At 47.7% G+C, this 55,747-nt stretch carries 53 protein-coding genes and 2 pseudogenes; 26 read left to right on the forward strand and 29 right to left on the reverse strand.

The features are described 5' to 3' along the window. The 10 genes and pseudogenes from ACYVGO_RS34570 to kdsB all read left to right on the forward strand — a co-directional run. A pseudogene (locus ACYVGO_RS34570) lies at positions 1–496 on the forward strand (hypothetical protein); the annotation flags it as partial. A gap of 18 nt (positions 497–514) precedes the next feature. Next, positions 515–718, forward strand: a complete 204-nt coding sequence (gene vapB / locus ACYVGO_RS34575) for a type II toxin-antitoxin system VapB family antitoxin (RefSeq protein ID WP_460973287.1) — start codon at positions 515–517, stop codon at positions 716–718. Next, on the forward strand, positions 718–1,101 hold the full coding sequence (locus ACYVGO_RS34580) for a type II toxin-antitoxin system VapC family toxin (RefSeq protein WP_460973288.1): 384 nt from the start codon (positions 718–720) through the stop codon (positions 1,099–1,101). The genes vapB and ACYVGO_RS34580 overlap by 1 nt, the downstream gene beginning before the upstream one ends. Then, a complete protein-coding gene (locus ACYVGO_RS34585) occupies positions 1,095–2,198 on the forward strand; it encodes an iron-containing alcohol dehydrogenase family protein (protein ID WP_142773568.1) in 1,104 nt (367 codons plus the stop codon). Before ACYVGO_RS34580 ends, ACYVGO_RS34585 begins: the two co-directional genes overlap by 7 nt. 13 nt (positions 2,199–2,211) lie before the next feature. Continuing rightward, positions 2,212–2,442: a DUF433 domain-containing protein gene (locus ACYVGO_RS34590; RefSeq protein WP_460973289.1), complete on the forward strand. Its 231-nt coding sequence runs from the start codon at positions 2,212–2,214 to the stop codon at positions 2,440–2,442. Between the two features lie 59 nt (positions 2,443–2,501). Then, a pseudogene (locus ACYVGO_RS34595) lies at positions 2,502–2,717 on the forward strand (DUF5615 family PIN-like protein); the annotation flags it as partial. A gap of 101 nt (positions 2,718–2,818) precedes the next feature. Beyond that, positions 2,819–3,322, forward strand: a complete 504-nt coding sequence (lspA, locus tag ACYVGO_RS34600; RefSeq protein WP_460973290.1) for a signal peptidase II — start codon at positions 2,819–2,821, stop codon at positions 3,320–3,322. 12 nt (positions 3,323–3,334) lie between these two features. Beyond that, the gene (gene kdsA, locus ACYVGO_RS34605) at positions 3,335–4,186 is read left to right on the forward strand and encodes a 3-deoxy-8-phosphooctulonate synthase (protein ID WP_460973291.1); all 852 of its coding nucleotides are present in this window, start codon (positions 3,335–3,337) and stop codon (positions 4,184–4,186) included. 106 nt (positions 4,187–4,292) lie between these two features. Further along, the gene (locus ACYVGO_RS34610) at positions 4,293–4,988 is read left to right on the forward strand and encodes a phosphatase (protein ID WP_460973292.1); all 696 of its coding nucleotides are present in this window, start codon (positions 4,293–4,295) and stop codon (positions 4,986–4,988) included. Between the two features lie 14 nt (positions 4,989–5,002). Further along, on the forward strand, positions 5,003–5,758 hold the full coding sequence (gene kdsB, locus ACYVGO_RS34615) for a 3-deoxy-manno-octulosonate cytidylyltransferase (protein WP_142773563.1): 756 nt from the start codon (positions 5,003–5,005) through the stop codon (positions 5,756–5,758). Here kdsB and ACYVGO_RS34620 read toward each other — a convergent pair. Further along, on the reverse strand, positions 5,741–6,910 hold the full coding sequence (locus ACYVGO_RS34620; RefSeq protein WP_460973293.1) for a glycosyltransferase family 87 protein: 1,170 nt from the start codon (positions 6,908–6,910) through the stop codon (positions 5,741–5,743). The genes kdsB and ACYVGO_RS34620 overlap by 18 nt on opposite strands. 73 nt (positions 6,911–6,983) lie before the next feature. On the opposite strand from ACYVGO_RS34620, the gene ACYVGO_RS34625 reads away from it, so the two are divergent. After that, complete coding sequence (locus tag ACYVGO_RS34625; RefSeq protein WP_460973294.1) at positions 6,984–7,661, forward strand: thiamine diphosphokinase; 678 nt, start codon at positions 6,984–6,986, stop codon at positions 7,659–7,661. A gap of 22 nt (positions 7,662–7,683) precedes the next feature. Here the strand turns inward: ACYVGO_RS34625 and ACYVGO_RS34630 are convergent, their stop codons facing one another. From ACYVGO_RS34630 to ACYVGO_RS34670, 9 genes are all read right to left on the reverse strand, one after another. Then, a complete protein-coding gene (locus tag ACYVGO_RS34630) occupies positions 7,684–8,847 on the reverse strand; it encodes a DmpA family aminopeptidase (protein WP_460973295.1) in 1,164 nt (387 codons plus the stop codon). Between the two features lie 35 nt (positions 8,848–8,882). After that, positions 8,883–10,118, reverse strand: a complete 1,236-nt coding sequence (locus tag ACYVGO_RS34635) for a hypothetical protein (RefSeq protein ID WP_460973296.1) — start codon at positions 10,116–10,118, stop codon at positions 8,883–8,885. Continuing rightward, positions 10,115–13,570, reverse strand: coding sequence for a putative type IX secretion system sortase PorU2 (gene porU2, locus ACYVGO_RS34640; protein WP_460973297.1), 3,456 nt, complete (start codon positions 13,568–13,570; stop codon positions 10,115–10,117). Before porU2 ends, ACYVGO_RS34635 begins: the two co-directional genes overlap by 4 nt. Before the next feature lie 140 nt (positions 13,571–13,710). After that, positions 13,711–14,142: a LytR/AlgR family response regulator transcription factor gene (locus ACYVGO_RS34645; protein WP_460973298.1), complete on the reverse strand. Its 432-nt coding sequence runs from the start codon at positions 14,140–14,142 to the stop codon at positions 13,711–13,713. Positions 14,143–14,338: 196 nt separating this feature from the next. Beyond that, positions 14,339–18,460, reverse strand: coding sequence for a hybrid sensor histidine kinase/response regulator transcription factor (locus ACYVGO_RS34650; RefSeq protein WP_460973299.1), 4,122 nt, complete (start codon positions 18,458–18,460; stop codon positions 14,339–14,341). A 192-nt stretch (positions 18,461–18,652) separates the two neighbouring features. After that, on the reverse strand, positions 18,653–18,922 hold the full coding sequence (locus tag ACYVGO_RS34655) for a hypothetical protein (protein WP_142773555.1): 270 nt from the start codon (positions 18,920–18,922) through the stop codon (positions 18,653–18,655). A gap of 12 nt (positions 18,923–18,934) precedes the next feature. Continuing rightward, entirely contained in the window at positions 18,935–19,198 is a 264-nt protein-coding gene (locus ACYVGO_RS34660) for a hypothetical protein (protein ID WP_142773554.1), read from the reverse strand. 70 nt (positions 19,199–19,268) lie between these two features. Further along, the gene (locus ACYVGO_RS34665; protein WP_460973300.1) at positions 19,269–19,727 is read right to left on the reverse strand and encodes a hypothetical protein; all 459 of its coding nucleotides are present in this window, start codon (positions 19,725–19,727) and stop codon (positions 19,269–19,271) included. Positions 19,728–20,245: 518 nt separating this feature from the next. After that, positions 20,246–21,823: a M81 family metallopeptidase gene (locus tag ACYVGO_RS34670; RefSeq protein ID WP_460973301.1), complete on the reverse strand. Its 1,578-nt coding sequence runs from the start codon at positions 21,821–21,823 to the stop codon at positions 20,246–20,248. A 130-nt stretch (positions 21,824–21,953) separates the two neighbouring features. On the opposite strand from ACYVGO_RS34670, the gene ACYVGO_RS34675 reads away from it, so the two are divergent. Beyond that, complete coding sequence (locus ACYVGO_RS34675; protein ID WP_460973303.1) at positions 21,954–23,210, forward strand: hypothetical protein; 1,257 nt, start codon at positions 21,954–21,956, stop codon at positions 23,208–23,210. A gap of 15 nt (positions 23,211–23,225) precedes the next feature. Here ACYVGO_RS34675 and ACYVGO_RS34680 read toward each other — a convergent pair whose 3' ends face one another. Beyond that, a complete protein-coding gene (locus tag ACYVGO_RS34680) occupies positions 23,226–23,954 on the reverse strand; it encodes a LytR/AlgR family response regulator transcription factor (RefSeq protein ID WP_142773550.1) in 729 nt (242 codons plus the stop codon). Further along, complete coding sequence (locus ACYVGO_RS34685) at positions 23,954–25,000, reverse strand: sensor histidine kinase (RefSeq protein WP_168207822.1); 1,047 nt, start codon at positions 24,998–25,000, stop codon at positions 23,954–23,956. The genes ACYVGO_RS34680 and ACYVGO_RS34685 overlap by 1 nt, the downstream gene beginning before the upstream one ends. Positions 25,001–25,266: 266 nt before the next feature. Here ACYVGO_RS34685 and ACYVGO_RS34690 point away from each other — a divergent pair, with 266 nt between their 5' ends. Both ACYVGO_RS34690 and ACYVGO_RS34695 read left to right on the forward strand, forming a co-directional pair. Continuing rightward, positions 25,267–26,064 carry a hypothetical protein gene (locus ACYVGO_RS34690; protein ID WP_460973304.1) on the forward strand — a complete coding sequence of 266 codons (798 nt, stop codon included), beginning with the start codon at positions 25,267–25,269 and terminating at the stop codon, positions 26,062–26,064. 535 nt (positions 26,065–26,599) lie between these two features. Next, positions 26,600–27,514: a helix-turn-helix domain-containing protein gene (locus ACYVGO_RS34695; protein ID WP_460973305.1), complete on the forward strand. Its 915-nt coding sequence runs from the start codon at positions 26,600–26,602 to the stop codon at positions 27,512–27,514. Positions 27,515–27,588: 74 nt separating this feature from the next. Here ACYVGO_RS34695 and ACYVGO_RS34700 read toward each other — a convergent pair whose 3' ends face one another. From ACYVGO_RS34700 to ACYVGO_RS34710, 3 genes are all read right to left on the reverse strand, one after another. After that, positions 27,589–28,242 (reverse strand): hypothetical protein, encoded by a 654-nt coding sequence (locus tag ACYVGO_RS34700; protein ID WP_460973306.1) that lies wholly within the window; start codon positions 28,240–28,242, stop codon positions 27,589–27,591. Between the two features lie 2 nt (positions 28,243–28,244). Next, the gene (locus ACYVGO_RS34705) at positions 28,245–28,757 is read right to left on the reverse strand and encodes an RNA polymerase sigma factor (RefSeq protein WP_460973307.1); all 513 of its coding nucleotides are present in this window, start codon (positions 28,755–28,757) and stop codon (positions 28,245–28,247) included. Positions 28,758–28,975: 218 nt separating this feature from the next. Continuing rightward, the gene (locus ACYVGO_RS34710) at positions 28,976–30,163 is read right to left on the reverse strand and encodes an MFS transporter (protein WP_460973308.1); all 1,188 of its coding nucleotides are present in this window, start codon (positions 30,161–30,163) and stop codon (positions 28,976–28,978) included. 305 nt (positions 30,164–30,468) lie between these two features. Here ACYVGO_RS34710 and ACYVGO_RS34715 point away from each other — a divergent pair, with 305 nt between their 5' ends. The 3 genes from ACYVGO_RS34715 (at position 30,469) to ACYVGO_RS34725 (ending at position 32,560) form a co-directional block, all read left to right on the forward strand. Then, positions 30,469–31,455 carry an aldo/keto reductase gene (locus ACYVGO_RS34715; RefSeq protein WP_460973309.1) on the forward strand — a complete coding sequence of 329 codons (987 nt, stop codon included), beginning with the start codon at positions 30,469–30,471 and terminating at the stop codon, positions 31,453–31,455. A gap of 174 nt (positions 31,456–31,629) precedes the next feature. Continuing rightward, positions 31,630–32,064, forward strand: a complete 435-nt coding sequence (locus ACYVGO_RS34720; RefSeq protein WP_460973343.1) for a hypothetical protein — start codon at positions 31,630–31,632, stop codon at positions 32,062–32,064. A gap of 82 nt (positions 32,065–32,146) precedes the next feature. Then, positions 32,147–32,560 carry a (R)-mandelonitrile lyase gene (locus tag ACYVGO_RS34725; RefSeq protein WP_460973311.1) on the forward strand — a complete coding sequence of 138 codons (414 nt, stop codon included), beginning with the start codon at positions 32,147–32,149 and terminating at the stop codon, positions 32,558–32,560. A 127-nt stretch (positions 32,561–32,687) separates the two neighbouring features. On the opposite strand, the gene ACYVGO_RS34730 is transcribed toward ACYVGO_RS34725, so the two are convergent. Continuing rightward, entirely contained in the window at positions 32,688–33,593 is a 906-nt protein-coding gene (locus ACYVGO_RS34730) for a LysR family transcriptional regulator (RefSeq protein WP_460973313.1), read from the reverse strand. Between the two features lie 107 nt (positions 33,594–33,700). Here ACYVGO_RS34730 and ACYVGO_RS34735 point away from each other — a divergent pair, with 107 nt between their 5' ends. Next, the gene (locus tag ACYVGO_RS34735) at positions 33,701–34,126 is read left to right on the forward strand and encodes a hypothetical protein (protein ID WP_460973314.1); all 426 of its coding nucleotides are present in this window, start codon (positions 33,701–33,703) and stop codon (positions 34,124–34,126) included. Positions 34,127–34,168: 42 nt separating this feature from the next. Here ACYVGO_RS34735 and ACYVGO_RS34740 read toward each other — a convergent pair whose 3' ends face one another. After that, entirely contained in the window at positions 34,169–34,792 is a 624-nt protein-coding gene (locus tag ACYVGO_RS34740) for a hypothetical protein (protein ID WP_460973315.1), read from the reverse strand. Positions 34,793–34,985: 193 nt separating this feature from the next. On the opposite strand from ACYVGO_RS34740, the gene ACYVGO_RS34745 reads away from it, so the two are divergent. Continuing rightward, a complete protein-coding gene (locus ACYVGO_RS34745) occupies positions 34,986–36,008 on the forward strand; it encodes a hypothetical protein (protein ID WP_142773535.1) in 1,023 nt (340 codons plus the stop codon). Positions 36,009–36,064: 56 nt separating this feature from the next. On the opposite strand, the gene ACYVGO_RS34750 is transcribed toward ACYVGO_RS34745, so the two are convergent. The 5 genes from ACYVGO_RS34750 to ACYVGO_RS34770 all read right to left on the reverse strand — a co-directional run bounded on the left by ACYVGO_RS34750 (position 36,065) and on the right by ACYVGO_RS34770 (position 40,610). After that, entirely contained in the window at positions 36,065–36,259 is a 195-nt protein-coding gene (locus ACYVGO_RS34750; protein WP_142773534.1) for a hypothetical protein, read from the reverse strand. A 98-nt stretch (positions 36,260–36,357) separates the two neighbouring features. Continuing rightward, positions 36,358–38,517 carry a carbohydrate binding family 9 domain-containing protein gene (locus tag ACYVGO_RS34755; RefSeq protein ID WP_460973342.1) on the reverse strand — a complete coding sequence of 720 codons (2,160 nt, stop codon included), beginning with the start codon at positions 38,515–38,517 and terminating at the stop codon, positions 36,358–36,360. A gap of 457 nt (positions 38,518–38,974) precedes the next feature. After that, on the reverse strand, positions 38,975–39,298 hold the full coding sequence (locus tag ACYVGO_RS34760) for a hypothetical protein (RefSeq protein ID WP_460973317.1): 324 nt from the start codon (positions 39,296–39,298) through the stop codon (positions 38,975–38,977). A 47-nt stretch (positions 39,299–39,345) separates the two neighbouring features. Continuing rightward, entirely contained in the window at positions 39,346–39,786 is a 441-nt protein-coding gene (locus tag ACYVGO_RS34765; protein WP_142773531.1) for a hypothetical protein, read from the reverse strand. Positions 39,787–39,860: 74 nt separating this feature from the next. Next, positions 39,861–40,610, reverse strand: coding sequence for an SDR family oxidoreductase (locus ACYVGO_RS34770; protein ID WP_460973318.1), 750 nt, complete (start codon positions 40,608–40,610; stop codon positions 39,861–39,863). 147 nt (positions 40,611–40,757) lie between these two features. On the opposite strand from ACYVGO_RS34770, the gene ACYVGO_RS34775 reads away from it, so the two are divergent. From ACYVGO_RS34775 to ACYVGO_RS34790, 4 genes are all read left to right on the forward strand, one after another. Beyond that, on the forward strand, positions 40,758–41,660 hold the full coding sequence (locus tag ACYVGO_RS34775; protein WP_460973319.1) for a histone deacetylase family protein: 903 nt from the start codon (positions 40,758–40,760) through the stop codon (positions 41,658–41,660). A gap of 64 nt (positions 41,661–41,724) precedes the next feature. Next, positions 41,725–42,486, forward strand: a complete 762-nt coding sequence (locus ACYVGO_RS34780) for an HpcH/HpaI aldolase family protein (protein WP_142773528.1) — start codon at positions 41,725–41,727, stop codon at positions 42,484–42,486. A 7-nt stretch (positions 42,487–42,493) separates the two neighbouring features. After that, positions 42,494–43,786, forward strand: a complete 1,293-nt coding sequence (locus tag ACYVGO_RS34785; RefSeq protein WP_460973320.1) for an McrC family protein — start codon at positions 42,494–42,496, stop codon at positions 43,784–43,786. Positions 43,787–43,906: 120 nt separating this feature from the next. Beyond that, positions 43,907–45,223 (forward strand): gluconate:H+ symporter, encoded by a 1,317-nt coding sequence (locus ACYVGO_RS34790; RefSeq protein ID WP_142773526.1) that lies wholly within the window; start codon positions 43,907–43,909, stop codon positions 45,221–45,223. A gap of 19 nt (positions 45,224–45,242) precedes the next feature. On the opposite strand, the gene ACYVGO_RS34795 is transcribed toward ACYVGO_RS34790, so the two are convergent. Together ACYVGO_RS34795 and ACYVGO_RS34800 are read right to left on the reverse strand one after the other, a co-directional pair. Next, a complete protein-coding gene (locus ACYVGO_RS34795) occupies positions 45,243–46,094 on the reverse strand; it encodes an FkbM family methyltransferase (protein WP_460973322.1) in 852 nt (283 codons plus the stop codon). A 44-nt stretch (positions 46,095–46,138) separates the two neighbouring features. Further along, positions 46,139–47,458: a glycoside hydrolase family 2 TIM barrel-domain containing protein gene (locus ACYVGO_RS34800; protein ID WP_460973323.1), complete on the reverse strand. Its 1,320-nt coding sequence runs from the start codon at positions 47,456–47,458 to the stop codon at positions 46,139–46,141. A gap of 291 nt (positions 47,459–47,749) precedes the next feature. Between ACYVGO_RS34800 and ACYVGO_RS34805 the strand changes: the two genes are divergently transcribed. Beyond that, positions 47,750–48,769, forward strand: coding sequence for a potassium channel family protein (locus ACYVGO_RS34805; protein ID WP_460973324.1), 1,020 nt, complete (start codon positions 47,750–47,752; stop codon positions 48,767–48,769). A 36-nt stretch (positions 48,770–48,805) separates the two neighbouring features. On the opposite strand, the gene denD is transcribed toward ACYVGO_RS34805, so the two are convergent. Next, entirely contained in the window at positions 48,806–49,753 is a 948-nt protein-coding gene (gene denD, locus ACYVGO_RS34810; protein WP_460973325.1) for a D-erythronate dehydrogenase, read from the reverse strand. Between the two features lie 177 nt (positions 49,754–49,930). Here denD and ACYVGO_RS34815 point away from each other — a divergent pair, with 177 nt between their 5' ends. After that, complete coding sequence (locus ACYVGO_RS34815) at positions 49,931–51,334, forward strand: four-carbon acid sugar kinase family protein (protein ID WP_460973326.1); 1,404 nt, start codon at positions 49,931–49,933, stop codon at positions 51,332–51,334. Here the strand turns inward: ACYVGO_RS34815 and ACYVGO_RS34820 are convergent. Together ACYVGO_RS34820 and ACYVGO_RS34825 are read right to left on the reverse strand one after the other, a co-directional pair. Then, positions 51,331–52,071: a carbon-nitrogen hydrolase family protein gene (locus tag ACYVGO_RS34820; RefSeq protein WP_460973327.1), complete on the reverse strand. Its 741-nt coding sequence runs from the start codon at positions 52,069–52,071 to the stop codon at positions 51,331–51,333. The genes ACYVGO_RS34815 and ACYVGO_RS34820 overlap by 4 nt on opposite strands. Positions 52,072–52,331: 260 nt before the next feature. Then, positions 52,332–52,676, reverse strand: a complete 345-nt coding sequence (locus ACYVGO_RS34825) for a single-stranded DNA-binding protein (protein ID WP_142773519.1) — start codon at positions 52,674–52,676, stop codon at positions 52,332–52,334. 171 nt (positions 52,677–52,847) lie between these two features. On the opposite strand from ACYVGO_RS34825, the gene ACYVGO_RS34830 reads away from it, so the two are divergent. Continuing rightward, entirely contained in the window at positions 52,848–53,513 is a 666-nt protein-coding gene (locus ACYVGO_RS34830; RefSeq protein ID WP_142773518.1) for an SGNH/GDSL hydrolase family protein, read from the forward strand. A gap of 102 nt (positions 53,514–53,615) precedes the next feature. Here the strand turns inward: ACYVGO_RS34830 and ACYVGO_RS34835 are convergent, their stop codons facing one another. Further along, positions 53,616–55,100 (reverse strand): DEAD/DEAH box helicase, encoded by a 1,485-nt coding sequence (locus ACYVGO_RS34835; RefSeq protein ID WP_142773517.1) that lies wholly within the window; start codon positions 55,098–55,100, stop codon positions 53,616–53,618. Between the two features lie 196 nt (positions 55,101–55,296). Further along, positions 55,297–55,747: SDR family NAD(P)-dependent oxidoreductase (locus ACYVGO_RS34840; protein ID WP_460973329.1), on the reverse strand; the 451-nt coding region annotated here is incomplete at its 5' end.

Here is a 55,747-nt window from a genome sequence, read left to right on the forward strand (position 1 = left end):
TGCAGCCGTTTCCTTTACGATCGGGAATATGGCCTACCTTGGCACTGGGCTGGATGTTTCCAATAACGCCCACAAAAGTCAGCTTATGTCGGCATTGGCGGATGTACCGGGCTTATCGTTCGCGACGATTCCAGATACCAACGGGGACTCGGCTACGTTCCTGAATTTGCTGCTGGCTGATACGGATTCGGCACAGCGGACGGTTGCCGAGCTGAATGCTGCTGGCGTGGGTGGGTTCAACTACTGGTTCACGAACATGTACCACTTCATTAACCAGTGGAATCACATCAAGGAAATGAAGACGGCTGCCCCATTAGCCATCGAAAAATTTGGTGCGCCACAAGACTATAAAAACCTCGATATCCCGAACGCACAAGCGACGATTGGTCGGTTGATCTCCTTCGGAATCCGGGCAAGCTGGACTTCAGAAGAAGTGGCCGCATTAGCCGCCAACATCGAAGCCGCTGTGCGGAAAGCAACCCTGGTAGAAGCGTAATTTTCTTACGACAAACGTATGTCAACGACGGCCTTACTTACCGAGATAACAGCTTTACCTCCCGAACTACGTCAGGAGGTTGAAGATTTTGTGGCGTTTTTACGAACGAAAACGCAACGAGAGACAAAGCTTACGGAACGTGAGTTTGGCTATGCAAAAGGAAAAGTACGGCTGTCTGAAGATTTCGATGCTCCATTAGAAGACTTTACTGAGTATATGTAATGCGGCTCTTACTTGATACACACGCACTACTATGGTTCTATGGAGGAGATGAAGCCTTACCTCTCAGTCTAAAAGAATTCATTCGTAACCCGGCAAATAATTGTTACGTCAGTATAGCAAGTTTGTGGGAAATAGCAATTAAGGTTGGTTTAGGTAAACTGGAGATTGGGACACCAATAACAGAATTATTCGATTTTTTGGAACGGAATCAATTTTGGGTGATACCGATTGAGTTGACACATTTACTGCACTTGCAGAAATTGCCACATTATCATAAAGATCCGTTCGATCGATTAATTATTGCGCAGGCTTTATCCGAAAATTTAACCATTGCCACAAAAGACCAATTTTTCAGCCAATATGGCTTAACAACACAATGGTAGCAACACCAACACAAACTACGCATAAAAATTTTAAAGGCGTCGAGAAGACCGTTTTTGGTCGGGGGAGCTTTTCGCAACTCGATGAGATTCTGGCTCCGAAACGAGTCGAGAACGAAGGCTATTTTGTCTTTCTGGTCGATAACTATTTCAAAGGCAAACCCCTGGAAGGCCAGGTTCCGGCTCACCCTGAAGACCTGACGTATTATATCAGCGTAGAGGAACACGAACCCACAACCGAACAGATCGACCAGCTTCGGGATGAGATTCTGGCAAAAAAAGGTCTTCCATCGGGTGTTGTAGGCATTGGCGGGGGCAGTATCATGGATATCGCCAAAGCCTTGTCACTGATGCTGACCAACGAAGGATCATCGACGCTTTATCAGGGACTGAATCTGATCAAAAAGCCGGGCGTTTATCACGTTGGTGTACCCACCATTTCCGGAACTGGGGCCGAAGTTTCCATGACCGCCGTTTTGACAGGCCCCGTGAAAAAACTGGGCCTCAAATGCGAATGGACGGTATTTAACCAGATTGTACTCGATCCCGAATTGATTGCCAGTGTACCCCGTAACTGGTGGTTTTACACGGGCATGGATACATACATTCACTGCATCGAATCGGAGAATGGCCGGTTGAACAATGCCTATTCGCACGCCTTTGCCGAGCAGTCCATGAAACTTTGCCGGGAGGTCTATCTGGGTGAAAATTCTGGACAAACCCCTGAGAATGATGATAAGCTAATGGTAGCGTCGATGATGGGTGGCCTGAGCCTGACCTATTCTGAAGTAGGCGTTTGTCATGCACTCAGCTACGGTCTGTCGAAAATCCTGGGAACCCGCCATTGTTATGCCAATTGCCTGATCATGAATCACCTCGAAGACTACTATCCGCAGGGGGTAGCCGAGTTCAAGGAGATGGTCGCGTATCACCAGATTGACTTGCCACAGGGCCTGTCAAAAGAATGGAGTGACGATACTCTTACGCAAATGGCACACGTGTCGTACAATCTGCCGCACATGTGGCTACACGCCATCGGCGATAACTGGCAGGAAGTTATCACGATTGACGTGCTGAAAGATCTGTTCCGACGATTGTAAGTAAAAGAAATATATGGATATCAGACAACGAATCATATCGAATCCTGATGTATTAACAGGTAAGCCTGTTATTGTTGGAACTCGATTGTCAGTACAGTTTATTGTGGGCTTACTGGCTAAAGGTGTTACGCATCAAGAACTATTGATGGAGTATCCTTATATCACAGAGGAAGACATTCGGGCTTGTTTGGCTTATGCAAGTCAACTACTTGAGAGCAGTACATTGATTCCACTGGCTGCTTGATGAAGTGGTTGGTAGATGAATGTACTGGTCCGTCTGTAGGCAGATGATTACGTGAACAAGGCTATGATGTTTATTCTGTGGGAGAACAATCGCCAGGGTGGTCTGACTGGCAGGTATTAGCTCATGCTATGAGCGAAAATAGAGTAGTTGTTTCTAATGATAAAGATTTTGGTGAATTAGTTTTTAAGAATCATTTATCGCACTGTGGTATCGTTTTAATGCGGCTCGAAGATGAACGTATAGAAAATAACTGTACTGAATCGTTTTCTTGCTAATTTTTTAGAGCCAATCACCCCTTTGCACTTTATTGTTCTTACGGAAAAGGCAATGCGAATTACACTAGTTAAGTCAAATGAGTAATTTCATTGGGTAGGTAATGCGAAACATAATTAGAATCCTCCTCATTATACTCACTGTATCGGTGAATATTGGGTGCGATCAGGTATCGAAAAACATTGTGCGGGACAAGATTGCTTACGGTGAACGTATCCGGCTTTTAGATAGTCACCTGACAGTTACAAAGGTCGAAAATACAGGTGCTTTTCTAAGCCTGGGTGAATCACTGCCCCCACTGTTAAAGAATCTATTATTGCTGATCATGCCTGTATTGGCGCTGATTGTTGGGTTCTGGTATCTGCTGATTCGATTCAATACACCCCGACTATTTGTTATCGGTGCTTGTTTTATCATTGGTGGCGGCATCGGGAATCTCATAGATCGTATGGCTTACGGTTCCGTGACGGATTTTTTACACATCAGTTTCGGCATCGTTCAAACGGGTATCTTCAATATGGCTGACGTGTCGGTCATGGTGGGTGCCGGATTTATTTTGCTTAATTCCTTTCTGAAACCGCAGAAGGATGATAGCCAGTTAGTTTAAAACGACAAAGTAATGTCTCAGAAAATCGTTCGCGTTGGCGACATCGAATGCGGGTCGGATGAGTTGTTTCTCATTAGCGGTCCCTGTGTTATTGAAGATGAAAAAATTATGATGACGGTTGCCGAGCAACTCCGGGAAATCCAGGAGCGTGTTGGCATCAAGATCATCTATAAGTCATCCTTTCAAAAAGACAACCGGTCTAGCCTGAATTATTACAATGGCCCTGGCCTTGATAAAGGCATGAAGATCCTGGCCAAAGTGAAGGAGCAATTTGGCTTCCCACTGCTGACGGATGTTCATTATCCAGACCAGTGCGCTCCCGCTGCTGAGGTTGTGGATGTGCTCCAAATTCCGGCTTATCTATGTATGCAAACCATGCTGGTTGTGGCGGCTGCCAAAACGGGTAAGGTTGTGAACGTGAAGCACGGGCAGTTTCTGGCTCCTGAAAACATGAAGCACCCGGTCAAAAAAATTGAAGACTCGGGCAACGACCAGATTATCCTGACCGAGCGCGGTTTCACCTTCGGCTATAACGACTTAGTCGTTGATCCACGCGCGTTCTATCACATGGCACGCACCAACTACCCGGTTGTATTTGACGTGACGCACGCCATTCGTAAGTACGGTATTCCGTCTGCGGATGTGAAAGGTGGTGCCCGTGAATATCTGCCTGTGCTGGCTCGTGCAGGTGTGGCTGCGGGCGTCGATGGTCTGTTTGTGGAAACCCATACCTGCCCCTCCGAAGCCCTCTGCGATGCCGCCAGTCAACTGGATATTCGCTACCTGGAAGAATTCCTGAAACCCCTGCTTGAACTACACGCAGTGGAAGTAAAATACAGGAACACGTTGCCGGAACTGGCTTAAAGGAATGAATAATGTGTAATGGATAATAAACAATGTGAGATGGGGAGATTCAACCTCTAGTACTCATTGTTCATTATCCATTATTCATTGCACATTATCCATTAAAATGATCGAAAAAACCTTCTCCGCCCTGGGCGGGCAATTTATTACGCCTGTTGATACCTTAACCGAGAAACTGAAGGCTGTACGGGCCATTGTGTTTGACTGGGATGGCGTCTTCAACGACGGGATCAAGACCGAAGCGGGCAGCAGTTCGTTTAGTGAAGTAGATTCCATGGGCACAAATCTCCTTCGGTTTGGGCTTTGGCTGCATCATGGTGGGAAGTTGCCCGTGGCGGCAATTATAACGGGTGTCACGAATACACAGTCTGAAACACTCGTGCGTCGGGAGCATTTCCACGCCAGTTATTCGCAGGCGAAGCATAAGATTGATGTCCTCCACCATTTGCTGGATCAGCATAACTTACAACCGCACGAAGTCGCGTTTTTCTTCGACGATGCGCTGGATTTATCTGTGTCAGAAGTGGCGGGTGTTCGCATCATGATTCGCCGGAATGCAAACCCGCTGTTTATGCAATACGTGATCAAAAACGGACTGGTCGATTATGTAACGGGTAGTCAAAGCGGCCAGTTTGCCGTGCGTGAAGGCTGCGAACTCTTGCTGGGTTTACTGGGGCAGTTCGATGCCGTCATGGATGAGCGGCTTCGCTATTTTCCTGCTTATGATAATTATTACCAGCAACGGCAGGCGGTTGAATCCACGTATTGGGTGGTTGGCTCAAACGGACCCGAGCCGAAATAACATAAGGTACAAACATGATAATCGGTATTATTCCCGCCCGGTACGGATCGACTCGTTTTCCGGGGAAACCTCTGGCAGATATTGGCGGTAAATCTATGATTCAGCGCGTGCTGGAACAGTGCCAACAGGCCTCGTCTTTACATAAAGTAGTCGTGGCAACCGACGACGAACGCATTGCAGAAGCCGTTCGGCGCTTGGGCGAAGAAGTTGTAATGACCCGTACCGATCATCCAAGTGGCACCGACCGCTGCTGGGAAGCCTACGACCGGCTTATTGCCGACGGCCTTATTCCTGGCGATTCATCGGATTACGTTCTGAATATTCAGGGTGATGAACCGTTTATCGATCCGGCGCAGATTGACGAATTAGCGGCTATTCTGGATGGAACCGTAGAACTGGCAACGCAGATGGCATCGGTCGATTCCGCGGCTATGTTGCACGATCCGAAAGAAGCCAAGATTGTTGTTAATACCCAAAATGAGGCTTTATACTTCAGCCGTTCAGCCGTTCCGTATTTGTGGGGTATTGAGCCGGATCAGTGGCATGTGCATCATGCCTATCATCGGCATGTTGGGCTGTATGCATACCGTGCCGATGTTCTTGAGAAAATCACCCAATTGCCTCCGTCTCTGCTAGAGAAAGCTGAGTCACTGGAACAATTACGCTGGCTGGAAGCAGGCTACCGTATAAAACTGGTATCCACAAACTTCCAAACCCCTAGTGTTGATAGCCCCGCTGATATTGAGAAAATCCTACGAAGCGAATTGTAAAGGAGGGGTAGCGGTATTAGGTTGCGTCCAGATTTGATACTGCACCCGTGCCCACACCAGCAAACACGGCAACGCTTTGATGTTATAAGGCTGAAAAACCTGTTTCTGCACCACCTGAGGGAAAATGTCGGTGGGTGAGAGTGACGTGAATATGATCACCAACGCCAATAGAATCTTATCCAGTTGTGTTGGTTCATCCAGCGTTACCCACCAAAATGCTACTCCCGTAACGGCCATCACATAGGTAGGTGATTCGGCCATCTTGTTGAAGACAATCATAAACAGGAGGAAGTAGGCAACCATTCGCCGTTGAAACAGCCGGTCTTTCCAAAGCCCAAACCGAAGGAAGGGAAGCAGGAAGAGCGTGGCCCCAATGGCTTCGATAATGCGGTAGTTCTCGTCCGTTTTGGCCATTCCAAAAAAGGCTTGGGCAATGCCCATTACCGATACCTGTAAGCCCAATTTGCTCTCCACGATCACATCGAACCACTCGCGGTATTCCGCCAGCAGGTTGTCAACAGGAATTAGGGTAAGTGGTGCCATGGCAAACAGGATCGTCCAGACGGCCATCGCCAGAATGAACTGAGGCTTCTTTGGGTAGAACAAAAAGAAACCTGCTGCTGCTACGCCATAGAATTTAATAAATAAGCAGAGCACAAAGAAAAACGCTGCCTGCCAGACTCGTTCGTTACGCAAGTGATACAGGCCCAGTAGCATAGCCCCTACAATCAGGTTGTTGCTTTGCAGGTTCTGGGCGGTGATAAGGGCCTCCAGTATAATAATGAGCAGCGCTGCGCGTCGCTGTTTCGCAGGGTCTTTTTCGTCGGATAAATAAAACCAGACACCTGCCAGCAGCACCAATGTATTGAGTAAATTCCAGAGAATCATGCCCAGCAGGGTAGGCAGGTAGTAGAACGGCCCCATCAGCCAGGCAAATGTTGGGCTGTATTTGTAGTTGTCGTCGTACAGATTCGGGTGAAGTCCGTAGATGCTCTTATTGATAAGCAGGTTATGAAACGGCTTGGCAAACATCAGGTAGTTGTTGTAGTTGCCAAACCCAAGTAGATAGTTCTGAACGGCCACCAGGCAGAAAAGAAACACAAATAAACCCAATAAACGGGGTAAAGTCAGAAAACGGAGAACGCGTTGCACTATGTTGACGAGTCGTTATTCCGACAAAATTAATAAGGAATGATACGACTTGGGCATTTATCTTTGGACTACTATGTCATCTCATCATATTGTCCGGGAAAAACAGGAACCCGCTCTACTCATTGCCAACGGCGAAGCCTGTTCAGAAGAATTACTGGGCCAACTGCTGGAATGGAGTCCAACCGTGGTTGTCCTCGATAGTGCCATCTGGCGCGTACTCGAACTGGGTATCAAAGTCGATGTACTGCTCGGCGACTTTGATGACCGGTCCGACGGGTCGGCAGTAGACATCGACCAGATCCGGGCGCAACAGTATCCGCTGGAGGTTGTACACACACCCGATCAGGATAAAACCGATCTCGACAAAGGGATTGAATACCTGATTGAACGAGGCTACCCGGCGGTCAACATCGTTTGGGCCACGGGCCGCCGGGCCGATCATAGTCTTGTTAACATGACCAGTATTGTTCGTTACAAAGACCAGATTCGGATTGTGATGATCGACGATCACTCTAAAATCTTTCCCCTCGTTGGGCGCTTTGAGAAGTGGTATGAAGCGGGAACGCCTATCTCGTTGATTCCCGTTGGAACGGTGACGGGCTATACATCGGAGGGATTGAAATATGACCTTCAGGATGCTACCCTAACGCTTGGTTATCGTACCAGCAGTAGCAATGAGGCCGCTCAGGACGGTTTTGTGCGTGTTAGTGCTCAGACAGGGGATTTGTTGATTATGGAATGCTGGGATTAAGTCTGGCTTGGCCCAGACAGAATCACTTCACCCGATTATACTTCTTCAACACATCCATAACCAGCTTATGGGGCAGCGCGTAGGATTTGTTGCCGTTTATTCCCTCCGTCGTTTCGGCGGCTACCATGGCATTGATAATGGCTTCTTCAACGGCCTGCACCGTGGCTTCGAATAAGGGATTTATTAAATCGTTGGGCAACTCAGTAACCTTTGTAAATGAGGTTCGCTGAAACGCGTTCGGGTTAGCGGTAGAAAAGGCAATGAATATATCCCCGGACCCATTTTCTCCGCGTCCCCCCACTTTACCAACACCAATAGGCACCCGTGCCGCTATTCGTTTTAATTGATGGGGGAGTAAGGGCGCATCGGTAGCCACGACAACGATAATGGACCCATCGCCTTCTTGCCGGTAATGGATGGGTGGCGCTTTTAGTACTGAATTCAGTGTGTCTTTTAACTCAACCCCAACGGGTACGCCGGCAATAGTCAGATTCCGTTTCGCTCCAAAATTCGATTGTACCAGTACGCCAACCGTATAGATCGAATCCCTGACTTTAACTATCCGGGACGAGGTGCCGGTACCGCCTTTGAAGCCCAGACACATCATGCCGGTGCCACCCCCCACATTGCCCTCTTTCAGCTTGCCCGTTGCGGCTGTGTTCAGGGCTTCATACGCATTGCTTTCTTTCACGTGAAAGCCATAAATGTCATTCAAAAAACCATCGTAGGTTTCGGCGACAACCGGATAGGTGTACCAGAAATTTTCCTTGTACCAATGTTTTTCCACAAACCATTTCAATACAGCATCCCGAACCACGCCCACACTATTAGTATTGGTTATCATGATAGGTGTTTCCAGAAAACCGGACTCCGTTATCCAGGTTGTGCCGGTCATTTCGCCATTGCCATTCAACGAATACCAGTTGGCGAACACCGGGTTGTTGGTTCTACCTCTTGGTAGAATGGCCGTAACGCCCGTTCGAACAGGGCCTTTGCCGAGTACGTTTTTGCCTTCGCCGGAAATGATGGTGCTGTAGCCAACTTCAACGCCCTTTACGTCGGTTATGGCGTTGAATGTTCCGGGAGTACCGTCAAAGGGAATACCAATGTCGCGCGCTCTGGGCTTTTGGGCCTGACTGGAAAGTTGAATACATAGAAGCAAACAGAATAAGTGGAGGATTTTCATGATTCAGAGGAGGTAAAACCGTATGCAAGATAACCTTAAAACAGAGCTAAACGAATTGCTAGTGACGACCAGATTTGGCTAAGTTTAAGTAGTAGATTAGCCTCTGGCAGGAGTTGTAGCCAGGAACACGGCAAGAGAAGAAGTCCCCAAACCCTCAGCATTCGCTGTTGCTTTTGTGGCAATTCACCAATCCCAATGCTTATTGCGAAGAGTAGGCAAAACGTGAACGGGGCCATCAGCCGAAAATTCGGATCGCTGAATGGGCTAAGGGTTCTTAGCATAAATAGCACCAATAGGTAGCTACTAGCGGTGAATAGGATGAGTCGAATCAAGGAGGTGACGACCAGCGGTTTTGTGCCGGATAACTTATTCCGACGAAGTTGCCGATGCATAGCGCCCAATAAGACCAATTGCACCCCCAGTCCAATCCAGGCAAGTTGATTAGGTCCCACTTGTGAAAAGTCCCGGATGAACAGACACTCATTTAAGACTGCCCATCCGAAAATTTTCAAAAGTTCGCTGGTAGACTCAGTAGGTAAAAAACGATCTCCCCCGAAGAAAGAGCCTGATAGGTGCTGATTGATTCCGAAATAGACAACCATACTAACGACTCCTGCCGTTGAAATAGCCATCAACGTTAAGGCTACTGAACGCGGCTGGATAACATCTAGGTGAATTTGAACAACGTCAGGAAATAGCCAGACGATAAGCGCTAAACTACTGGTTAGTCCAACTACATAACCACCTGCGTAGCGAGTTAGAAACAAGCTCAATCCGATCAGAAACAGGGAGAAGGATCGACTAGTTACAGGTTTCAATAGAAATTGATGCAGACACCAGATCCACTCAGCCAGTAAAACCAAAAATACGGTTTCGCTCCAACTGTAAACGGCGATTTTTAGGAAACTACCAATTCCCCAAATCGCCAAAAGCCAGCTAGCCCGAGACACGCCCAGTCGACGTACCCAACCGTAACTGGATAAACCAATTGCTATATAGTTGACCAGTTTGGAGGCTATCAACACAGGTAGTCCGGCCAAACCCGACACGCTTGCAATCAATACCGAATAGCCAATGGGGAAGGTGCTGTTCCAGATTAGTTGCCCATTTTCCTGAACCACATAGCCGTGCCCCGCCAGTAAATTGGTTGCCGATTGCAGATAGTAGCCCGAATCGACACTGGTAAAGTGATTCGGGTTTAGCCCTACGAGGATGGCCATGGCGATGCCCAGAATACAATAGCCAGTCCAAAGTACGCGTGCCTGACTCATCGGTTCAGAATAATTTTTCCGGTCAGACGAACCATCGGTGCGAGCGGTAAGTCTGCTCTTTCAATGCGATAGAGGTACTCGCCATTGGGAAGGAGATAGCCTGTGTCGGAAGTACCATCCCAAAACCACTCAGTCAATCCCACACGGGAGGGACTTCGAAGGATTTTAACAGAACGACCTGTCAGATCAGTGATGTGGATGGTTAAGTTACCCGGTGGTGTAAGCCCGGTTAGGGAAACAAAGAAGCGGGTTTGATGCATAAATGGATTGGGGTAAACACCCGCGGCAATCAGCTCCGGCTGGCTTTTGACCGAAAAATGAATCTGATAAGGAGCTGCCTGATTGCCACTCAGATCGCTGCCAACGGCAACAAATGCATAACGTCCATCGGCTAAAGGCTGACCTGGTTGATACCGGAGCCGAAAGGCATTTGTACTATCGGCAGGCGACCAGTGGATGTCTGTACCTTGAAAGTGTAGTCGTTCGTAGGGGCAACCGCCAGCCAGGCAGGGGCGCTGTAGATAGAGTTCCAGGCCCGTTGTATCGGAGCGTAACAAGCGCCGATTCTCATCCTGCACCAGTACATCGATAACAGGTCGGGCCGATACAAAATCGCCATCGGCGATGCGTCGACCATCGAAGGCAACTTCGAGCAACGGGGGCGTTCGATCAGTAGTAAACGGGATACTATGGGTCGAGCCAGTTATACTAATTTCTTCTGTGTTATTCTGCTCGTTTCCTTCCTTCAATTGGTCATCGGGATCAAGAACTAACTCAACGTAAGTGGATGTTGCGGCTGATTTGACAACGGGTATCAGCCAACTCAGCGTATCGGCATACACCGGGGAACGCTGCGTAACCTGATAGTCACCAAGCAGCTTGCCATTGACTTCGTACTGTCGGATGCGTAGGCTTAGCGGGCTGTTTGTAACCCGGCCATAATTAACGACTACGCCAGATATACGGGCAGAATCGGACTGGGCTGTTAGTGAATCGCCCTGACTGTTCCGCAGCTGTAGGCTACCAGGGGCAAAGGCGAAATCGGGCGTAGGGAAGGGAAACACCCGTACGGCCGGATCGCCCTGTAAGGTCATTTGCTGGGCCGTCGTCAGATCGAAAATAGACGTGTTTGTTCTTAGATAGCGTCGGATGGCTTCCTGCTGAATCAGCCCAATGGGTTGCGCAACGTATTGGCTATCCGCAAACAGCGCATATACTTGATCGGAGTAATTTTTTAACGGCCCGGCAAATCCGTTGTAAGTATGTGCCAAGAAGAGAACTGCTCCTCTGTTGGGTGCCAGTACCCAATCGGAACCAAAAGTAGGTCTGCCGAAAAATGTATTGCCCGCTGCACACCCATTGACCAGTAAAAAAGGGTAACGGCCTTTATTCCGATACCCCAGTATGTCGTTACTCACGAAGCCAATATCGATATCAGCCACATCTAAACTCGAATGCCCAACTAGTGTAATTAGTCCAACTCCCTGATTGATAAGGTTTGATACCGGCAATGATTCAACCAGATTATCGGTTTTTTTAGATAGTGTTGCCACTCGGCCACCTGCGTAGGGAGCTTCAATAACCGACTTGAAGTCATCTACATAACTCCGAAAGGCCAACAATTCATAGCGACTTCGTCCTCCGCTCAGGTGCAAAACGTTCTTGCGCCAGAGTGCGGGTTCGCCTGTGTTTTCGTGCTCTTTTACTTTGTTCAGATAGTCCAATACGTTTTGTGAGTTGCTGGCATTCAGTCGGCCAATGGGCAGGGCTGGTACGTTGGATGATTCGCCGTTCAGGCCTTCAACCAGCCCAATGTCGGAACCAGGCCAGCCCGCATTAGGGATGAGGTCCAGCCAGGCTGCGTTGGGTACTTTACGAACCCGCTGTGGATCGCGGGATTGACCAATCAGAAACAGAAATTTAGGATTAGCCCCTCCGCCTTGCAGCATGTATTGGGCAAACCGCCGGATAGCTAGTGGATGGCGTTCGCCGTAGCTAAACTGATTGAACAACTGGTCGATGTTCACGGTCAGTGTATCAAAATCGCCCCCCGTTTCCGAGGCCCGATAGGCTGCATATGCCTGAACCGGGTCAGCATAGCCACCAACAGGTTGCCGAAGCAGGGGATGGGTGATGATGATAAAATCAGGTTGCTTTGGGTCAATCCGATGAAACGAAACAGGTACAATCGAAGGAACCATTCGCGGTTGAGTGGTGGCCAGCAGAATTCGGCTTGTTTGTGTCTTGTGGACAACTCCTCTCCAGTGCCCACCGATCAAATTTCCATTGACTCGTTCTACGTTGTTTGGATCACTAATGTCAACTAAATGCGTGTTAGCGGAGGCATTGCTTGCGTCAAGAAAGGAGCGACCTTCGTTAGTTGCCCGCAGTCGAAAAACCTGTTGAGTAGCTCCAGCAAGATCGGTAGGTTGGGGGTATTGTATTTTTAGGTAGGAGAGTGAAACTTCCTCGCCGTCTTCCTGAGGTTGGATACTGAGCGTAACCGTACCTGACGGATCAATATCGGCAGATTTTAGGTCTGCATCGACTTGTATGCTTTCATAGTTGGTAAAATCAACCGTGCGAATTTCCTGTAACGTTGCGGCAGAGGCTCCTGCCATACAGCGCACCTGATGCTTGCCTGCGTTCCGGCCTACCAGTAAAAAACTGACTTTGGGATTGACCGTTTCGCCGGTTAGGCTTGTAATCGATCTATAATTTGTGAGTGTACTTGTCTGGCTAAACTGATCGGTTGCTTTAACGACCGGCCCTGTCCAGCCTTCGCCATGATCGTAATTAGTCAGAATGGCCCCGTTGTCAAAACCTGCCCCCAACGGATAAATCGTACCCGGCGGGTAGGTATCTGTCAACAGTTGGCGTACTTCTCCCCAATGATAAGGTTCTGCTTTCATCCCGGCATAAACCGTATCTGTGTAGGCCACCATTCGTTTACCCGGTTTACCATCGAGTCGCCAGGTTAGAAAGTAAGCAGTGGTATCGCTAAAGAGACTGTAGTAGGTATGAGGCTGGGCCTGATGCGGACGCGGTTCGTCGCCACGATACAGGAGAGAATCCTGGGTGCCATCATTGCCACGCCCATAAAATTCCAGAAAATCGCTGGGGTCGAACTGTTTATCGGCCTCACCTTCAACATAAATAGCCTGCTCAACACCCCGGTGAACTACCTGTATTGTTGTCGGGTCAATCTGGTTGACGGGTAAGCCTGCCTTTTTTAACTCCGTCGTTGTAATCCGGTACAGGCCGTTTTCCGCAATCGGAATTTTGTAGTAGGCCTGTGCGTAATTAATCCAATACGTAGGATCAGGATCAGTTGATGATGTTTGTGCGAATGAGGGGTTGTAAATCAGCAGGCTAAGTATGAACGGTAAAACTTCCCGAACGTTTTGGACTATCGGCCAGCGCTGTTTCGGGAAGTGGATTGGCGTTTTCATGAGCGACAAGGACCAGGACTTTAGTACACGTATACCTTAGACGTGTAACCCATCCAATAAGTAATGTCACTCTAAACTGAACTAGAGACTATGCCACTCGGCTACAATCAAAACTGAGTGGATGTGATATAACCTCTACTCTAGTTCAGTGGTAGCACTTGTTGGCTACGCATGTGTTTGTAGGTATTCTTAATGTCTACCCAGCGCCGACGCGATACCGGAAGTATTTCTCCCGAGTGTAAGTGAAGCAGACCTCCCTTATCAGGATACAGATATTCCATCCGGTCAATGTAGTGGATATTGACAATACAGTTGCGATGGGGGCGAACAAACCAGGCTTCGGGCAACATGGGTTCGTAATATTTCAGGGTACGAGGGGTCAATATCCGCTGGCCATCTTTCCAATGCAGCCAGCAATAATTACTGGCGGCTTGCAAATACATCAGGTCGGCCATGGGCAGGATGATTTTTCCGGTATTCGGAAGGTGCATTCTGAGTTCGTACTGAGCAGACTTGAGGGCCGCGTAAGTCGAAACGTGACCGTTTTGGTGGAGGTAGATTGGTTTAGTCATGGGCGAGGAGATACTAGAATTGATTCGCAAAGTATAGTCGATCAATAGGTTGGCAAGTACCGTTATCGGTCACTATTTCGCTACCATTCTCGTTGCATATCCTGCCACTCTGGTTGCATGGTGTCAAAAAAGCCCTTATTCTAGGGCTTTTTTGCAGGAAAAGGATCCGTAATAAGTCGTGGTTGAATCCGGAAAGCTAGGTTCTGGTAGGGGTAGAGCCCTTACCGAACTGGGAGGGTAAAACTCCGTAGCGTTCCTTAAAGAGCTTGGCAAAGTAGGAGGGATTCTCGAAGCCTACAGCAAAGGCTACCTGGGTGACGTTCTGTTCCGTTTGGGAAAGTAACTGAGCCGCTTTGGTAAGCCGAATATCCTGAATGAAGTTCGTTGCGGTAGTTTGGGTAAGTGCTTTAAGCTTGCGGTGAAGTTGAGCACGACTCAGATTGGCAGCCTCCGCCAAAGCCTCAACACTGAAGTCGGGGTTGGTAATTTGCTCGTTGACTATGGCTGTCAGGCGCTCGACAAACTTATGTTCGGTAGAGAACAGCGTTGGAGCAGCTAGGGTTAGAGCTGGGTCGATGTTTCGTAGCGCCATATACTGATAGAGCCGCTCGCGCTGTTGAATCAGGTTACGAACCCGGGCCTGAATCTCGGCCTGGTTGAAGGGTTTGGTCAGGTACTCGTCGGCACCTAATTCAAAACCCTCAATACGGTCTTCAACGGTAGCTTTAGCAGTTAGCATCACCACCGGAATATGACTGGTGGCTTCCTGCGTTTTTAGGGCACGGCAAAACCCAAACCCGTCGAGCCGGGGCATCATCAGGTCGCAGACGACAATATTGGGAAGTGCTACGGTTGCTTTGTCAAGCCCTTCCTGTCCGTCGATGGCTTCAATAATCTGGTAATCGTTCTGAAACACACTCCGAACATAGGCCCGGATATCTGTATTATCATCGATGATAAGCATCACATTTTCATGGCTACTATCGAGCTGGTTGGGCTGTAAACTAGTTGGTGAAGAGACTGATCCCAGTGTTGCCGCTACAAACTCTGTAGTCAGGGAGGGCTCAACTGCATTGATAAACGCGGGTGCTGGTTTGGTGATCGTTACCAAGGGTAGGGTTACCGTAAAGGTAGTCCCAACGCCTTCGGTACTGGTGGCGTCAATGGTACCATTGAGTATAGTTACCAGTTCTTTTACGAGTGCTAATCCAATACCTGTTCCCTCGTAGGGCCGGTTTAGCTGACCATCAACCTGGTAGAACCGTTCAAAGATGTGAGCCAGGTGAGTGGGGGCAATGCCAATACCTGTATCAGTGATGTGGAGCGTCATAGTCCCTGAGTTTCCGGGAGTAGGATACTTGACCCGCATCTCCACCGACTGGCCGACAACCGTGAACTTAAAGGCGTTAGACAGTAAGTTCGTCGTAATCTTTTCCAGCTTGTCACGATCGAATTCAGCCCATTGCTCCGACTGGTTCTGCGTGAAACGGAATTGAATCTGTCGACTCTCGGCCAGCGAACTAAACGAACTGGCTAAGGTTCGGAAGAAGCCGGCGATATCGCCTGGACTGAGTTCGGGTTTGAGCTGACCGGCTTCGAGCTTACTCAGTTCAAGGAGCTGATTGATCAGGCTCAAAAGCCGATTGGCGTTTCGCTGGATGAGGGGAAAGCGCTGGTCGTGGGCATATTCCTGAATGGCCTGTTCAATAGGACCCAGAATAAGGGTAAGCGGAGTTCTGAATTCGTGGGATATATTGGCGAAAAATTGCGTCTTTAAGGTATCAAGTTCGGCTAGGCGGGAGGCTTCTTTTTGCTCAAAGTCAACCTGTTGCTGAAGCAGTAGTCGTTGTGTCTGGAACCGATATAGCTGCCAGCCAATAAAGAGTATAGTGGATAAATAGAGCAGGTAAGCCCACCAGGTTCGGTAAAAGGGGGGATGAACGCGAATCTGTAATACAACTGGCTTACTCCAGAGCTCGCCATCGGCGGAGCCCATCATCTCAAACCGAAAATTGCCATCGGGCAGGTGGGTGTAATTGGCAAAGCGGTTAGTACCGGCTTCCACCCACTTCTCATCGACCCCTTCCAGACGGTATCGATACCGGTTTTTGATCGAATTCGTATAATCCATCACGCCGAATTCGAGTGTCACCAGGTTTTGGTTGTGCGATAAATCGAGCACCTGCGTGTGTTCAATGCTTTCATTTAAAATACCGTCTGGGGCTCCCACCCGAATGGGTTCATTGTTCACTTTCAGGCCGATGATGTTAACCAGTGGTGGGCGGGCGTCTTTCTGCTTCAACGCCGACGCCCGAAAGGCAGTCAGCCCGTTTACTCCACCAAAAAGTAATTCACCCGTAGGGGTTTTAAAGAACGAGCCCGTGTTAAATTCATCGTCCTGTAGCCCATCTGCTTTGGTATAATTGCGAAACTGAAACGTTCTGGGGTTAAACTGAGCCAGGCCACGGTTGGTGCTCATCCAGAGGTTCTTGAACTCGTCGACCAGAATGCCATACACGACTTTGTTGGGCAGGCCCTGGGCTTCCGTAAAATGGGTGAACTCGCCCGTTTGTTTATCCAGCCGTTCCAGTCCACCACCTTTGGTGCTGATCCAAAGATACTGAGCGGGCTGGTAAGGGTCACTGATAACACTCGATACAGAGTTATTGCTAAGGCTCTGTTGATTTGTTTTGGAGTTTTTGTAAATCGAAAAAGCGGGTGTAGTCTGCGGATGGTCGGCCCGGATCAATCCTTGCTGGGTACCAATCCAGAGCGTACCTGCCTGATCCGTATAGAGGGCTGAGGTTTCAATTTCGGCACCACTTTGTGGGAGCAAAAACTGGTAGCTGTATACCTGAAACGTTTCGGTTTTCGGGTCAAACCGCATCAATTTGCCATTATTGGCCCCAATCCAGAGGTTACCGGTTTTATCTTCCAGCGTCTGGTTTCCATAGAAACCGTAGGATGCATTGGGGGGGATCGGATACTTTTTGAGGAGTTGCCAGGTTGGCGAAAACTTGAATAATTGCTGGTAATGGGTTTCGAAGTTGACGTTCGAAACCCAAAAAAAGCCCTGACGATCCTGCATCATAAAGCGCTGACGCTGGTCGGCGGGGGGGAGACTATTGCTTAAAAAAGGTACCAATCGGTTAGCTGGTTTATCCAACAAACCATAGGCAAATTGGTAGCGGGCATACAGGCGTCCCTGGCGGTCCTGATATAAATAGGTAAGGGAGGTATTGGGCAGATAGGCATGAAATTGTTTAACTCTGGGATTGAACTTCCGCAACCCGTATCCGCTCGTTCCGATCCATAGATTTCCGGTTCGGTCTTTGAGCATATCCGTAATGGCAAATAAATTAGGTGGAACCGCAAGGAATGCATTGCGGGCCGTCAGGCTATCCTGCTGAAACAGTTCTGCTGGCGACATTACCCACAGGAAATCGGTGGCGGCAATGTAGATGGTGTTTGCATCGATGGCTTTCAGGCGAACGCTGAAATTGTCCTTTTTAGGTAAGGGAATTGTTTTCTGAACACCATGCTGCCAACAAACGATCTTATTGCTGGTGCTGGCCGCCCAAAAGTCTGCTGTCGGGTCGTCATACAAAGAAAAAAATTCGCCGAATTCGCCCGAAAAAAGGGTTGTTTTCGCTGCTTTGTGAGGTTGACGCCAGTTTAGGGAATACATCCCATAGCTCGTACCCACCAACGCCTGCCCATCAGCCCGAAAACTAATATGATGAGCTATGGCATTGACACCCATATCGGGTAAGGTAATTTCCTGAGACTTTATCTGATTCGTAAAGTTAGGACGATCGGGAAAGCTGGTTTTAAGTGAGTTTGGTACGCTTATTTTGAAAAGCTTTCCCTGGGCCGTGTTTACCCAGATATTACCCTGGGGGTCTTCGGCCAGGAGCTGAATTTCAAAACTCCCCGTATTAGACGCTTTCTGGTCGCGGATATCGACATGATAAAAACGCTGTGTTCGATCATCAAAGAGATTGAGGCCCTGATTTAAGGTGCCGACCCAAAGTCGTTGATGACTATCAATCAGTAAGGCCGTGCAGTAATCGCCCGAAAGGCTAAACTCGTTGTAGGGATCATGGGTGAATATGGTAAAATTATGACCATCGTACCGATTCAAACCATCTCTTGAAGCCGCCCAGATAAATCCCTTTTGATCCTGTTTAATGCTGAAAATCATGCCTTGCGACAGACCATCGGAAATGGTTAGCTCCTGCCAGCCTGTGGCAGTCTGATGGGTTGGCTGTGCAAAAAGGGCAAATGGCAATAAAATGAACAGGTAGAGTAAGCGCATTCGGATACTGATTTTACTGGCAAATTACCAAAAAACAGGCCAATGTAGACACTTATCTGGAAATGTACTATACTACGTATTGATAGTATAAAATGTTCATTTTTAGGTTTATAGGTTAATAGAAAGGTAGAATTAATGTATACAGTTGCTCGTAGAGAGGCTGTGCTTGATCCTATTTCGAACGGTTGGTTCCTAGATGAGGCTTTTTATGAATATACCTAATCTGAACAGTCCGACTAAGACTACGCCCCAGATTAATCCGTTAAGAAAAATAACCGCGATCATTCCGGGAAGCCACATAACGCCAATTTTTTCATTGTCAATCGGGAAAAAGAGCATGAATTCAAGCTTTTTTTGCCAGGGTTTGGGAGTTCCCATAATCGTCATGAACGGAAAAGTGACCACCATGACCAGGATATAGAAAAGGCCGAAGCCGGTTACCTGCATAATAAATCGGATCATTAGGATTGGCGATTAATGGGTGTAGATATAGTATACCATCCAAAGGAGAAGAATGCCAAGCAGCAGGCCTATGCTCTTTATCCATATATAAGGGAGCAGGTTTAAGCCAATTAAGACAAGCAGTGCTACAAAGAAAACCCCTTTAACGGCCGATTCCAGTCCCTGTCCTGCGGCATCTGTCGGGCCATTTGCCTGAAGAAGGTGGTAGATTACATAAGCCCCGTAAAGACTAATTAGAAGCCAGTTGATATTGGTAAGTATGTTGAGTGCAGACATGACGATTTTAGTGAAGAGGTTGATAAGTCTGGTTTGATTGGACTGTAGGCAATTTTGTACTGGTCGACCTTCAGTCAGTAGCTGCAACGGATAAAAGATTTTTGCGAAGAAAAATCAGCACGGCTAATGCAATTGCGGTGTGGAGCGTAATAAAAACGGGTGTTCCCATAATCCAGGGAGTTGCTAAGAAACCCATGGTTAACAGGGAGTTTAAGCCGGTAAGTACATAAACGAGTAAGAACAGCAGCGGCAGGGTTAAAAAACCAATCAAGTAAAGCCATGCTCTGCGGTTGGTCAGTACTTGCCACGCTTTATAGACCGGAGGGATCACAATAAGCAGTACCAATGCAGAGCAGATCAGAATCAGCTGAGTACGACTGAAATCCTGTTTAAGAAGCTGCCTGGTCACAACCATTTCATCGCCACCACCCATCATTACCGTGCTGATTCTGCCAAAGGGTATGTTAGCAAAAATCAGGGAGAATCCCAATGCTTTCCGGTCTGGGTTCGTTGACTTGAGCCAGCCCATTCCTAACCACATTAGCGCAAAGGAAGCCAGAGGACCGGCTAGCGTAGCCAGCCACCAAAGAGGATGGCGTTGAGAACAGGTTGGACATAATGACCAAACATTGAAGTCTCTTGGCCCCCAACAGCCACAAATCAAACGTCCCGTCACAATATGAACGGTTTCATGTAATTCTAGTAGCACGATCAATAACAACAGGAACGTAACTACGTATCGGAATGAAAGTCTGAGGTGAAAGCCAGCCAATTTTGTGAATGTTGAGAGTTGAGATGATCGTGTAGTATTAAGTACTGCCAGCCTTTGGGCCAATGAGCGAATTAGTGGAAATGAGTAGTCCAATACGGAGGGATAAATGCATGCGTCCGGGAATTAGATTCTATTTCGATGCAATAGAACCTAATTCCCGGACGCAAAGAAGGGGGAATGAACAGGAAGTGCCTTTACCGGCATAACTGGTGCGCCAGGCCGATAACAGGGGATTATCGATTTGTTCGATACGGGGGCGTCTGTTTATTACCTTGCTAGCGAGATTCGCCCGAAACGGGAACGAATTGGGCTGAAAGGTTTGGCGTTTTCATATCTTTATCGAACGGAAACATAGGCCGCTTGATGCGTTTGTACGGTAAACGAGCCAAATCCTGATCGACTCCACCAGGGGTTAGCGCCATAATCCAGTCGGCTTGCATGGCATACAGTTCAGGTTCCAGGTAGCCAATTTTTACAACCACAATGTCCGATTTTCGGGGGCTAAGACCCAGACGGGTGAAGTCTATCTCTTTGTGATAGGGCTTACGTTTTTGGGTAACGATAACGTGTATACTGCCCACTTTTACAACTACTTCCACTTCCGCATCTTTATCGCCTTTCACGATTGATTCGACCGTGACTTTCAGTTTAACGGGTGGTGCAAAACGAGCGTCAACCCGAGCGCCTGCTGTTCCCTCAACAGAGCCACCAACACCAGCCGCAATTGCTTTCTTGACCAGTTCTGGATCGGGGATAGATGCATAGATCAGCGAAGGGCCATCCGCCCGCTGAAATTCCGGGCGGGCGAGCAACTGGGTAAGAGTCCAGGTCACATCACCAGCGCCACCTGCCGTTGGGTTATCGCCGGTATCGCTAATAAAAAAGGGATGTTTTTTGCTGGCCAGCGCGTTTGCCAGGCATTTCTCCAGCGTACCGGTTGGGGCTACAAAGTCAAACTGATTCCGTACATTCCAGAAATCCAGCGCTAGTTTCTCAGCGGCCTGGGCTACTTTTTGCTTATCATCGCCAGTAACCATAACCACGGCGTGGTTACGAGCCTCATCGGCCCAGGCGTAGCCAATCCAGATAGCCGCATCCACAATGCCACCCTGATGATCGGCAATGGGCTCCACTTTTTGATACAGAGTCTTGCCCGGCTCAATGCGGGTACTTGTTTTTTCACCGGGCAGCAGGATTGGGATGGGTATCCAGGCTTTATAGGCTGGTTTTCCTTTGCCGGTTTTGATACGGTCAAGCAGGTTTACCACAGCTCGTTCTTTGGTTTGCATGGCATCTTCATGCGGGGCCATCCGATAGCAGGTAATCAAATCGGAATTTTGGGCCAACCGCCAGGATACATTTCCATGCAAATCCATGGAAGTGGAAACGAGGGTTTTATAGCCAATCACGTTTCTGATTCGGGTAAGAAAGTCGCCTTCCGGGTCATCCAGGCCTACCACGCTCATGGCACCATGAATATCAAAATAAAGGCCATCGTAGGGGCCGTATTTTTTGAGCGAATCCAGAGTTTTGTTAACCAGCGATTCGTAAGCAGCGCGGGTCACGGCTCCGCCGGGCAGCGATTTGCCAACAATGGCGGGCAGCCATATGGCCTGTTTGCGCAGGGGCGATATGGGCATCATGAACGGATAGGCATTGAAAACCTCGGGGCCATAGCGGGCGTGAAAGGCTTCCTCCTGCGTAACCGCCGGGGAGAAGGTGCTGGATTCGATACCTAAACCCGCAATGGCAATACGCGGTAGCGTACTGGCTCCTGAGGTAATCGTTGATTGGGCATATCCTCCGCCCAGGGCAAACAGCCCGACAGCGAACCCTAAAAAGATCTGTTTCATGACCCCAATTTAGGCGTATGAAGCGGCTCAACAAAAACTGGCACTGACTTTGCCGACGATTGTTTTAAAGGGAACCTATGTCCGTGCGGTTCGTTCTATAAGTTTACTAACCCAATATCCTCTCTACCCTATGAAATTTCGGGTGATTTTGTTTAGTTTGCTTGCCTTCTTTACGAGTCCATTGATAACCTATGGGCAAGCGTCTGTTAATCCCAAACCCGGAATTCGTTTCCTGCCGGGAACATTCCAGTCGGCCGTAGTAGCTGCCAAAACGGCGCGCAAACCCTTAGCTGTTGAAGTCTACCTAACGGGTTGCCCTCATTGCGAAGCACTGGCGCCTATTTTGGCCGAAAAAGCTGTGGGTGATTACTTCAACGCCAATTTTGTGAACTGGAAAGTCGAAGCCAACGCGCCCGAATCCGTGGCTTTACAAAAGGAAAAGGGAATTGCGTATCCAGAGTTTCCCCTGCTGTTGTTTTTTGATTCCCAGGGCAACCTCATCCACGTGGCTACTCCAGCCGAACAGACGTCTAAGCCCGCGTTTATTGAGGAGGTTATCTCGGCAGGTCGTACTGCACTCAATCCTGCTCAGCGCACAGCGGGTTATGCCGCTCGTTTTGAAGCTGGCGACCGGGATTTGGGATTTTTAATTAATTATGGGAAGTACTGTAAAGTCAGGAAGGACAATGCCCAGCTACATGCCATTAGCGATGCAGTTGGAAACTTACTTCAATCACCCGGGCAAATGAAAAGCCCTGCCGGGTTCTACTGCCTGCAACGACTGGTCGATGATATTGATAACCCATTAGCCGTTTATTTCTTCAGTCACCTGAGTGAGTTCACAGCTGCATTCCCGGTAAAAGATGTGAAAGAAGCCGGAGAAGGCGTGGTTTTTCGCTCTTTATACGGGATGAACGGCGATCAGAATCCGCTACAGAAAATTGTGCAGATGCGTACCTATATGATTGCCCTGGGTGTGCCAGCCAATGAAGCCGCGGGTCGTACATTACTCAAGGAACTGGATGCTCACCTACGGGCGAAGAGTACCCCAGGGGCCGTGCAACGGTTTAATGAGTATAGGGCGCAGAATAAAGCCATTGGGATTGCCGACTATGCGTATCTCATGCATTATTTCAACGAAAAAGCGACGGATACATCCTATCTTAAGGAAATGCCCGTTTGGGCAGCCGATGGGCTGAACGTTGCTCCAGCTGATGGGAAAATGAGCCAGCAGGTGGCTGATATTCAGTATGAGCTGGCCGTGGCCTATCAGAAAATGGGACAAAAAGCTGAAGCCTATAAACAGGCCCAGCAGGGGCTTGATACGGCTCGTAAAGCTAAGCTGGATACCAAACGATATGAGGAGCAGGTAGCTAGTCTGAAGTAAAGCCTGATCAGCGGCTTAACTTCTCTGGATAACTTCCTCGAGTTTGGCTTTATAAATTCGACCGATGGGAATTTCCTCGTTGTTGATTCGGATATAAGTTGCGCTGACGGCCTGAATATGATCCAGGGCTACAATGAATGATTTGTGAATTCGGACAAATCGATCCGGTGGCAGTTTTTCTTCCAGATAACTTATCCGAAGGTAAGAAACCAGCGTGCCCGACACGGTATGAATTCGCACGTAATCTTTCAGGCTCTCAACCCATAAAATGTCCTCCAGAAATAGTTTGACCATCTCTTTGTCGACTTTAAAATATTGGTAGTCTTTTCCGGTTTTTATCGGTTCAGGTGTTTCCGGCAGAGCCGATGTTGCGGATGAAAACCGATAAATTTTGCCCACTGACTGGAGGAAGCGTTCAAACGAGATGGGCTTAACCAGAAAATCAAGCACGTCAAATTCGTAACTATCCAGTGCATACTCGCGGAAGGCCGTTGTAAAAATAACCTTGGGCCGGTACCCTAACGGGCGTAGTAAATCAAATCCAGACAAGCGGGGCATCTGAATATCCAGAAAGATAACATCGACCGGTGCGCCGACCGTTGGCGTTTGCTGTAAAAACCGCAGGGCCTGAGTTGGGCTTGTGGATACGCCTACCAGGTCCAGATCGGGTAACCGGCTGATGTAATCAGTCAGCAAATCGGTGGCCAGCGGCTCATCATCCAGTACAAAACAACGAATAGCCATTAAGTTAGCGTGAATTTTAAAACGGCCAGAAACTGGCTATCCTCCGGCAGGGTCACTAATTCATAATTGCCGGGAAACAGAATATCCAGCCGTCTTTTCAAATTTGTTAAGCCTAAACCTGTTGTAGACGGATACATAATCCCATCCGGTAGGGAGTTTTCGACCGAAAAAACCAGCCGATTGCCACTACGGGCCAAATGTAGTTGAATCCAGCAGGCGGTTTCTGTTTGGGCGGCCCCATGCTTGAAGGCATTTTCTACAAAGGGTAACAGTAACATGGGCGGTACCATGAGCTGATTCAAATTTGTCAACTCACGAAAATTTGTCTGTACATCCAGACGATCCCCGTACCGGATCTGCTCCAGCGAAATATAATCCGTCAAGTAATCTAGTTCTTTTGTGATCGGCACCGTCTGTCGATGGCTTTCATGCAGTTGGTAACTGAGTAAGCCGGCCAGTCGTTGCAATAAATGGGGCATTTGTGCTGGCTGGTGTATCGAAACCGAGATCAGGTTGTTGAGGGTATTAAACAAAAAATGGGGCTGAACCTGAGATTGAAGCAAACGGTATTCGGCGGAAAGTTTTTCTCGTCGGTACGTTTCACTTAATCGTTGCTGATTCAGGGCATGCCGGACCAGATTCGCTGCTACAAAGAGGGCAACCACTAAATGTAGCTGCATGGATTCGGCCAGAATTTTAGGCCAATACAAGTACGGTTTCTGTAAACCAGCCGGGTAATAGGCCGGATACAGCCAGGTATAGTTAATGGCTCGCCGAAGCAACCCAAAAACCAGTACCCCTCCCAGTAAGCTTGTCCAGAAACCTGCCAAACGACCGGCCAGTAAAAAGCGCTTAACAGTAACCAGCAGATGCCAGTAACCCGCTATAATCAAGAGGGGAATATTCAGGGCAATGCTATAGAAACTCTGGTGAAAGTTATCCATATAAGCCCCTGTATTGAGCCATTCGAAAAGAAAGTAACCCAGCCAGAAAAGCCCTTGCTGCCAGGCTTCCCGGTAGGCTTTAAGCGCACTGAAACGAGCCATTGTCAATGAGTTGTTTCTGAATGAAAGGATAAAATTACACCTACTTCTGGTTAGAAGACGGTTAATTGGCCCAACAACGTACGTAAACTCCTCAACAGAGGAATCCTTCGACCAACAACCAATTTTCTCGACCAACAGCGATGGATGAGCACTGGCTGTTATGTGGATGAGTGAGTTGGTCGTTAGTCTAAAATTCCTATTACGTATGGACATAGCCAGTTGCTTTGCTACAGGTAATACAACCTCCTACTATAAACTCATTGACTATGCTACCACAACGAATCAGCCCGCGCCAATGGCTAACCCACTTCGCTTCACCCTTATGGCTTCCTGTACTCATGCTGCTCCTGCATACTCAAACGAGCCAGGCCCAGAGCGAGCAAACGGCTCAACAGAATGTTGAGGAAACTGAGTCCAAACGGGGCTATTGGCGACTTAAAACCCAGGCGGCTAGCCGTAGTACGCTGATTCAGTTCTTTGAACCCAACGGGAAACTGCTATATGAGGAGATCATGCCCGAAAAGTGGGTCAAACTCAGTCGGAAAAATCAGAAGCAGTTCGACAGGATATTAGACCACTTACTGGCTAATCAACTCGTAGCCTCACAAATCAAAACAGAACTCCTTCCCCCAACGCCGGTGGAACCTATAGCTCCCAAAGTAACCGTCCGATCAAACACCGCTTCGTATTTTGAGTCGGCAATAACCGCTTATCAGGTGCATGCTTACATCAACCCGACCGGTAAGCTGTACCTGATTGTCAATAATCCCGACCAATTGCGCTACAAAATTCGGGTGGCTGATCAAAAAAACAGGACAGTATACGAGGAGTTTACGAACCACAATCAGTACCGGCGCAGGTTAGATCTGTCGGCCCTGCCGAGTGATGCCTATCAAGTCATTGTTCAGATTGATAACAAACCATTCATCTATACAATAAAAAGGCAGGATGCCCGGTTTGCCTACAGTATTCAGCCATCAACAGGTGTGAGCCGTAAGGACACTGTTGAGCAAAATCGAACTGATACAAGCCCCTCGATTGTTCCAATGACTATCAATTTTTGAAGAACTGGGGAATGAACTAGCCTGACTTTCTCCAACCCTCTGTTTATTAGGTTTTTATAAAAGAGTTAACTTCACTCTACATGTCGATAGTAGGGTAGCGAAGTGTTTGAATTTCGTAATTCATTAGTTGAATACAATAAGGCAAAGAGGATATACACCTATAGTTTAGCGGTATACATATGAATCAGTAAGTCCCGTGTATAAAATACAGAACATCTTTTATTGCATCTGGTTCTACAACAGATACTTACTGCAGAAATATGGCTATGGCAACAATCAGCTGTAACATCATTGATGTGCACATTATCGATGCCCGTGGAGTCAGCGAACCTGCCTTCGTATCTGCTCTAACAAATGCCAGTTTTGACTTGACCAGTAAGCGGATAAGAAAACTAACGTTTAAGTTGGGGGGCAGTTTAATGAAGAAAATAGAACGCAGATTATTATGATCTTTATGATGGATTATGATTAATGTCTGTACAATCAGAAAGATCATAATAATCTGCGTTCTATTTGAAATATTTAGATTTGCTTGATGAACAAAGCTGAAACTTTAGAAGATCTGTATAAACGGAAGTTTGATGGGGCGGCCTTCCACTGGATGCCTGATACCATTCGAAATGAAATCGGGCATTTTAATGTGTTTCGGTTAGACCCTTTCGTGGGAGATAAAGCTAAGCCCGTACCCTATAAACGACGGGACTATTACAAAATCATGCTGGTTGTTGGTACTAGTCAGGTACACTATGCCGATAAAGTGATCGATGTAAAAAAGCAGGCACTATCGTTTTCCAATCCCCATATACCGTATAAATGGGAACATCTGGATGACATCCGGAGGGGTTTTTTCTGCATTTTTAATCAACACTTTTTCGATCAGTTCGGCAACCTGAATCAGTATGCCGTTTTTCAGCCCAACGGCACGCATATAGTTGAACTGACCGATGAGCAGGTAAATCAGGTTTCCCATATTTATGAGCGTATGTTTGACGAGATCACCTCTGAGTACATTCATAAGTATGATGTGTTGCGGAACCTTGTTTTTGAACTGCTGCATTTTGCCATGAAAATGCAGTCATCCTCTACCTTTGATAAGCAACCGATCAATGCTGCCCAACGAATTTCGACGCTGTTTCTGGAGCTTTTAGAGCGCCAGTTTCCGCTTGATGATACCCATCAGCAAGTGAACTTTCGCACTGCTTCTGATTTTGCCAACCAGTTGAATGTTCATGTTAACCATTTGAACCGGGCGGTTAAGGAAACAACAAAAAAAACAACCTCCCAACTCATTGCGGAGCGTATTGTACAGGAGTCGAAAGTCCTGCTAAAGCAAAGCAGCTGGGGCGTATCGGAAATTGCCTTCGGATTGGGTTTTTCGGAAGTGACTCATTTCGATAACTTCTTTAAAAAACATACTCAACTCAGTCCGTTGAAGTTTAGAAATGGTTGAATTCTGTAAGATTCATAGAGCGCAGATTTTTAGAAGTAGTAAGATCAACTATGATTTTTTATCCTAAAAATTAGCTAGTGTGTACCTGTTTTATACGCTTCAATCTGGTTCAACAATTCCATCGACTTCATCACCGGACTCCATTCCTTACCCTCGAATACTAGTTTGAACCATTGCTTATCCCGATTGGCATAATTTATATTCCTGAAAAGCCAGATGGCCAGAATCGTAAAAGCCAGTGTAATAGCCGATTGGACGAGATAAAAGGCACCAGTGCCATTTTCAACTAAACGGGTCGTCAGGTAAAACGTAGTCCAGACTGGAAGTTGTAGAAACAGCAGACGTGTAACCCAAAGTGTAGATGCTGTTAAACGCGCCAGCGTATCCTGCGTTTTTATAATGGGTTCGCTGATATCGACTTGCTGAATCAGGATCAATTGGTATAGATAAATACCGATTGCCAGTTTGGTCAGCAACACTTGAATTGCCGCGGAAACCAGGAAAAACGGACTAACGAATGGAAATAAAACGATGAGTAAACTGTCTACAAAAATAACCCAGAGTATACCTACCAGAAGGGTAAAGAGTTTCAGCGGTTTCATGGATGCTAACAACGATTGAACCTTGATTTTGGTGAGGTCTTCAGCATTTTTTCGATTAAGGGCCAGGCTGTCGTCCAGTTTCTGACTATACGATTTCCAGAGGTTGATGAGTTCGATATCCTGCATGGTTATTGGGCTTTGATCGTTGAAAATTTCTGTCGTAATACGGTTTTAATTCGTCCAATTCTGGTGGATACGTTGGTTTCGGACATGCCCATGATTTCGGCGATTTCGCGATGACTTTTTTCGTCGAGGTAGAGCAGCAATAGGGCTTTGTCGAGTTCTTTTAGCTCCGTAATGAATTGCTGCAACAACCCCAGATTCTCTTCGCCTTCGTTGGCAACAGGTAATTCAACCAAGGTGAGAATACTGTCCGAGAGAGGCTGGGACAACGGTTTTCGACGGGTTTCTTTCCGATAAACTGAAATTGCGACGTTCAAGGCGATGCGGTAAATCCAGGTAGAATATTTATACTGATCGGAATACGTATTGAAGGATTTCCACAACTGGACTATGATGTCCTGCACCAGGTCCTTCCGATCTTCTGCGTCTGCGCAGTACGAATGAGCTACCTTGTAGATAATGCCTTTGTGGGTCTGCAGAACCACCAGAAACCGTTCCGCTTGATCCGTTGCTTGCATGCGTTGGTGTTCGATTTATTGGTTACCCCAATTATTCGCAGGAAGGGCGAAAAAAGCACAAGAGCGGGAGAAAATAACAGTCGACTTACCCATCTCGCAAAACACTTGTGGCTACAGTCTACGGCTGTACAACGCTTGCTAGACAAAGTAAATAGGGTTTAGTGTCTTTTGCATAAGTGTTTTACCTGAAATCTTTCTAATCAATGCTTTTCGGTGAGTTAATTAGCTGCCCCTTTTATGCCATAATTCACGGCGACTACTACTAACAGCAAGATTACGAATCCAAATGCGATGGATAGGGAAAAATGGTGAGCGATAAACCCCAATAAAGCCGGACCTGTCAGTAAACCGGTATACCCGATTGTCGTAATGGCCGGTAAGCTGGTCGTGGGTGGAATGCCGGGCAGCCGGCCCGCTTCACTGAAAAACACCGGTACGATATTGGCCACTCCAAGACCGAGTAGCACGAAGCCCAACATGGCTCCAACTACCCAGGGACTCAACACGGCAAGGCTTAAACCGACAGCACCCAGTACACTGCCGCCTACTACAACTATTTTACTCGTTAAGCTTGCCACTAGTTTATCTCCCGCTAACCGCATCGTAGCCATCGCAATGGAAAAGGCCGCATAGCCTGCCCCCGCAAACTCCGCTGCGACTCCTTTGATGTCCCGCAGAAAGATAGCGCTCCAGTCCAAAATGGCCCCTTCGGCCAGAAAAATAGCAAAACATAGTAGTCCCAGGTATAAGACACTGCTATGCATCCAGTTGAATCGCCGATTGACCGTTGCTGGCCGCTCATCCGAAGCCGAGAATTTGGCAATTGCCTGTTGTTCTAGCTCTAAAGGAAATAATTTTTTATACTGGGTTAGGGTAATCAGGATCATCAGGACGGCAATACTGACAATGGCGTAAACCGGATTAAGGCCCAGCTTCATCAAAAAGCCCAAACCCAGGGAGCCAAACAGTCCACCCACACTAAACAGGCCGTGTAAGGACGACATGATTGGTCTTCCGAAGAGGTTCTGCACTTGTACGCCATGGGCGTTCATGGCTACGTCAATGGTACCAATGCTTGACCCGAATATAAATAGAGTTACCGCCATAGCTGTGGTGGAAGATAGAATCAGCAGTAGCGGCAGGACAAGAGCCATGACCAGAGCCGCACAAGCCATGACCAGGCGGCTGCCAAAGCGATTCACCAACCAACCCGAGATCGGCATCATCAGCATGGAGCCACCACCCAATAGCAGCAGTAGTAAGCCAAGGTTGGCATCGTTCAACGCTAACCGATCTTTAGCCAGGGGAATCATTGGTGCCCAACTCGACATACCCAGGCCACAAACCAGAAAGATCAACTGAGTGGCTGCCCTAGCCCTTGACACGTACGCTGCTGGTAAAACCATATCTATAAAAGCAAGGTTAACGGGAGAAAAATTGGCGTTTAACGTAATCTAGTCGTTCTGTAAAATAGCTTATTGCTTTTATATACTCCTCAATATGAGATCGGGTAATTGCATCGTCACACACATAGAAATAAGCCAAAGGCACTTATTCAGTAATAAGGGAAGGAGGCCTCTGCATTGAGCTCCCTACCTGTAGCTTTAATCTGTTTGATTTTCGTAACTTCTTGTTTGGTTTTCGTTGGTTAACCAATTGCTATTCCTGTAGGTTTGTACTGTAATTAACACACATCGTTATGAGTACAACAATGCAAAAACGCAAACTTGGAAACAGAGGCCTTGAGGTATCAGCCCTTGGTCTTGGCTGTATGGGTATGAGCTTTGGCTACGGCCCGCCTAAGGACACCAACGAGATGATTGCACTGATTCACGCTGCTGTCGATCAGGGTATTACGTTCTTCGATACGGCCGAAGTATATGGCCCATATAGTAATGAAGAACTGGTTGGCAAGGCCCTTGAGCCCTTTAAAGGGCAAGTGATCATTGCCACTAAATTCGGCTTTAATTTCCAGGATGGAAAACAGGCTGGGTTGAATAGCCGTCCAGAAAACATCAGAGCAGTAGCCGAAGCCTCCATGAAACGACTGCGTGTCGATGTCATTGACTTGTTCTACCAACACCGCGTTGACCCGAACGTACCCATCGAAGACGTAGCGGGAACCGTGAAGGACTTGATTCAGGAAGGTAAAGTAAAACACTTCGGTTTGTCGGAAGCGGGGGCGCAAACCATCCGCCGAGCGCACGCCGTCCAGCCTGTTACAGCTCTGCAAAGTGAATACTCGCTCTGGACACGTCAGCACGAAAAAGAAATTATTCCGACTATCGAGGAATTGGGCATTGGGCTGGTGGCCTATAGCCCGCTGGGCAAAGGCTTTCTGACCGGCAAAATTGATGAAAGCACCAAATTTGCCGACGGTGATATTCGTAACATTCTGCCGAGATACACCGAAGAAGCCCGTGCTGCCAATAAAGCGCTATTGGATCTGCTTGATCAGTTTGCCGAACGACATACTGCCACGACCGCACAAATTGCGTTAGCTTGGGTATTGGCGCAGAAACCCTGGATTGTCCCCATTCCGGGCACCACGAAGCTGAACCGTCTGACAGAAAATAACGGAGCCGCTGCGATTCAGCTAACGGCCGACGAACTTCGGGACATCGAGACGGCCTCTGCGCAAATCGACGTGGTGGGCACACGCTACACCGAACAAATGGAGAAATCGACAGGTCTGTAAACCACTGAATAGAACGCAGATTTTTAGGATGATTATGATTCTAAATGATTTTATCTGCGAATCATAATCATCCTAAAAATCTGCGTTCTATTATATTTTTCAACGATCATGACCTCCAAACCCCTATCCCGCCGGGATTTCCTTCAGTAAGCTGGCCTTACAGGCACCGCCTTTTTGCTGGGGCTAGCATCGTCAGTTGCCCGCACGGGTACGTCTCAACTGGCAACTGCTTCTCTGGCTGAACCTTTGTCGTTTACGCCCTACATTCGCATAGACTCAACAGGGGCCATCATCATCTTCAATACCAAACCGGAGATGGGGCAGGGGGTATTTCAGTCGATTCCGGCGCTGATTTGTGAAGAACTGGAAGTGACGATGGACCAGGTGACAATCAAACAGTCAAATGGCGAAAAAGAACTAGGACCAATGCAACGGGCCGGGGGAAGTGCGTCGATCCGAATTGAGATTCATATTCTGGCAGAAGGTGGTAAGGTAAAAGGGGTAGGGGAGCCGGGACTGCCCGCCCTGGCCCCAGCATTAGCCAATGCTATCTTTGCTGCCTCAGGTAAGCGATTCCGTAAGATGCCGTTTTCGTTAAATACGGTCTGAAAATCCCCTGTCCAGACAAGCTTCTTATTATAAGCTCGTATTCACGTTACGAACAGTATACACCGAGACACGTTATACCATCATGAATCAGACCGAAAATAAACAACCGTCGGCACCCGAAGGAGCAACACAGGCATCACCTGATTACTTTACAGGGATTGCCTGGCTGAAAACGCTTGTGGGACCAAATGAGCTTACGGATTGTACAGTTAGTGATGTAACCTTTGAGCCGGGGGCCAGAAATAACTGGCATACGCATCCTAACGGACAAATTTTAGTGGTTACGGAGGGGACAGGCTATTATCAGGAACAAGGTAAACCCATCCAACTCCTACAGGTAGGCGAGGCTGTGAACATTGCTCCCGATGTGGTGCATTGGCATGGAGCCACCCCAAGCAGCCGGTTTACTCACCTGGCGATCAATCCAAATGTGAGCAAAGGGGGAGCCGTAAGTTGGTTACAACCCGTTACAGACGAAGAATACAACCGCTACTAATCAGACTGGATGAAAACCTATAAATTTTGAATCTAATTGATTTGTATTAAGTAATCGCCGTTTTGAGTCTGCCAGGTATCCTCGAGGATACAGAGTCAATTCTAGCTATACACTAGCCTATTTTTCCTCAAACAGCACAAGCATAGCCGTCTAATTCAGCCATATACGAGGCCAGTTGCTCGATGAAAGCAGTTGTATACGGAGGGAGTTGTTTCGTCTTTAAGGTAGCTGCATACCACGTCCGCAGTACCCGTTGCTTCGTGATCCGAACGGCCGAAAGCTGGCCCGATTGCAGGTAGGGGCGTACCACCCAATTCGGCAGTACCGCAACGCCCAGGCCCGCCTTTACCATCTCCAGAATGGCTTCTGTCAGCGTAATTTTATAGACTTTCAGGGGGCGTCGGTTCTTGAAAAGCATCATGAAGTTCGAGCTTTCCTCGTCCGGAACATTGTACATGATGTAATTCTGGCTGGCAAACTCATCAATTTCTACCCAGCTACGCCCCACCCAGGCATGATCGGGGGCAACGATGGCCACAAACTCATCCTGAAACAGCGGAGTATAACTAAACTTTGGATTTTCATCTCCTTCCGTAATAGCGACGTCGATCTTGTTGGCCAACAGATGATGATCGGCGGCCTGGGTAGCGGCTTCCAATTCTACCTTGATATCCACTTTTGGATATATAGCCTGAAACTCCCGCAGAAAACCCGCCAGCCAGTGGTAGGAGGTATAGCATTGTGTACAAAGGCGGACCTCTCCGGCTTCTTTATCGGTCAGGCAGCGGACTTTCGCCCGCGTTTCGATTACTTCCTGCAAAATCTTCTCAGCCGCCTGTAGAACCACTTCGCCCGCTGGCGTTAGTAGCATCTGCTTTTTGTCGCGGATGAACAGCTGCGTGTCGAAATAGCTTTCCAGTTCCTTCAACTGATGACTCAGTGCGGATTGGGTCAGAAATAACCGATCTGCAGCTTTGGTCAAATTGCCGCTGCTAGCTACTTCTTTTACCATCTGAAGGTGCCTGATTTCCATGATGAATAATATTCATGATTTCGACAAAAATAATTCGTTTTGCTAATATATCAAAACCTCCCACCTTTGAGCCAGTCAATCAAGCCGCTACAAACAGTATCAAAAAAATGAAAACAACAACACAACTAATCATGAATGCGCTACTGCTAAGTCTGCTTTTGGTAGCGCCAGCACTTAATGCACAGCCTGCCACTAACGAACCTGAGGACTCCCTATCGAAGCAGAGTTCCTTTGAGGTGGGTATGTTTATGGAGTCGAACTGGACAATCAACCTGATGCTGGCCGTTCACCAACCGAAGCGGGTTCTTGTTACGCTGAAAAATGACAAAGGCGCCCTGCTATTTCGGGATTATCTGAAGAAGATACCCGCCAACTACCGACTCAAATTCAGGTTTAGTGAGTCTGACTCTGGCGTATATCAGTTCGAAATCAGCGACGATCAGCAAACCATTGTGCGTCGGGTTGAAGTAGTGTATATGCCAGCCGTTAAATCACAGCGCTACATCACCTACGGCCCGCAAATTAATTTTTGAGTCAGGGTTCTCCACCTTTTTCTTAGTTGAGAACCCTGTTGTTTAAAATGTATAGCCTAGTAAAAAATTTCCGGTTGGCGAAATCGTGTGCTCATAATACTGGGCAACCCCAACCCCTACTTCCAGGTTCAGATAGAAATACTTACGATACGTTTGTTGAACACCCCAAAGGCCGCTAACGCCTAACCCCTGAATATCAATGTTTGAGTTATTCAGGATGGGTGGCAATACGTATCCCGCTTTTGCCGCAAAATAGCTACCTGAGTTATAGCGAATAGATTTACCATTTTCTTTTCGCCTGGCTAAATTGTAAAAATGGCGAATAGCTAAAGCTAGTTCTGGATTTATGCTTAAGGCGAGTACTTTTTTGACAGTGAGGCTGTAGCCATACATATCGAGTCTATCTTCAATACGAAAAGAACCTACTAGCCGAAGCTGAGAAACTACTGTTGTTTTCTTCCCAAGGCGATGCTCGTTGATATAGCCCGGACCCAAAAAATCAATCCGCCAGACATCTTTTCTGAGATAATTTTTAAGTATAACAGGTTGATGTTTACTCGTATCGATAGCCGTAAGTAAACTATCTTTTTTTGAGCTTGTACTAATTATATCCTGACCTTGGCTTATATAAGGCAATAGGAAAAGTAGAATGAAAATTTTCCTCATAGTTTACTGTCTTTGTTCGTTTATGAACAGGTCTTTTCCCACAGAGTAGTGCCACGGTTCTTGCAGGACTTAAATCAACCACGGTGCGCTGTTGGGATGGCACAGCTCTGTACGAAAGGCCTTCGTACGTAATTTAGACATAAATATTGCTGGAAAACGACGAACTTGCTAGGCGTCTCTACATTCGTATTCAATGCCTGTTATATCCAGAAAAAAGCTTGTTTATCCAATTCGGGACCCGCTCCGGTCATACCTGCATGCCTATGACCGGGAGCTGGTCTTACCGACGCACTATGATGATCTGCTACGGTATGGCAATGCGATCAGTCTGTACGATAAACGAGGGCATGACACCCTCTGGGAAACGGTATTTTATGCCGCAACAGAAGCCGACGAGATGCGCCTTTCGTTAAAGGCAATCTACGCGTACCTAAAAGCAAACGGGGATTTATCGGTGACAAACCATCTGACCATCGACCGGGTCGATATGTGCATGTATGGCAACACAAAGCCATTTCGGGTACGCATTCGGAATCTGGTCAATGATAACTTCGACTACTTCTACATTAAACGAGCCGATGCGTCCCGGATTTATGGCCTGGAACTGGAGCACATACTCTCGCCAAACCGGATCAATTACCTGACCAGTGGGCAAACATTAGTGGAGGAGCATATTGCCGGGATCCCCGGTGATATGTTTTTTGAGAACCAGCTTCACGACCCCACCCTGAATCCGATTCGATTGTGTAAGGAGTTCGTTAAGTTCAATGAGCGGTGTTTCGTTCGCTTATTGGGCGATATGCATTCCAGTAATTTTGTGGTAGATATAACCCCCGACTTCGATGAAACCTATTACCGGATTCGGGCTATTGATTTTGACCAGCAGTCGTACGAAGGCCATCGGTCGGTTTATATGCCACAATACTATAAACAGAACCAGCCTATTATTGAATTGGGCTTTCGGTACATGACTTCAGAGAGCGTTCGGCAATATCAGATTGAAGAGCGGGCATTAATTGCCAGCCGAATTCGGGCCGAGTCTATCCGAATTCGTGATCTTATCAGTGTTATGCGCCAGGATGAACTGGCCCCCCATAGCCACGTCCTGACACTCCGGCAGGGGTTGGCCCGATATTACAAGCGTCAGAATTTTTTAAAATGTGAGACAATGGGCGATTTAGTCTGGGAAAGTCTATCCATTGTTGAGGCCCATTAAAAAAGCCGAACCCACTCAGGGTTCGGCTTTTTTAATGGTTTATTAACAGGTGATTTTCAGGAATTGCTGCTCCCTCCGCCAAAGAGTTTGGAAATGATCCAGATCACAAGACCTATACCCAGAATAACAAGGATGGCACCCGTCCAGGCTCCGGCTTTGAAAATATCACCAATAGCCGCACAACTGGTCAGAAATAGAGTTAGAAACAAGGCTACAAGAGCCGTCGGAAAAAAACGCAACAGGGTTTTCATAAACGTTGACTGAATTTTAGTGTAGTAATTTACCGCTCACTTTTCGGCGGATTGTCAATTAAACAGACACGGATTCAGTTTGTTTAAAACACTGAAAATTAGAGATTCCACCAGTATGTCCACTTCAGTACCAACGCCCTGTTTTTGACTGAAAAGAAGCCCGGCACATCCTGTCCAATCTGGGCGGAATTCGGCAAATAGTTGTCGGTATACACCAGGAAAAAGTCCGATGCCGGCTTATAGCGCCACTGAACACGTGCATTCACATTCATGTTTTTCTGTTGCTCATTGTACTGCACAAAGGTTGTCAGGTAGAGCTTATTGGTGAGGGTTAGATCGAAGCGGGGCCCAATGAGCCAGAAGGTGGTATTGCCCCAGGGTTGCGGCAGACGAATGTCGTTGTAGTTGAAACTGGCTGCTAAACTAACGTAGGGCTGAATCCGATACCCCAGATCGGCGGTGAGATTCAGGCGGGTACCGTTGGCATAATAGCCACCATAGCGAGACGAAAACCCATAGGTAAAGACACTCTGAGGCTTGGAGTCAAAATCGGTTCCCCAGGCCGTCCAGTTATGTTCGGTGCCGGTTGCCAGCGTTTCACGGCCCGTGTTGGTCGGGTCGAAGGGTTGCAGTAGTCGAACGTAATCGGTTGCAACCCAGGCCGTGAACACGCTTCGGCTTCGGAAGGTGATGGCATAACTCAGCAGGCTTTCATTGTCACTTTGCCGCCAGGCCGGGTCGAAAAAGTAGGTTGAGGTTAATACCGGGCCGTGGTTGAGTACGCCACTTCCCGTGGGTAAGAAGGTATACCCGAGCGTGGCCATCCCACGCTCATACCCAACCCGAGGAACGTAACCGGCTTCGGCAGTGTAGTTTTTGCCGATCGATTCTACCTGTCCGCTAATCAGCCATCGTCGGGTAAAGTACTGTACGTTAGCGGCATAAACGGCATCATTACCCGGTTGCTCAGGCCGAAACGACTTAACATACAGGGCCTTACCAGTCCAGATGTTATTCGAAGATGCCAGGTTGTACTCCAAGCCCAGATTTCGATTATAGCGGGAGTAAAGGGGCTTATCGGGCGTTGGGGTATATGCCAGCGACTCTTTATTGACGAAGATCATCCCGATATTCGAACGAGCCGAAACCCGGCGTTGCAAAGCCACCACAGCAAAATTCTGGGCGGGCAAACCAGTATCATCAACACGTCCGGTTTGCATGTCCATAACCCCGATCCGCCAGTCTTTATTGAGTTTGCCGCTGAGTCGGGCACCAAACCGAATCGGTACCCCGCCCAAACCAATTCGACGGCTAAAAAACGGGCGAATGGTGGCGTACCCGAAATTGGTAAACTGGTCCCCGTTCTCTAAAAAGAACTGCCGTTTTTCGGGGAAGAACAGCTCATACCGGTCGAGGTTCGTAACCTGCTGGTCAACGTCTACCTGCGAAAAATCGGGGTTAACCGTCAGGTCAAGATTCAGTGATGAGGTAACGGCTACTTTGGCATCCAGCCCGGCATCAAACTTGCCTTTTGTTGGAACGCCATTCTGGTAGTCGCGCGTCAGGCCGCTCAGCGCATAGGGGATAATCGAGATATTGGGACCGGGTTGTGGCGGAGGCTGATCCCAGATCAATACACCGGTTAGTGCCAGTGAGGCCGTTGGGAATTGGCGTTGTATGGGTGTCCAGGATGATTTTTCGGTTGTTTTTAAATCCTGCCTGCTGAAGTTGATCCCCCAGCGGGTAATTCCCTTTTTATACCGGATCGTTTTAAAAGGAATGGCTAGTTCGATCACATACCGATCCGCATGATTTCGAACGACAGAAGTCCATTTATTATCCCAGCTCAGGTTTGCTTTTCCGCCTTCGTACAATAGACCATCCCATTGTGCGCCAGCGGCATTGGTGCCAAACGTAAAACCGTTCGTCTGGTCATCGAAGGTATCCATGAAAAAGATGAAATTGTCATTTTTGACAAACGCCCAGTCGCGCCGAAGCGACTCCACCATATACGGGCCAGGTACATCACCATGGTAGCAAATGGCACTCAAATACACGTTATGGTCATCGTACGTCATGCGCACGTCGGTCCGAACGCGGGCGCGGCTGGTATCCATAGGAAGAACCATCCAAAAGTCGGAGGCAACCTCAGCTGTCTGCCAGGCTGGTTCTTCAACGTTACCATCGACAATAACGGGCGAGGTGGCCCGGTTGATATGAAGCTGATAGCTTTCGTTTTTTTTCTGAGCCAATAAAATTGTATGGCTTAGTAACAAACAAGAGAGTAAACAAACAGGAAAAAATTTCACCAAACAACAACGTTAAGGGTACCACTAGTAAACGCAAAGGTAAGGCAGATTTACCCCATTGCGTACGAAGTACCACACGTGTAGTTGGCCAATTTAGCTTCTTCTGAGTCTGTTGTTGCTATTGGTTTCGATGTAAAGAGGTTTGCTCTTCAACGAATTCGTAAAAGCAATTTTGCGAATTCGTTGGAAAGTCTGACCGTATGCTGAACTCGTCCACTCTTCTGCAGATTCCAGCGCACAGGCGTAGTCCGATCTAGTGTACCGTAGTGTAACAAAGGGACCGGCGCGTGGGCTTCGGGTAGGACTGCACCCAATGGAGGTGCAAATCTTACGGTGCCGGAAATAAGGATGAAGGCGACTGGTGAATTAGTGGTATCAGATGTAAGCACCTGATACCACTAATTCATTAAACTTGTTCTTCGTCTGTCCAGGCGGGGTCGGGTTCGGTTCCATCGTTGTTGCCAATGGAATCATCATTGCCGTACGAGTCCCGGTCAATCTCCATATTGGGACTGCCCGAAAAAGCACCTGTTCCATCGTTGCCGGTGGCTGCTTCCTCTTCATCGGTCGGCGTAGTGGGAGGAGAGTTTACATCACCAGCCAGATCGGTCGGATTGTAATCTTCATTCAGGAGAATACTATCATCGGGTGTCTGGTCTGTTCCGCCCGTGCTAGGCCGGAACGTTTGCGATTGCTCGTTGAGCATCGCATCCTGATTTACATTTTCCATGGTAAGTAGGTACTTTTTACAACATAATCCGAAAAGCGATCTTCAGGTTAGCCTTTCGTGAACAATTCCCACAAACGGTTGTACAGTTTTCCGGAGTACGTTTTCACATCGAGGGAGGATGCATGGATCGTAAACGGTTCAAACTGCTTCATTGCCGAGGGTAGCGGTTCAATCCGAACCGTGCGTCCGGTAGTCCATCGACCCGCTAATTGCCGAACCGACCCAGTTAACCGTATGCCTGCATCCAGCAAATCAACCTGGCAGGTTTCCGGATAATGCGCAACGGCTAAATTCTGCGAAAAACGTTGCATCTGACTCGCATCAAACCACGACAGCGTGGGTATCTGCATGTGATTGGTATAGCGGTCGTTGTTGCACAGAAATCGAAGAGACAAAACTGATTTGCCAGAACTCCGACGGGAGGTTACCTGTAAATCAAGTACTTCCAGTGGAGATTGGTCGGTTGCGGTGGAAAGTTCGATAGTCATAGGGGATGAAGCTGATTAATCTACATACTAAACAAGGCAAAGGTGAGGATGTTTTGGCCTTTTTGTTAGCGTAGTTATACGTAGATCATTTTACGGGTCATGCCGCCATCAACCACAAAATTCTGACCGGTAATAAAACTGTTTTCGGGTGCAATCAGAAACAGAATCATGCGGGCAATATCGTCGGCCTGCCCCACACGACCAACCGGGTGCTGAGTGTGGTCTTCAGGGCGCAGATCGTCGGATTTTGCTTTCGCTTTTTTCTTCAGTGCCGATACATCAATCCAGCCGGGACTAATGGCATTCACGCGGACATCGGGCCCCAGACTTACGGCCAGCGAATGCGTGAGGGAAAGTACGCCCCCTTTACTGGCCGAATAAGCAAACGTATCTGGTTCCGATTGAAACGCCCGGGTCGAACAGATATTGATGATGCTGCCTTTCTGGGCGGCCAGATAGGCAGCTGTGTGCTTGGCGCAGAGAAAGGTGCCGGTTAGATTGGTGCTGATAACCCGATTCCACTCATCGAGGGTTAGTTTGTCGAGTGGTTTTTCAATCATAATGGCCGCATTGTTAATCAGCGCGTCGATTTGCCCAAAATGCGAAATGGTTTGTTCGGCTGCTTTACGAACGTTGGCTTCACTGGATACATCGCAGGAAACGAACAGGATCTGTGCCGAAGAGGCTTTAAAGGCTTCGCGAAGCTCGGCCAGGGCGTCGGTGTCTGCTTCCCAGATGGCCACCCGATAGCCGTGCGTAAGTAAATATTGCGTTGCCACGCGACCAATACCCTGGCCGCCCCCAGTAATGATAGCTGTTTTCATACAAGCCGGTTAATCAAGTTGGATAAACCCTACAAACGAACAAATCTGGTAGTTTGGTAACACAACCTGGCGAAGTTGGGTTAACTAAAGCGTATCCTTATCAAACGGGACAATTGATTTTTTACCGCTCACCGGCTTCCTTACTTCATGCTTCAGATTGCCTTTTCGCCCGTGTACCGACTCAAATTGCCTGAAGGACACCGGTTTCCGATGCTTAAATACGAACTGATTCATGAGCAACTTCTGTACGAAGGTACCTGCACCGAGACCAATTTTTTTGCGCCTGTTCCGGTTGATGACCGTTGGGTATTGGGCGTTCATACGGCCAGTTATGTGCAGGCATTACAAACCCTGATCGTGCCGCCTGCCATGGTTCGCCGGATTGGGTTTCCGTTAACGCCCGAACTTATTGAACGCGAGTGGATCATAACGCAAGGGACAATTGATGGTACCCACATTGCCCGAACGGACGGAATCGCGATGAATGTGGCTGGAGGAACCCATCATGCGTTTCCGGATCGGGGAGAGGGATTTTGCATGCTCAACGACGTTGGTGTGGCGGCTCATTACCTGCTTGAGACTAGTCAGTCCCGGAAAATTCTGGTGATCGATTTAGACGTGCATCAGGGTAACGGAACGGCAGTGATGTTTCAGAAAGAGCCGCGCGTATTTACGTTCAGTATGCATGGTCGAGATAATTATCCACTCAAAAAAGAACAGTCGGACCTGGATATTGACTTCCCGACTGGCACCTCGGACGAAGTTTATCTAAACACGCTTTACAATACCCTGCCGGGGCTGATTCAGCGTGAACGGCCCGATTTCTTATTCTATGTATCGGGTGTTGATATTCTGGCCTCCGACCGATTGGGTAAACTGAGTGTTAGCCGGGAAGGATGCAAAGAACGGGATCGGTTCGTGTTTGAACAGGCTCAACGGAATAATCTGCCGATTGTCGTTTCGATGGGCGGAGGGTACTCACCCCGATTGACTGATATTGTTGAAGCTCACTGTAACACATTTCGGCTGGCATCGGATATGTTTTTCTGATTCGGTCGTATCTTGCCAAACTAGTCGAGCCCTTAGCTAAGCGCATTTTTTCGCCCTTTTTCAGATGAAGCAAAACATTGTTAAAACCCGGCTCAAAAGCAGCCAGCCCGTTCTGGGTGTTCTTTCTAATAGTAGCGATCCCACCGTTGCCGAATTGTGCGGCTTCTCGGGACTGGATTTTTATATGATCGACGGCGAACACAGCCCCGTAACAACGGCGCAGGTGCAGGATATTGTACGGGCCTGTGAGGTGAGTGGTATTACGCCTTTAGCCCGAGTTCGCAGTAATGATTCCAAATTGATTTTGCAATTTCTGGATGCGGGCGTTATGGGCATTATGATGCCAGGCGTTAGTACCGTTGCCCAAGCCGAAGCTCTGGTCCAGGCCGTTAACTATCCGCCCCTGGGTTTGCGGGGATTTGCACCCGCACGGGCTAACGATTACCTCCTGGGCAATATGAATCAGGGCGAGTCTGTCGAATTTGCCAACGAGCAAATTCTGGTATTAGCCCAGATCGAAGATAAGGAAGCTATTGCTAACCTGGACGATCTGCTCCAGGTAAACGGCATAGATGGCTTTGTTATTGGCCCACGTGATCTGGCCATGAGTATGGGATACTACGATGGTCCCGGCCACGATGAGGTAAAACGAACCATTGCGGGCGTCGTTGAAAAAATCAGAAAAGCGGGCCTGATTGCAGGAACCACAGCGGCCACCGGCGATCAGGCCAGGGCGTTGATTGATCGGGGTGTCCTGTTTTGCCTGAATTCCTTTGCTGGCTTGCTGAAGTCGGCCGCCGGGGAGTTTATGAAAGGACGAGTGTAACCTTCGTATGATCACGACGATTTTGGTTCTTGAAAACAGCCAGATTGGCTCAGCTGATCAGTGGTCCGAACCGCCATTAGGTGGGGTACTGGTGCTTGATGCTGTTTTTCAGGCACTCCGCCAATTTGTGTTTGACGACGAACAGGCTGAGGGCTTGCTGGCCTTCTCTATACAAAAAGGTCGTGAATTGATTCAAGTTCGAAATTATGTGGGTTTGCTTCCGCTGTCCAATCATACGCAACTGGAAATTCTACCAAAGATTGGGCAGATCGACAACACCCGGCCTTTGCTACTGACCATGCTGCGGCACCTTCGTCATAGCCCATTTCGAACGCTCCCGGCAGCCCATACGCGGGCTATTCGATTGCCTTTGTGGGACGTGTTCATTTCGGCTTTTCTGGATGCCGTAGAGCCATTAGTGCAACAGGGAATTCAACACGCGTACGTATCGGTCGATAGCAATGAACGCTTCTGGAAAGGTAAATTTCAGGCTGTCCGACAGCAGCGGGAGAATGCCTGGCACGCCGAGCGACTGGCAGTGACCTACGATTGCCTCACGGCTGATGTTGCCGCTAATCGTATTTTAAAAACGGCAATGGTTTACGTAACCGGAGCAACGAATAACCCCGTTAGCCAGCGCCGGATTCGACAGGTACTTTGGGCGCTGGATGAAGTGCCGGAGACGAACTCGTTACCGGATGATCTACGGTTGATTCGGCGGTCAAGTCGGTTATTTCTTCGGTACGAATCGGCACTGCGCTGGGCCGATGCATTGCTTCAGGGTAGGGGATTTGGTATCAAAACGGGCCATACGCCAAGCTTATCGCTATTGTTCCCGATGGAGCGCGTTTTTGAAGATTACGTCGCGTATGGCATTCGGACGTACTGGCCCGATACCGACAGTGTTCGGGTTCAGGAATCTTCGGCACATTTGGTGGATGAACATGTAGGGGCACCAAAATTTAAGCTTCGTCCCGATATTGTCATCCGTCACAAGAGCCAAACACTGGTACTTGATACAAAATGGAAGCAGATCAAGGGCCGGGAGTCAGGCGCTAATCCTGTTTCGGGTAACTACGGCATCGAGCAGGCCGACATGTATCAATTATACGCTTATGGGAAAAAATACGCAGCCGACGACCTGTTTCTGATTTACCCGGCAAATGAATCGTTTCGTCAGCCGTTGCCCGTGTTTGGCTACGATGCTACCACTCGCCTGCACGTTGTGCCCTTCGACCTGACCAATTCGTTAGCGAATGAAGTAGAAAAATTAGCAACTTACGCTTTGTCGTTCGAATGATCGTGTTTAAACACAGAGAAAACAGAGATTAGCATAGAGTAGACAGAGGGCTTTTTCCATGTGCTCCATGTTTATCTCCATTTTCTCTGTGTTTAAATGCCCCAGACCCTCGTAACTATTATGCCCCTTATTCTCACCCTGATCGGGATTCTGACGCTTGTTTTTTTAGTTGCCTTTGTCCGTTTAGATACCTTCATCTCATTTGTCATTGTCGCCTTAGGTATTGGGTTGGCATCGGGTATGGATGTGGTGGCTGTTGGTAAGTCGATTCAGAGTGGTATTGGTGGGACATTGGGCGAACTGGTACTGATCATCGGTTTTGGGGCAATGTTGGGCCGTCTGGTAGCCGAAAGTGGGGCTGCCCGACGAATCACCGATGTGCTGATTGGTTGGTTCGGTATAAAAAATATTCGCTGGGGACTAGCCTTAGCGGGCTTTGTTATTGGTATCCCACTATTCTACAATGCGGGTTTCATTATTGTTGTTCCCCTGATTTTTACCATTGCAGCGTCGTCTCGCTTACCCCTTATGTCGGTAGCGGTACCCATGCTGTCAGCGTTATCAGTCGCACATGGTTATTTGCCCCCGCACCCATCGCCCTCGGCAGTGGCAGGTCAGCTCAACGCGAACATAGGGCAAACCCTTATTTATGGGATCATTGTTGCTATTCCCGCTATCATTATTGCTGGGCCGTTGTTTGGTAGAACGCTGGTCAATATCAAGGCGTCGCCGAATCGGGATCTGTTTAATATCCGCGAAGTACCTTCCCAGAATTTACCAGGTGCGGGAATCAGCTTTTTTGTCGCCCTGCTGCCCGTATTGCTGTTAACGACATTTGGCCCGCTGAAAAATGCGATGCCTGGCGAGTCGTTCCTGAAAACCATTGTTACGTTATTGGCCGAGCCCTATATCGGTATGTTGTTGTCGGTGCTGGTGGCAATGTACGCACTGGGTCTCCGTCAGGGACAGTCAATGAAGGCTATCACCAAAGACATGGAAGAAGCCGTTAAAGCTATCGCCCCGATTCTTCTGGTCATTGCCGGAGCAGGTGCATTAAAGCAGGTGTTCGGCGACAGTGGCACCAGTAAATATATTGGTAGCTTACTGGCCGATGCCGCTATTCCGCCTTTATTGCTGGGCTGGGGCATTGCCGCCTTTATCCGGGTATGTGTAGGTTCGGCCACGGTAGCCGGGTTAACTACCGTGGGGATTATTTTGCCTTTATTACAATCGCAGCCTATCAAACCCGAACTGATGGTACTGGCCATTGGCTCAGGAAGCCTGATGTTTTCGCACATCAACGACGGCGGGTTCTGGCTCTTTAAGGAATATTTCAACCTAACCATCGGGCAAACCATCCGAACCTGGTCGCTGATGGAAACCATCGTATCCATTGTTGGGCTGATAGGCGTATTGCTGCTAAATCTGGTTGTATAAACCCTGAGTTGACCCGTTTTTATCGTGAAGTAATTGGAGCCGATGAATAGTCAGCTGCTTTGTTGATTGTGAAATTCACGGGCAGATTCTCCTGGTTCTTTAGCGACTTATAGACATCTTCCCGAATAAATGTCCGCTTTAAGTTGTGGGTAGAATGGACCAGTACGTACCCTGCTTCTTTTAATTTTTTGCAGGTTTTTTTAATCCGAAAGTGGAACGACTTATCGTTGGCATTATGAACTTCGTCAAACTCCACCAGGATTATTTTGATATCTAGCTTGTCTTTAACAATCGTATCAATTACGGTATATTCAGCCCCTTCAATTTCCAGTTTGACCACATCCAGGCTGCTGTGTCCCAGCATGTTCATCAGATTACTTAGCCGGTCGACGGGAGCCTCAATATAGTCGTTGGACTCCTGGAATAGATAAAGCGAGTGCGAGGCATAATCGTCACGCTCGGGGGCAAAAAACTTCAGGTTCGTTTTCTGATCCCAAACACCAATTTCAACAAACGTAATCTCCTCTACCTGTTTTTCTGAGATTCGGTACGTAAACGGTACGGTTGGTTCAATCGTTAGGGGCTGCTGATTTTTGGTAAACTCTTTCAGTTTACGGAAATGATTGACACCTTCTGGCATTGGGTCAAAAATGAACACCTGCGCGTCGTAAATAACTTTTAATTCGGTGTCAAACGAAATATCCTCACCCGCTCCGATGCAGTAACAAATTGACTCACTTGTCAGAAAATTGCTGGGTACATGATACCCGTGGAAATGGGAACCAATATGTGTCAGGTTCTTTAGTGGATTTACGCCCTGTTGCGGATGGATACCTAATACCTTTTTGGCCAAGCCAGTAATAGTTCGCATATACTGTGTCAATTAAGAGGAAACGCTTTAGTGGGAAAATGGACTTACTCACCTTTATCCGAATCGGACGGCCTTACTTCAAAGGAAAAATTGGCTGACGATATATGTCTATGTGTATCGTAGGCGTAAGCAAACAGACGATAAGCGCCGGGCTTAGTTGGCAACTTAAATGAAATAGCAGACTGGTTAGGGTTCTGTATTAACCCTTTTAAAGCGGGAAGTGGTGTTCCTGCATAATCTGCCGAAAACTGAGCACGCCGTTTGATTTCCCAATAGTAGGTTAGGGTATCTCCTTCGGGATCACTGGTCAAAATCTGGGCCTGATGAGCGGCAACTGAGGGTATATACGATTGGTGAGTACTTGCTTTTCCATCAATCAACAGCCCTTTAACAACGGGAGCTTTATTGAGCGTTTGTTTCCCCGACCAAAGCAATTGCATTAATTCCACCAATGACGTGGCACGGCCCTGATCATCGAATACATTAAACCAGGTATGGGTTTCTTCCTGCTTAAAGCCCCAATAAAATAAATAAGCGCCTAAACAATTTGGAGGGCGTGAGCCAATGTACTGGCGATAGAATTTTTTCACAAAATCATACTTCTCCTGACTGGTAGGCTCGATAGGCGCTTTCCAGGGGGTGACGGGTGTTTCCCAATAGGCCTGGGCTCCATATTCAGAAATCAGATAAGGTTTATCCCATCCTCCTTTTTTTAAAAATTGAGGTAGCTTTTCCGTTAACGCATAGGAATTAAGGGCCAACACATCAATGGCTGGGCAACGTTCCTGAACGAGCCAGATAGCCCGTTCACTATCAGGCGAAATAACGGTTGCAACCGGATGGTCTGGATCCAGTTCATGGACTAAAGCGGCAAGTCGATTTACTTCGTCATACACCCGGAAGTTACTCGCTTCCATTGCCCATTCATTCCCCACACACCACATGAGTACCGCAGGATGGTTTTTGTATTTGAGTACGATTTTACGAATGCGTTCATACTGCCGGTCAACAGCTTCCTGGTTATCATAATCGAACCCTTCCAGTTCCCGCTCTACCCAAAGGCCGAAGAATACCGTTAATCCAAGTTTCTCGGATTGGTCCAAAATAGAACCTGCCTCCAGATCATCCCAGATGCGAATCGAATTACCTCCACAGTCTTTTAACTGAGCCAAATGGCTTACGCCCCCCGCTCCCTGAATGAAATAAGGCTTGCCGTACCGTAAGAGCTGGTAGGAGTCTCCCGTATGTTGAATGGATGTCGGTTTAGTTTCTGTCGATGTTGCTAAATGGGACTTTTGGGTCTCGGTACAGCTACTGATGAGGATGCTAACTATCAAAAACAAGACACAAGAAAATGACCGCATTAGGAACGTAATTAATGAAATATGTACGCTTTCTTGACTAATGCTTTAACTTTTAGTCACCATTTTAGGGTCAAAATCGTGTAAGCGGTAGGTAGACTACACATTGATCTCAGATAAATCGTAATTGGTGCGTATGTGACGTCTACGTTGCTCAGAGGATGCTATTTTGATTAGTTGATAAACGTTGGAAGAAAAGAAGGGTTCTGGAGATACTATTTTTATTTAATGACTTAACTCATCTTTTTTGTTCTATATTTTAAATAATTTTGAAATTATATACCAAAAAATAGCGTGTTATCGAAATTAAAGCAGCCCTTCTCGCTCCTTTCCCCTTTGTTGGTTATACTGGGCATTTCTATTTTGGGAATTGCGGGGTACATGTCTATCGAGCAATACAATTTTGTTGATGCCCTGTACATGACCGTAATTTCCATTACAACGGCAGGCTATACCGAAGTGAGACCTCTATCGCCAGCCGGGCGGCTGTTTACTGTTTTTTTACTGATTTCCAGTTTTACAACCTTTGCCTACGCGCTGGCCCTTATTACCCAATACATTGCCAGTGGCGAATTCACCCACTATTTTAAACAACGGAAAATGGCGAACCAGATAGACACACTCGCTAACCATGTGATTCTGTGTGGCCTTGGGCGTAGCGGTCAGGAAGCGGCTATTACCCTGCGCCAGCACAGAGTGCCGTTTATTGTTATCGAGCAAAATGAAGAACGTGTCCGTACGTACGAGACTAAAGACGCGTCGCTGCTCTATGTGATTGGGAGTGCCACTGAAGATGAAACCCTTTTAAAAGCCGGAATTACACGTGCGAAGGCCTTATTGACCGCCCTGCCAACCGATGCCGATAATGTGTTTATTGTGCTCAGTGCTCGCAGCCTGAATGATAAACTAACCATCATTAGCCGCGCATCGCACTACTCTGCCCAGAACAAATTACGGAAAGCGGGTGCTAACAACGTTGTTATGCCCGACAAGATTGGCGGTGCCCATATGGCCAGTATTGTTAGTCGGCCCGATATTATGGAGTTTCTCGATTATCTAACGGGTAATGTAGAAAATGGCTCCATCATGGATGTGAAGGAGATTAACAAATTGGCCAAAGATTACCGCGGACTTCCGTTGCAACAACTTATTGACGATAACCTGGCCGAGGGATTAATCGTCGCGATTCGAACCGCGACCGGATTTTTGATTACTCCCGAACCCAGTTTACTGCTGGAGGCAGATATGAAGCTGTTTTTTCTGCATCAGGCATCCATTCGAAACAGTCCGGTTTTGGCTGAGCGGGTTGTATAGATAACAAAGAGTGCATTGTAAACCCAGACTAACAAGTTACACGTTAGTTTGAGCAATAAATAGGGTAATAAACTGATCGAAATGACTATCAACCTTGAACCCGAGTTGAAGAGCCCTCGAGTTATCGATAACACCAGGCCAACTGCTTACAATGGCGTTAATGGCTGGATCGGGTTTGAACTGGACTCTGGCGCGTGTTTCCTGATCCGTAATTCGCTCAAGTGAGTCAAGCATCTGTTGCACAGTGACACCAATACCCGGTAGATTTACCGTACGCCAGTCGCCAAAGACAGTGCCGGGTAGCGTAGCTGCTTTGATAATATTGTCAATAATAGTGTCTGGACTCGAGAGCCAGAGGGCCAGCTCGGGCGATACAGGGCAGATAGCCTCCTCCCCATGAATGGGCTCACGGATAATGCTACTGACAAACGAAGAGGCTGCCTGGTTGGGTCGACCCGGCCGAACGCAAATGGTTGGTAATCGCAACACGCGCCCATCCACAAAGTTTTTTCGGCTATAGTCATTGACCAGAAATTCGCCCATGGCTTTTTGGGCTCCGTAGGATGACCGTGGCGTAACAACGGTGAGGTCATCGACAATAGCAGGCAACTGACCGCCATAGACAGCCAGGGAGCTGGCAAACACAAACCGAATACCCGGATGTTGACAGCGACAGGCTTCCAGTAGGTATCGGGTGCTATCAAGATTCACCCGCCAGCCCAAATCAAACTCTTTTTCTGCCTGACTACTCACCACAGCAGCCAGATGGAAAATAAGCCCTGTTTGGTTCGTGATGAGATTTTTAGCGACTCCTTCTTCCGATAAATCTAACTGCTGGCACGTTACTCTTGTGTCATTGCCTGGGTTGAGAGGCAGCACAATATCGACCAGAAGTAATGCATCAAAAACGACCGAACTGTTTAGGAGTGCTTTAGCCAGCCGTTGACCAAGGAATCCGGCTCCTCCTGTTATGATTAGTTGCATCGTGTTAACTTGTTTGAACGCTGATTTTTATGATTAACAGGATGTCGGCATAAAAGGAAATCAGCAGGCTGTTTTCCTTATAAAGTAGGTTTACCCGAAAAACTCCTATTGGTTACGGGAGCGTGGCCAAATTTATGAGGTTAAACGCGTATTGTATTGGGTTACTAAAAATTGTCAATGGTTGTGAATGTACATCAGAAAATGGCGCAACTGCCTACCAACTACCCGGAAGATATGCTTGTGTCTATTCGCGAAGCGTTTAGCAAGAGCGGAAAAACAATTATTGTGCTCGACGACGATCCGACCGGCACCCAAACCTGTTACGATGTACCTGTACTTACATCCTGGCGGGTGGAGTTGATTACGGAGGAGTTGGAGAAAAAGCCGTCAATTTTATTTATCCTCACCAATTCGCGTAGTCTGCCCGAACAGGAAGCAGTTGAGCTTATTGAGGAAATAGGCACTAACGTACAGCAGGCTGCTACCGATAGCGCACGGGAGATCGTCGTGATCAGCCGAAGTGACTCCACCTTAAGAGGCCATTTCCCCGCCGAAGTAGAGGCTATTGCCTGGACGCTGGCTATGGAGGATGCTGTCATTGTGTTGGTGCCAGCCTTCATTGAAGGCGGTCGGTTCACCCTGGATGATGTTCATTATCTGGTAGAGAATGAGGAGCTGGTGCCTGTTTCCGATACGCCATTTGCCAAAGATGTGGTGTTTGGCTACAAAAATTCAAACCTGAAACTATGGGTAGAAGAAAAAACCAGGGGACGGATTAAGGCATCAGACGTAAATTCTGTTTCAATTGACGATATACGAAAGGGAGGACCAGAAGTGGTTGGTGATAAATTGAACGCTTGTGCCAGGGGCTCCGTCTGTATTATCAATGCCGCCAGTTACAGAGACCTGGAGGTAGCGGTAATGGGCTTGCTGGTAGCCGAAAAATCAGGGAAGAAATTTTTATACCGGAGTTCAGCAACGCTGGTACCGATCCGGGCCGGGATGGAATCTGGCAAATCCTTTGTTCCCCAAGTAGAGGACGTAGAATCTCCTACGGGTTCACTCGTACTAGTAGGGTCTCATGTCCCTAAAACAACTGGCCAACTGAATGTTCTCCTGGCAACAGGAATATATCAATCTATTGAAGTAAACGTTGGTGAGGTTCTGCATTCAACGGAACTGGTTTCGAAAGCTGAAGCCATAAGCAGGCAAGCGGATCAGTGGCTTGTCTCTGGAGAAAACGTAGTTATTCATACCAGTCGTAAACTGGAAGTTGGACAGGATACAAAAAGTAGTCTGACGATTAATGCGCTTGTCTCCGATTTCCTCGTCAACATCCTGAAGGGGATCAGTGTGCGCCCCCAATTTATTGTTGCCAAAGGCGGGATTACGTCCAGTGATCTGGCCTCAAAGGGACTCTCTGCCAAAAAAGCCCTTGTTCTTGGGCCTATAATTCCCGGTGTTCCTGTCTGGCAGATGGATGTGAAAAGTAAATTTCCGGGCATTATGTACGTAGTTTTTCCGGGCAATGTAGGCGATGAAACAGCGCTGGCGGAGGTGTGTTGGAAGTTAAGAGGTTAGCGTTCTGTGTAAAGAATCCGCTCAGTTATTTCCTGTGTTTCGGTATCAATAAGCAAAATGCCTTCACTGCTATCATTTAGTTGCCCAACCAGTAAGCCACCTGTATTCCAGATAGACGTTTTGCCACCACAGTCAAAATCATCGCAGCGTCCAACGCAGTTTGACATGAATACGGTCATGGAGTAGGTGGCAGCAATCTCAGCTAAACGTTGGGTGGCTTTTTCAACACCTTCTATAGACTTTGCTACACTAGCTATGTAAATTTTAGCCCCCTGCTTAAACGCGTCCTCGGCATGTTCTGGAACCGAAAGCTCATAACAAATGGCTAAAGCAATAGCAGCTTCGTTACCAAGTAAGCCTGTGAGATTTTGGCCACTTTTGAAAAAGGGTACTTCATCGGCATGCAGGTATTTTTTTGAATACGTTTGCCTGACTTGATTAGGTTGAAAAATAGCGAGGCTAATACAAATTCCTGTAGTAGTCTGAGTTGGCACACCAATACCAATGATTATGTTGTTGGTATCGCTGATTTTCTGAAAACTATCAAACCGGCTATCGTTCTGATCCGTTGCTAATTCGTTTGCCAGCTGTGGCTCATAACCTGTTAGTGAGAGTTCAGGAAAAATTATGATATCAGCTTCATTGGATACCGCAAGGGCTATCAATTCCTCGTGCCTGATACGATTGCGTTCAATGTCGCCTTTGACTGGTCTTGTCTGCGCTACACAAATTTTCATTTTATAATCCGAAGGAAATTGCTGGAAATGAATGGAAATCTGTAAAGGTATATTTTTGCTTTAAGCCTCATTCGTATGCCAAATATAAGTGGAACGTAAACGATTTGACAGAGCTCATCCCATCAACTATGGCACTAGCAGCCCTGATTTATTGGCTATAGTTGATGGATAATCAGAGAATTATATCAATTGAAAGCCGTACCTTATTGACTGCACTGTGTGTAGTAAATAAGGTACGGCTTAAGGTAAGTTGATTTAAGCTAGGCTTCGTGCTCAGGCTTATCGAGCATGATAAAGCTGTCGCCAATAATTTCCGTCACATATTTTTTATTCCCTTCTTTATCCTCAAACTGGCGCGTTTTGAGTTTGCCCTCCAGATACACGGCACTGCCTTTGTGCAGGTACTTGTGGGCTAAGTCGGCTAAGCCTCGCCAAACCACAATGCTGTGCCATTCAGTGTTTGACTGCACCTGGCCTTTATCATCTTTGTAGGATTCAGTAGTAGCCAATGAAAACTTTGCGACGCTGATATTCCCGTCGAGTTGCTGAATTTCGGGGTCTTTACCCAGATTGCCAATTAGTGTTACTTTGTTTAGGCCTCTCATCGTTTTTTGTTTTTCGTAGTTGCCTGATTTCAGGCTAGGGTCTAATTTTAGGCGATTATTGACTCAATCAACCATCAGACGAAAAGAAACTATTTAGGTAACATTGGTTTACTTATCCTGTGATGGAAGGTATAAATGAGTAATGGTAATTCCCTTACTGCTTTAAGAACTATGACTACAGTTTATCGATCTCTGCTTTTCCTGTTAACCGCTGGTTTGCTCGCCATGAGCGCGGCTAAACCCACTCGCGTCATCTTCTTTGGTGACTCCATTACCCAGGCCGGAGTAAATCCGGGTGGTTATATTGACCGCCTGAAAAAATCAATGCCCGCCGATCAATTTGAACTGATTGGCGCTGGAATTGGTGGGAATAAAATTTATGATTTGTTCCTGCGTATGGATGATGACGTACTGGCAAAACAGCCCGATGTCGTCGTGATTTGGGTGGGTGTCAATGATGTCTGGCATAAGGCTACCTCCGGCACCGGCACAGACCCTGATAAATTCGTGAAGTTCTATGAGGCTGTAGTGAAGAAGCTGAAGGCGGCTAATATTCGTGTTGTCCTTTGCACACCAGCTGCTATTGGCGAAAAAACGGATATGACCAACCAGCAGGATGGCGATTTAAACCAATACAGCCAGTTTATTCGTGATATTGCCAAACGGCAGGATCTGCCTGTGGTTGATTTGAGAAAGGAGTTTTTAACGTATGATCTAAAAAATAACCCCGAAAATAAAGACCGGGGCATTTTAACCACCGACCGTGTTCACCTGAACGAAGCAGGGAATCAGTTTGTGGCTGAGCAAATGCAGAAAGTGCTGACGGCCGGAAAATAAAAAAGCCCCAGATGTTATCTGGAGCAGAATACATTAAAAAAGTAAGTGGTGCCGCCTGGAGTCTGTTTCTCAAAGCAGACTCCAGGCGGCACCACTTACTTTCTAATAATTTTTGTCGGAACTTGTATTACTAAACCGACTATTGCCGGTGCCCCGACTTGGGCGTTCCGCGTTGGTACCACTAGGCCGACTTTGATTGGAGTTCCCGCCATCACGCCGGAATGGTGTGCTCCGCTCCTGATTAGCAGGAGCAGGCCGACTTTGGTTAGTCCGGGGCTGACCTCCGCCAGCAGATGAATCGGCCTGGCGGCTGTTGTTGCCACCCTCGCGCCGATACGATCCCTGATTGGATGATCCTGTTGAGCGGCCACCGCCACCTTGCCGATTTCCATTCCGATTCTGGCCCTGGCGTTGTGCCGGAGCCGGTGAAACGGCAGCTGTAGAAATGTCAAGCACATACGGATGATCTTCAATGACCGGAACGCGCTTGCCAATCAATTTATGAATGTCGCGCAGGAACTCAGTTTCTTCCGCATCACAGAATGATAGGGCAATGCCATCATGACCAGCCCGTCCCGTCCGACCAATGCGGTGAACGTAGGTTTCAGGAATGTTTGGTAGTTCGTAATTGATTACGTGCGATAGTTCATCAACATCGATACCCCGTGCTGCAATATCTGTTGCGACAAGCACCCGTGTTTCACGGCTCTTGAAATTCGAGAGCGCCCGCTGGCGTGCATTCTGCGATTTGTTGCCGTGAATGGCTTCGGCACCAATACCCGCTTTCAATAAATCTTTCACAACCTTATCGGCACCGTGCTTGGTACGGGCAAAGACAAGAGCAGATTTGATTTTTTGGTCGTTCAGGATGTGTACCAGCAGTTTACGTTTGTCTTCACGTCCCACAAAATACATGGCCTGCGCAATGGTATCGGCTGTAGAGGATACAGGTGTTACTTCAACCTTGGCAGGATTCCGTAAAATAGTATCGGCTAGTTTAGCTACGTCGGGCGGCATGGTTGCTGAGAAAAACAGCGATTGCCGACGTTCGGGTAACTTCGTTATGACTTTCTTAACGTCGTGGATGAAGCCCATGTCAAGCATCCGATCGGCTTCATCGAGTACAAAAAACTGCACATCACGGAGCGATATGAAGCCCTGATTCATCAGATCGAGCAAACGACCGGGTGTAGCAATCAGTACATCGACACCCGCCTTGAGGGAATTTACCTGTGCATGTTGCGAAACACCGCCAAAAATTACCGTATGCCGTAAATTCAGGTGACGGCCATAGGCGGCAAAGCTTTCGGCAATCTGGATCGCTAATTCACGGGTGGGGGTCATCACCAGCGTTTTAATCCGCCGTGGACCATTGGGTGTTTTGCTGCGTTCTTCGTTCAGCAATTGCAGAATTGGAATAGCAAAAGCGGCTGTTTTTCCAGTGCCGGTCTGGGCGCAACCCAATAAATCCCGGCGGCTCAATAAAATTGGTATGGCTTGTTCCTGGATGGGAGTTGGTGTGGTGTATCCTTCTTCAGCAAGCGCTTTGAGGATAGGGTCTATTAAGGATAAATCAGAAAATTGCATGTGTTGGTTGGACGTCGGCAAGTAGTGGAATAGGGTAGTAAGTATGGTCCAGCATCCAACGTCTTTGTAAAGTTATATGTGTATAACTGTAGTATGGCAAATAAAGTGCCATTTCATTAGCGAAGTACAATTTATAAACAAAGAGCTGTCATTACCCTGGATAATGACAGCTCTTTGTTTATCTAAAACGAATAACTTATTCGTAAATGCTTCCGGCCGTTTTTTCTACTAACCCTTTGGGTAGCAGCCAGGCCATCAGTTTCCCCGCTTTGTTCAGCAGGCCTGTTACGAGTTCAGCTTTCCCGGCAAACATGGCATCAACGGCTTGCTTTGCCACATCATGAGGGGTCATATTTACTTTCTCGGCGGCCTTGCGTCCCTTTTCGCCAATCTGTGCCCGATCGGCAAAGTTGGTGTCCGTGGAGCCGGGACAAACGCAGGTCACCGAAACGGGACTACGTTTAAGTTCCTGGTGGAGCCCTCGGCTAAACTGCAGCACAAATGATTTAGACGCAGAATACAAACTCAGGCCGGGCACCGCCTGATACGCTGCGGAACTGCCAATATTAAGAATATACGCTTTGGATTGTTGCCGAAGCTGAGGAAGAAACAGAAATCTGTGGTGCTCATTTGGGATGAGCGTTTTC

The sequence above is a fragment of the Spirosoma migulaei genome (assembly GCF_054776855.1).

Bases quoted from the DNA above. Each gene is read 5' to 3' on its own strand.
- ACYVGO_RS34735 (WP_460973314.1), top strand. From the start codon at position 33,701: ATGAAAACAACAACACAACTAATCATGAATGCGCTACTGCTAAGTCTG.
- ACYVGO_RS34585 (WP_142773568.1), top strand. From the start codon at position 1,095: ATGGTAGCAACACCAACACAAACTACGCATAAAAATTTTAAAGGCGTC.
- ACYVGO_RS34815 (WP_460973326.1), top strand. From the start codon at position 49,931: ATGGTTGTGAATGTACATCAGAAAATGGCGCAACTGCCTACCAACTAC.
- kdsA (WP_460973291.1), top strand. From the start codon at position 3,335: ATGTCTCAGAAAATCGTTCGCGTTGGCGACATCGAATGCGGGTCGGAT.
- ACYVGO_RS34780 (WP_142773528.1), top strand. From the start codon at position 41,725: ATGAAGCAAAACATTGTTAAAACCCGGCTCAAAAGCAGCCAGCCCGTT.
- ACYVGO_RS34705 (WP_460973307.1), bottom strand. From the start codon at position 28,757: ATGCAAGCAACGGATCAAGCGGAACGGTTTCTGGTGGTTCTGCAGACC.
- ACYVGO_RS34590 (WP_460973289.1), top strand. From the start codon at position 2,212: ATGGATATCAGACAACGAATCATATCGAATCCTGATGTATTAACAGGT.
- ACYVGO_RS34790 (WP_142773526.1), top strand. From the start codon at position 43,907: ATGCCCCTTATTCTCACCCTGATCGGGATTCTGACGCTTGTTTTTTTA.
- ACYVGO_RS34680 (WP_142773550.1), bottom strand. From the start codon at position 23,954: ATGGCTATTCGTTGTTTTGTACTGGATGATGAGCCGCTGGCCACCGAT.
- ACYVGO_RS34670 (WP_460973301.1), bottom strand. From the start codon at position 21,823: ATGAAACAGATCTTTTTAGGGTTCGCTGTCGGGCTGTTTGCCCTGGGC.
- ACYVGO_RS34730 (WP_460973313.1), bottom strand. From the start codon at position 33,593: ATGGAAATCAGGCACCTTCAGATGGTAAAAGAAGTAGCTAGCAGCGGC.
- ACYVGO_RS34580 (WP_460973288.1), top strand. From the start codon at position 718: ATGCGGCTCTTACTTGATACACACGCACTACTATGGTTCTATGGAGGA.
- ACYVGO_RS34745 (WP_142773535.1), top strand. From the start codon at position 34,986: ATGCCTGTTATATCCAGAAAAAAGCTTGTTTATCCAATTCGGGACCCG.
- ACYVGO_RS34660 (WP_142773554.1), bottom strand. From the start codon at position 19,198: ATGTCTGCACTCAACATACTTACCAATATCAACTGGCTTCTAATTAGT.
- porU2 (WP_460973297.1), bottom strand. From the start codon at position 13,570: ATGAAAACGCCAATCCACTTCCCGAAACAGCGCTGGCCGATAGTCCAA.
- ACYVGO_RS34665 (WP_460973300.1), bottom strand. From the start codon at position 19,727: ATGGGCTGGCTCAAGTCAACGAACCCAGACCGGAAAGCATTGGGATTC.
- ACYVGO_RS34825 (WP_142773519.1), bottom strand. From the start codon at position 52,676: ATGAGAGGCCTAAACAAAGTAACACTAATTGGCAATCTGGGTAAAGAC.
- ACYVGO_RS34725 (WP_460973311.1), top strand. From the start codon at position 32,147: ATGAATCAGACCGAAAATAAACAACCGTCGGCACCCGAAGGAGCAACA.
- ACYVGO_RS34765 (WP_142773531.1), bottom strand. From the start codon at position 39,786: ATGACTATCGAACTTTCCACCGCAACCGACCAATCTCCACTGGAAGTA.
- ACYVGO_RS34800 (WP_460973323.1), bottom strand. From the start codon at position 47,458: ATGCGGTCATTTTCTTGTGTCTTGTTTTTGATAGTTAGCATCCTCATC.
- ACYVGO_RS34830 (WP_142773518.1), top strand. From the start codon at position 52,848: ATGACTACAGTTTATCGATCTCTGCTTTTCCTGTTAACCGCTGGTTTG.
- ACYVGO_RS34625 (WP_460973294.1), top strand. From the start codon at position 6,984: ATGTCATCTCATCATATTGTCCGGGAAAAACAGGAACCCGCTCTACTC.
- kdsB (WP_142773563.1), top strand. From the start codon at position 5,003: ATGATAATCGGTATTATTCCCGCCCGGTACGGATCGACTCGTTTTCCG.
- ACYVGO_RS34695 (WP_460973305.1), top strand. From the start codon at position 26,600: ATGAACAAAGCTGAAACTTTAGAAGATCTGTATAAACGGAAGTTTGAT.
- ACYVGO_RS34700 (WP_460973306.1), bottom strand. From the start codon at position 28,242: ATGCAGGATATCGAACTCATCAACCTCTGGAAATCGTATAGTCAGAAA.
- ACYVGO_RS34710 (WP_460973308.1), bottom strand. From the start codon at position 30,163: ATGGTTTTACCAGCAGCGTACGTGTCAAGGGCTAGGGCAGCCACTCAG.
- ACYVGO_RS34650 (WP_460973299.1), bottom strand. From the start codon at position 18,460: ATGCGCTTACTCTACCTGTTCATTTTATTGCCATTTGCCCTTTTTGCA.
- ACYVGO_RS34785 (WP_460973320.1), top strand. From the start codon at position 42,494: ATGATCACGACGATTTTGGTTCTTGAAAACAGCCAGATTGGCTCAGCT.
- ACYVGO_RS34610 (WP_460973292.1), top strand. From the start codon at position 4,293: ATGATCGAAAAAACCTTCTCCGCCCTGGGCGGGCAATTTATTACGCCT.
- ACYVGO_RS34820 (WP_460973327.1), bottom strand. From the start codon at position 52,071: ATGAAAATTTGTGTAGCGCAGACAAGACCAGTCAAAGGCGACATTGAA.
- ACYVGO_RS34690 (WP_460973304.1), top strand. From the start codon at position 25,267: ATGCTACCACAACGAATCAGCCCGCGCCAATGGCTAACCCACTTCGCT.
- ACYVGO_RS34775 (WP_460973319.1), top strand. From the start codon at position 40,758: ATGCTTCAGATTGCCTTTTCGCCCGTGTACCGACTCAAATTGCCTGAA.
- ACYVGO_RS34635 (WP_460973296.1), bottom strand. From the start codon at position 10,118: ATGAGTCAGGCACGCGTACTTTGGACTGGCTATTGTATTCTGGGCATC.
- ACYVGO_RS34645 (WP_460973298.1), bottom strand. From the start codon at position 14,142: ATGACTAAACCAATCTACCTCCACCAAAACGGTCACGTTTCGACTTAC.
- ACYVGO_RS34740 (WP_460973315.1), bottom strand. From the start codon at position 34,792: ATGAGGAAAATTTTCATTCTACTTTTCCTATTGCCTTATATAAGCCAA.
- ACYVGO_RS34685 (WP_168207822.1), bottom strand. From the start codon at position 25,000: ATGGCTCGTTTCAGTGCGCTTAAAGCCTACCGGGAAGCCTGGCAGCAA.
- denD (WP_460973325.1), bottom strand. From the start codon at position 49,753: ATGCAACTAATCATAACAGGAGGAGCCGGATTCCTTGGTCAACGGCTG.
- ACYVGO_RS34675 (WP_460973303.1), top strand. From the start codon at position 21,954: ATGAAATTTCGGGTGATTTTGTTTAGTTTGCTTGCCTTCTTTACGAGT.
- ACYVGO_RS34835 (WP_142773517.1), bottom strand. From the start codon at position 55,100: ATGCAATTTTCTGATTTATCCTTAATAGACCCTATCCTCAAAGCGCTT.
- ACYVGO_RS34750 (WP_142773534.1), bottom strand. From the start codon at position 36,259: ATGAAAACCCTGTTGCGTTTTTTTCCGACGGCTCTTGTAGCCTTGTTT.
- ACYVGO_RS34655 (WP_142773555.1), bottom strand. From the start codon at position 18,922: ATGATCCGATTTATTATGCAGGTAACCGGCTTCGGCCTTTTCTATATC.
- ACYVGO_RS34715 (WP_460973309.1), top strand. From the start codon at position 30,469: ATGCAAAAACGCAAACTTGGAAACAGAGGCCTTGAGGTATCAGCCCTT.
- ACYVGO_RS34795 (WP_460973322.1), bottom strand. From the start codon at position 46,094: ATGCGAACTATTACTGGCTTGGCCAAAAAGGTATTAGGTATCCATCCG.
- ACYVGO_RS34770 (WP_460973318.1), bottom strand. From the start codon at position 40,610: ATGAAAACAGCTATCATTACTGGGGGCGGCCAGGGTATTGGTCGCGTG.
- lspA (WP_460973290.1), top strand. From the start codon at position 2,819: ATGCGAAACATAATTAGAATCCTCCTCATTATACTCACTGTATCGGTG.
- ACYVGO_RS34630 (WP_460973295.1), bottom strand. From the start codon at position 8,847: ATGAAAATCCTCCACTTATTCTGTTTGCTTCTATGTATTCAACTTTCC.
- vapB (WP_460973287.1), top strand. From the start codon at position 515: ATGTCAACGACGGCCTTACTTACCGAGATAACAGCTTTACCTCCCGAA.
- ACYVGO_RS34760 (WP_460973317.1), bottom strand. From the start codon at position 39,298: ATGGAAAATGTAAATCAGGATGCGATGCTCAACGAGCAATCGCAAACG.